This is a genomic window from Agrobacterium sp. 16-2014-1-2a (assembly GCF_053522705.1).
Window position 1 is genome coordinate 1 of the sequence record NZ_JBNWBX010000010.1, and the last position, 57,671, is coordinate 57,671.

Annotated in this window: 54 protein-coding genes and 3 pseudogenes (1 of these 57 running past the window's edge); 39 read left to right on the forward strand and 18 right to left on the reverse strand. The window is 56.8% G+C overall.

Annotated elements, in window-relative coordinates:
- Together ACQZ45_RS22930 and ACQZ45_RS22935 are read left to right on the forward strand one after the other, a co-directional pair.
- Nucleotides 1–229, forward strand: a 229-nt coding sequence (locus ACQZ45_RS22930; RefSeq protein ID WP_139104330.1) for a DUF736 domain-containing protein, incomplete at its 5' end; no start/stop codon positions are given.
- 318 nt (nt 230–547) lie between these two features.
- Nucleotides 548–718 carry a hypothetical protein gene (locus ACQZ45_RS22935; RefSeq protein WP_162936979.1) on the forward strand — a complete coding sequence of 57 codons (171 nt, stop codon included), beginning with the start codon at nt 548–550 and terminating at the stop codon, nt 716–718.
- 41 nt (nt 719–759) lie between these two features.
- On the opposite strand, the gene ACQZ45_RS22940 is transcribed toward ACQZ45_RS22935, so the two are convergent.
- On the reverse strand, nt 760–1,038 hold the full coding sequence (locus ACQZ45_RS22940) for an HU family DNA-binding protein (protein ID WP_010891541.1): 279 nt from the start codon (nt 1,036–1,038) through the stop codon (nt 760–762).
- Nucleotides 1,039–1,176: 138 nt separating this feature from the next.
- Nucleotides 1,177–1,434: a WGR domain-containing protein gene (locus ACQZ45_RS22945; protein ID WP_010974892.1), complete on the reverse strand. Its 258-nt coding sequence runs from the start codon at nt 1,432–1,434 to the stop codon at nt 1,177–1,179.
- 431 nt (nt 1,435–1,865) lie between these two features.
- Between ACQZ45_RS22945 and ACQZ45_RS22950 the strand changes: the two genes are divergently transcribed.
- A complete protein-coding gene (locus ACQZ45_RS22950) occupies nt 1,866–2,192 on the forward strand; it encodes a hypothetical protein (RefSeq protein ID WP_045025118.1) in 327 nt (108 codons plus the stop codon).
- 377 nt (nt 2,193–2,569) lie between these two features.
- On the opposite strand, the gene ACQZ45_RS22955 is transcribed toward ACQZ45_RS22950, so the two are convergent.
- From ACQZ45_RS22955 to traC, 4 genes are read right to left on the reverse strand one after another with little or no spacing between them, the layout of a single operon-like run.
- A complete protein-coding gene (locus ACQZ45_RS22955) occupies nt 2,570–2,971 on the reverse strand; it encodes a hypothetical protein (RefSeq protein WP_045023315.1) in 402 nt (133 codons plus the stop codon).
- Nucleotides 2,972–2,991: 20 nt separating this feature from the next.
- The gene (traG, locus tag ACQZ45_RS22960; protein ID WP_045231723.1) at nt 2,992–4,941 is read right to left on the reverse strand and encodes a Ti-type conjugative transfer system protein TraG; all 1,950 of its coding nucleotides are present in this window, start codon (nt 4,939–4,941) and stop codon (nt 2,992–2,994) included.
- Nucleotides 4,928–5,143 carry a type IV conjugative transfer system coupling protein TraD gene (traD, locus tag ACQZ45_RS22965; protein WP_045231722.1) on the reverse strand — a complete coding sequence of 72 codons (216 nt, stop codon included), beginning with the start codon at nt 5,141–5,143 and terminating at the stop codon, nt 4,928–4,930. Before traD ends, traG begins: the two co-directional genes overlap by 14 nt.
- Before the next feature lie 4 nt (nt 5,144–5,147).
- On the reverse strand, nt 5,148–5,444 hold the full coding sequence (gene traC / locus ACQZ45_RS22970) for a conjugal transfer protein TraC (protein ID WP_045023309.1): 297 nt from the start codon (nt 5,442–5,444) through the stop codon (nt 5,148–5,150).
- 256 nt (nt 5,445–5,700) lie between these two features.
- Between traC and traA the strand changes: the two genes are divergently transcribed.
- From traA to ACQZ45_RS22995, 5 genes are all read left to right on the forward strand, one after another.
- Nucleotides 5,701–9,285, forward strand: a complete 3,585-nt coding sequence (gene traA, locus ACQZ45_RS22975) for a Ti-type conjugative transfer relaxase TraA (protein ID WP_045231721.1) — start codon at nt 5,701–5,703, stop codon at nt 9,283–9,285.
- Nucleotides 9,282–9,812: a conjugative transfer signal peptidase TraF gene (gene traF, locus ACQZ45_RS22980; RefSeq protein WP_045023305.1), complete on the forward strand. Its 531-nt coding sequence runs from the start codon at nt 9,282–9,284 to the stop codon at nt 9,810–9,812. The genes traA and traF overlap by 4 nt, the downstream gene beginning before the upstream one ends.
- Nucleotides 9,802–10,998 (forward strand): conjugal transfer protein TraB, encoded by a 1,197-nt coding sequence (locus tag ACQZ45_RS22985; protein ID WP_045231720.1) that lies wholly within the window; start codon nt 9,802–9,804, stop codon nt 10,996–10,998. Before traF ends, ACQZ45_RS22985 begins: the two co-directional genes overlap by 11 nt.
- Nucleotides 10,999–11,011: 13 nt before the next feature.
- Nucleotides 11,012–11,641 (forward strand): TraH family protein, encoded by a 630-nt coding sequence (locus tag ACQZ45_RS22990; RefSeq protein WP_045023302.1) that lies wholly within the window; start codon nt 11,012–11,014, stop codon nt 11,639–11,641.
- Nucleotides 11,642–12,166: 525 nt separating this feature from the next.
- Complete coding sequence (locus ACQZ45_RS22995; RefSeq protein WP_010891530.1) at nt 12,167–12,475, forward strand: transcriptional repressor TraM; 309 nt, start codon at nt 12,167–12,169, stop codon at nt 12,473–12,475.
- 162 nt (nt 12,476–12,637) lie between these two features.
- Here the strand turns inward: ACQZ45_RS22995 and ACQZ45_RS23000 are convergent, their stop codons facing one another.
- From ACQZ45_RS23000 to ACQZ45_RS23025, 6 genes are all read right to left on the reverse strand, one after another.
- Nucleotides 12,638–14,377 carry a methyl-accepting chemotaxis protein gene (locus ACQZ45_RS23000; RefSeq protein WP_045231719.1) on the reverse strand — a complete coding sequence of 580 codons (1,740 nt, stop codon included), beginning with the start codon at nt 14,375–14,377 and terminating at the stop codon, nt 12,638–12,640.
- Between the two features lie 155 nt (nt 14,378–14,532).
- The gene (locus ACQZ45_RS23005; RefSeq protein WP_233278959.1) at nt 14,533–14,808 is read right to left on the reverse strand and encodes a hypothetical protein; all 276 of its coding nucleotides are present in this window, start codon (nt 14,806–14,808) and stop codon (nt 14,533–14,535) included.
- Between the two features lie 29 nt (nt 14,809–14,837).
- Complete coding sequence (gene traR / locus ACQZ45_RS23010) at nt 14,838–15,542, reverse strand: autoinducer-binding transcriptional regulator TraR (RefSeq protein WP_045023300.1); 705 nt, start codon at nt 15,540–15,542, stop codon at nt 14,838–14,840.
- A gap of 217 nt (nt 15,543–15,759) precedes the next feature.
- Nucleotides 15,760–17,268 (reverse strand): sucrose phosphorylase, encoded by a 1,509-nt coding sequence (gtfA, locus tag ACQZ45_RS23015; protein WP_236736194.1) that lies wholly within the window; start codon nt 17,266–17,268, stop codon nt 15,760–15,762.
- On the reverse strand, nt 17,269–18,921 hold the full coding sequence (locus tag ACQZ45_RS23020) for a Na/Pi cotransporter family protein (RefSeq protein WP_045231718.1): 1,653 nt from the start codon (nt 18,919–18,921) through the stop codon (nt 17,269–17,271). It abuts the gene before it with no gap.
- Nucleotides 18,922–18,960: 39 nt separating this feature from the next.
- Nucleotides 18,961–19,107 carry a hypothetical protein gene (locus tag ACQZ45_RS23025; RefSeq protein ID WP_162936978.1) on the reverse strand — a complete coding sequence of 49 codons (147 nt, stop codon included), beginning with the start codon at nt 19,105–19,107 and terminating at the stop codon, nt 18,961–18,963.
- Nucleotides 19,108–19,462: 355 nt separating this feature from the next.
- Here ACQZ45_RS23025 and ACQZ45_RS23030 point away from each other — a divergent pair, with 355 nt between their 5' ends.
- The 17 genes and pseudogenes from ACQZ45_RS23030 (at nt 19,463) to ACQZ45_RS23110 (ending at nt 36,738) form a co-directional block, all read left to right on the forward strand.
- On the forward strand, nt 19,463–20,239 hold the full coding sequence (locus ACQZ45_RS23030; protein ID WP_010974787.1) for a DeoR/GlpR family DNA-binding transcription regulator: 777 nt from the start codon (nt 19,463–19,465) through the stop codon (nt 20,237–20,239).
- Nucleotides 20,240–20,296: 57 nt separating this feature from the next.
- The gene (locus ACQZ45_RS23035) at nt 20,297–21,862 is read left to right on the forward strand and encodes an ABC transporter substrate-binding protein (protein WP_045231717.1); all 1,566 of its coding nucleotides are present in this window, start codon (nt 20,297–20,299) and stop codon (nt 21,860–21,862) included.
- Nucleotides 21,863–21,922: 60 nt separating this feature from the next.
- Nucleotides 21,923–22,861: an ABC transporter ATP-binding protein gene (locus ACQZ45_RS23040; RefSeq protein ID WP_045023296.1), complete on the forward strand. Its 939-nt coding sequence runs from the start codon at nt 21,923–21,925 to the stop codon at nt 22,859–22,861.
- Nucleotides 22,858–23,877: an oligopeptide/dipeptide ABC transporter ATP-binding protein gene (locus ACQZ45_RS23045; RefSeq protein WP_010974903.1), complete on the forward strand. Its 1,020-nt coding sequence runs from the start codon at nt 22,858–22,860 to the stop codon at nt 23,875–23,877. Before ACQZ45_RS23040 ends, ACQZ45_RS23045 begins: the two co-directional genes overlap by 4 nt.
- Nucleotides 23,874–24,800, forward strand: coding sequence for an ABC transporter permease (locus ACQZ45_RS23050; protein ID WP_045231716.1), 927 nt, complete (start codon nt 23,874–23,876; stop codon nt 24,798–24,800). The genes ACQZ45_RS23045 and ACQZ45_RS23050 overlap by 4 nt, the downstream gene beginning before the upstream one ends.
- A complete protein-coding gene (locus tag ACQZ45_RS23055; protein WP_010891520.1) occupies nt 24,793–25,653 on the forward strand; it encodes an ABC transporter permease in 861 nt (286 codons plus the stop codon). The genes ACQZ45_RS23050 and ACQZ45_RS23055 overlap by 8 nt, the downstream gene beginning before the upstream one ends.
- A 15-nt stretch (nt 25,654–25,668) precedes the next feature.
- The gene (locus ACQZ45_RS23060) at nt 25,669–26,469 is read left to right on the forward strand and encodes a glycerophosphodiester phosphodiesterase family protein (protein ID WP_045023290.1); all 801 of its coding nucleotides are present in this window, start codon (nt 25,669–25,671) and stop codon (nt 26,467–26,469) included.
- Entirely contained in the window at nt 26,462–27,280 is an 819-nt protein-coding gene (locus ACQZ45_RS23065; protein WP_010974906.1) for an inositol monophosphatase family protein, read from the forward strand. Before ACQZ45_RS23060 ends, ACQZ45_RS23065 begins: the two co-directional genes overlap by 8 nt.
- 101 nt (nt 27,281–27,381) lie before the next feature.
- The gene (locus tag ACQZ45_RS23070; RefSeq protein ID WP_233278960.1) at nt 27,382–27,738 is read left to right on the forward strand and encodes an NUDIX hydrolase; all 357 of its coding nucleotides are present in this window, start codon (nt 27,382–27,384) and stop codon (nt 27,736–27,738) included.
- Between the two features lie 20 nt (nt 27,739–27,758).
- A complete protein-coding gene (locus ACQZ45_RS23075; protein ID WP_045023288.1) occupies nt 27,759–28,742 on the forward strand; it encodes an aldose 1-epimerase family protein in 984 nt (327 codons plus the stop codon).
- A 34-nt stretch (nt 28,743–28,776) separates the two neighbouring features.
- The gene (locus ACQZ45_RS23080; RefSeq protein WP_198927928.1) at nt 28,777–28,872 is read left to right on the forward strand and encodes an AAA family ATPase; all 96 of its coding nucleotides are present in this window, start codon (nt 28,777–28,779) and stop codon (nt 28,870–28,872) included.
- A 639-nt stretch (nt 28,873–29,511) separates the two neighbouring features.
- Nucleotides 29,512–29,856 carry a hypothetical protein gene (locus ACQZ45_RS23085; protein WP_045231714.1) on the forward strand — a complete coding sequence of 115 codons (345 nt, stop codon included), beginning with the start codon at nt 29,512–29,514 and terminating at the stop codon, nt 29,854–29,856.
- Between the two features lie 2 nt (nt 29,857–29,858).
- Complete coding sequence (locus tag ACQZ45_RS23090; protein WP_010974908.1) at nt 29,859–31,118, forward strand: cytochrome P450; 1,260 nt, start codon at nt 29,859–29,861, stop codon at nt 31,116–31,118.
- 76 nt (nt 31,119–31,194) lie between these two features.
- The gene (locus ACQZ45_RS23095) at nt 31,195–32,370 is read left to right on the forward strand and encodes a cytochrome P450 (RefSeq protein WP_010974909.1); all 1,176 of its coding nucleotides are present in this window, start codon (nt 31,195–31,197) and stop codon (nt 32,368–32,370) included.
- Between the two features lie 275 nt (nt 32,371–32,645).
- A pseudogene (locus tag ACQZ45_RS23100) lies at nt 32,646–33,754 on the forward strand (IS110 family RNA-guided transposase).
- A 710-nt stretch (nt 33,755–34,464) separates the two neighbouring features.
- The gene (locus ACQZ45_RS23105) at nt 34,465–35,403 is read left to right on the forward strand and encodes a hypothetical protein (RefSeq protein ID WP_010891511.1); all 939 of its coding nucleotides are present in this window, start codon (nt 34,465–34,467) and stop codon (nt 35,401–35,403) included.
- A gap of 900 nt (nt 35,404–36,303) precedes the next feature.
- Nucleotides 36,304–36,738 carry a VirK family protein gene (locus ACQZ45_RS23110; protein WP_010891509.1) on the forward strand — a complete coding sequence of 145 codons (435 nt, stop codon included), beginning with the start codon at nt 36,304–36,306 and terminating at the stop codon, nt 36,736–36,738.
- Between the two features lie 97 nt (nt 36,739–36,835).
- Here the strand turns inward: ACQZ45_RS23110 and ACQZ45_RS23115 are convergent.
- Nucleotides 36,836–37,587 (reverse strand): annotated as a pseudogene (locus ACQZ45_RS23115) (type II toxin-antitoxin system HipA family toxin); the annotation flags it as partial.
- A 454-nt stretch (nt 37,588–38,041) separates the two neighbouring features.
- On the opposite strand from ACQZ45_RS23115, the pseudogene ACQZ45_RS23120 reads away from it, so the two are divergent.
- Nucleotides 38,042–38,218, forward strand: a pseudogene (locus tag ACQZ45_RS23120) (transposase); the annotation flags it as partial.
- A 1,165-nt stretch (nt 38,219–39,383) separates the two neighbouring features.
- Here the strand turns inward: ACQZ45_RS23120 and ACQZ45_RS23125 are convergent.
- The 3 genes from ACQZ45_RS23125 to tzs all read right to left on the reverse strand — a co-directional run bounded on the left by ACQZ45_RS23125 (nt 39,384) and on the right by tzs (nt 41,970).
- A complete protein-coding gene (locus ACQZ45_RS23125; RefSeq protein WP_045023280.1) occupies nt 39,384–40,094 on the reverse strand; it encodes a hypothetical protein in 711 nt (236 codons plus the stop codon).
- A 462-nt stretch (nt 40,095–40,556) separates the two neighbouring features.
- Nucleotides 40,557–40,799, reverse strand: a complete 243-nt coding sequence (locus ACQZ45_RS23130) for a hypothetical protein (RefSeq protein WP_045023278.1) — start codon at nt 40,797–40,799, stop codon at nt 40,557–40,559.
- Between the two features lie 439 nt (nt 40,800–41,238).
- Entirely contained in the window at nt 41,239–41,970 is a 732-nt protein-coding gene (gene tzs / locus ACQZ45_RS23135; RefSeq protein ID WP_010974913.1) for a (dimethylallyl)adenosine tRNA methylthiotransferase, read from the reverse strand.
- A gap of 835 nt (nt 41,971–42,805) precedes the next feature.
- On the opposite strand from tzs, the gene virA reads away from it, so the two are divergent.
- From virA to virG, 13 genes are all read left to right on the forward strand, one after another.
- Nucleotides 42,806–45,307: a two-component system sensor kinase VirA gene (gene virA, locus ACQZ45_RS23140; RefSeq protein WP_045231713.1), complete on the forward strand. Its 2,502-nt coding sequence runs from the start codon at nt 42,806–42,808 to the stop codon at nt 45,305–45,307.
- Between the two features lie 544 nt (nt 45,308–45,851).
- Nucleotides 45,852–46,589, forward strand: a complete 738-nt coding sequence (locus tag ACQZ45_RS23145) for a type IV secretion system lytic transglycosylase VirB1 (protein ID WP_045231712.1) — start codon at nt 45,852–45,854, stop codon at nt 46,587–46,589.
- Nucleotides 46,589–46,954 carry a pilin major subunit VirB2 gene (virB2, locus tag ACQZ45_RS23150; RefSeq protein WP_010891502.1) on the forward strand — a complete coding sequence of 122 codons (366 nt, stop codon included), beginning with the start codon at nt 46,589–46,591 and terminating at the stop codon, nt 46,952–46,954. Before ACQZ45_RS23145 ends, virB2 begins: the two co-directional genes overlap by 1 nt.
- The gene (locus ACQZ45_RS23155) at nt 46,954–47,280 is read left to right on the forward strand and encodes a type IV secretion system protein VirB3 (RefSeq protein WP_010891501.1); all 327 of its coding nucleotides are present in this window, start codon (nt 46,954–46,956) and stop codon (nt 47,278–47,280) included. Before virB2 ends, ACQZ45_RS23155 begins: the two co-directional genes overlap by 1 nt.
- Nucleotides 47,280–49,649, forward strand: coding sequence for a type IV secretion/conjugal transfer ATPase VirB4 (virB4, locus tag ACQZ45_RS23160; protein WP_045231711.1), 2,370 nt, complete (start codon nt 47,280–47,282; stop codon nt 49,647–49,649). Before ACQZ45_RS23155 ends, virB4 begins: the two co-directional genes overlap by 1 nt.
- A 16-nt stretch (nt 49,650–49,665) precedes the next feature.
- The gene (gene virB5 / locus ACQZ45_RS23165; RefSeq protein ID WP_010891499.1) at nt 49,666–50,328 is read left to right on the forward strand and encodes a pilin minor subunit VirB5; all 663 of its coding nucleotides are present in this window, start codon (nt 49,666–49,668) and stop codon (nt 50,326–50,328) included.
- A 100-nt stretch (nt 50,329–50,428) separates the two neighbouring features.
- Nucleotides 50,429–51,316: a type IV secretion system protein gene (locus tag ACQZ45_RS23170; protein WP_010891498.1), complete on the forward strand. Its 888-nt coding sequence runs from the start codon at nt 50,429–50,431 to the stop codon at nt 51,314–51,316.
- Nucleotides 51,317–51,350: 34 nt separating this feature from the next.
- Nucleotides 51,351–51,518, forward strand: coding sequence for a type IV secretion system lipoprotein VirB7 (locus tag ACQZ45_RS23175; RefSeq protein WP_010891497.1), 168 nt, complete (start codon nt 51,351–51,353; stop codon nt 51,516–51,518).
- Nucleotides 51,505–52,218, forward strand: a complete 714-nt coding sequence (locus ACQZ45_RS23180; protein WP_010891496.1) for a type IV secretion system protein VirB8 — start codon at nt 51,505–51,507, stop codon at nt 52,216–52,218. Before ACQZ45_RS23175 ends, ACQZ45_RS23180 begins: the two co-directional genes overlap by 14 nt.
- Entirely contained in the window at nt 52,215–53,096 is an 882-nt protein-coding gene (virB9, locus tag ACQZ45_RS23185; RefSeq protein ID WP_010891495.1) for a P-type conjugative transfer protein VirB9, read from the forward strand. Before ACQZ45_RS23180 ends, virB9 begins: the two co-directional genes overlap by 4 nt.
- The gene (gene virB10 / locus ACQZ45_RS23190) at nt 53,093–54,226 is read left to right on the forward strand and encodes a type IV secretion system protein VirB10 (protein ID WP_045231710.1); all 1,134 of its coding nucleotides are present in this window, start codon (nt 53,093–53,095) and stop codon (nt 54,224–54,226) included. Before virB9 ends, virB10 begins: the two co-directional genes overlap by 4 nt.
- Nucleotides 54,227–54,266: 40 nt before the next feature.
- Complete coding sequence (virB11, locus tag ACQZ45_RS23195; RefSeq protein WP_010891493.1) at nt 54,267–55,301, forward strand: P-type DNA transfer ATPase VirB11; 1,035 nt, start codon at nt 54,267–54,269, stop codon at nt 55,299–55,301.
- Between the two features lie 218 nt (nt 55,302–55,519).
- Nucleotides 55,520–56,281 carry a two-component system response regulator VirG gene (virG, locus tag ACQZ45_RS23200; protein ID WP_010891492.1) on the forward strand — a complete coding sequence of 254 codons (762 nt, stop codon included), beginning with the start codon at nt 55,520–55,522 and terminating at the stop codon, nt 56,279–56,281.
- Between the two features lie 141 nt (nt 56,282–56,422).
- On the opposite strand, the gene ACQZ45_RS23205 is transcribed toward virG, so the two are convergent.
- Both ACQZ45_RS23205 and ACQZ45_RS23210 read right to left on the reverse strand, forming a co-directional pair.
- The gene (locus ACQZ45_RS23205) at nt 56,423–57,031 is read right to left on the reverse strand and encodes a conjugal transfer protein VirC2 (protein WP_045023999.1); all 609 of its coding nucleotides are present in this window, start codon (nt 57,029–57,031) and stop codon (nt 56,423–56,425) included.
- Between the two features lie 2 nt (nt 57,032–57,033).
- Nucleotides 57,034–57,671, reverse strand: partial view of a conjugal transfer ATPase VirC1 gene (locus ACQZ45_RS23210; RefSeq protein WP_010891490.1) — the 3' portion only. Its footprint extends 58 nt past the window's final position; the window shows 638 of its 696 coding nt (coding positions 59–696); its start codon lies beyond the right edge, outside the window; its stop codon occupies nt 57,034–57,036.

The window sequence follows — 57,671 nt, forward strand, 5'->3', positions numbered from 1 at the left end:
GAACCCCATCGAGCGCGTCTCGCGCGACGCTCCGGACTTCCGCATCACCGCCGGCAACGGCGTCGAGGTCGGCGCGGGTTGGAACAAGGTCTCCAACGATGGCGAGCCCTTCATCTCCGTCAAGCTCGACGACCCCAGCTTCAATGCCCCGATCACAGCAGCCCTTTGGCCGGGCGAGAAGGAAGGCGAATACGCCCTCATCTGGAACCGCCCGAAGCGGGAGGCCTGATCACCGCAACGAGCTCCGCCGAAAGGCGGGGCTCTTTTCGTGTCGCGAGGGAGAGCCGGGCGCAGGCATCGAGCCTGCTTCCGGCTTTTCCGGTGCCATACGAGGAGTTGTGGGCTGCTCAGTTCGTCCAAGGGTGCCATGGCGAAACGAAGGCGTCCAGCACGAGCGGCGCCTCCAATTTGCTCCTTCCGCCTATGGCGGCTCCCGCAAATCGGTTCCTCCCCTCGCCGCCTCCGGCGGTCGCGTCCCGCGATGCTGGACCCCTCCGCTCCGCCATGACGCGCGGCGTCGTCTTTCACAAACGTCAAGGAGACGACGATGACGATTTCTCTCGAAATTCAGCGCGAAGAGCTTCGGGCCGAATTCAGGAATGCCTGCGATCCGGCCGAGCGCCGCCGGATTGCGGCGGAGCTGGAGATGGTACAGGCGGAGCTTGCAACGATCGAGGCCGAACAGGACGGACGCATCAGCGCGGAGCCTCCTTTCTAGGAGGCTTCCATCATGCTGCCGTTTCCGGCGGCGTGGTCGCTTCAGCCGTTCAGTGCGTCCTTGACCGCTTTGCCGGGCGTAAAGGTCAGCTTCTTCGATGCCGCGATCTTGATCGTAGCACCCGTCGCCGGATTGCGTCCCTCGCGCTCCGGAGTGTCCTTCAGCTTGAACTTTCCAAATGATGGGATCGACGTTTCTGCGCCAGCAAGCGCCGCGTCGGTGATCTGCTTGAAGACGCTCTCGACGATCGTCTTGGCCTGCGCCTTGGTCAGGCTCTGTTCGGCTGCGATCTTGTCGGCGATTTCGTTGGTCGTGGTCATATTGGACATTCCTCATGTTGTTTCGGTCCCTCAGCTTTGGCAATGAAGATGTGGCGAAGAAAGGGGCAGAAAGGCAGGAATCCCCGGAAGGAGCGCGTAAGCCACAGGAAATGCAGCAATGCGGTCGATTGAAACCGGCTATTCGGTGTTGCCCGCGTCCCGATAGCCACGTCGTCTCTTCGTTCGTTCGAGACAGGAGAGTGCTGTGTTCGCATCATCCGGATGATCGAAGGTCTGCATCATCGTCTGGCCGCCCGATCCGATCCGGCCCCAGTTGCGGATGACCGAAGCCCCGCCGAACAGTGTCGGCTGGATCGCCAGAATGTAGAAGCGTCGCATGTTCTGCGCCGTCTCGATGCGGTGAAGATGAACCGGGCATGTCTCCTTGTCTTCCATGCCCTCATTGTCGCTATCTCGGCAAGCAGCGTCCAACGAGTTATCTGAATCGATCCGGTGTCACCGATTCATCGCCGTGATGATTTCAGACAGGGAACTGGGCGAGGCGGCTTCAACGCATGGCTCTATGCGCAAGCGCACCGAACCCGCAAGCGGTTTCGGCCATCCGGTTGCGATCCTCTCGCGGCCGGTTCTACCGGCAGACGGACGCGCCCTGCAGGCGCGGGTCTCTCTTCTCTCTGACTTTGTATTTTGCACCCGCCACTCCGGCGTCAAGGACGTCGTAGCACCTCCAATTTGCAGCCGCCGTCCGCGACGGCTCTTGCAAATCGGCTCCTCCACTCGCCGCCTCCGGCGGTCGCAATGCGATCCCTGACCCCTCGCGTCTACGGCGCAGCCTCCTTGCGTCAGAAAGACGAAAGGAGATTGTCATGACAGAGCAGAAAATCAAATACATCGATGGTGGCAGCCCGGAATACTGGCGTCAGCGGGAAGAGGGTTTTCGGTTGATTCGAGAAGCCGAGCGTGCACATGACCGCGTCACGCGCGCGCCAATGTACATCTCAGGCGCCTATGACGATGACGGCGACGTCATCCCTGTCGAAAACCTCGGTCCATGGGATGCGATGGACGCGGCGATCAGTGCTATCGAGGCGAACGAAACGGCCGTCGATATTCTGGTTGCCCAGCGACGAACCGAGATTGGCGACTGGCGCATCGACACGGTGATCCGTGAACTCAACGTTAGCCCCGATTAATGTCGAGGACGAAAGGTGGTGGTGCCACCTTTCGTCCGTATCCCTGTCTGCGAGCCTCGTCAGCCGGATCGACCGGCCGGCATGGCTAACGAAAGGGGGGCTGCGCCGCCCCTCTCGCCGCTCACCCCATGAGGGAAGGGCAAGCCCCTCCCTCAAACACCCTCCCATGGGGAAAGGGGACGGTTCCCTCCACCCTTTCCCCAAACCCCTATCCCTCTCCCGGGTGCGGCCTGCGGCCGGCTTAAAGCTCCGGGAGATCGGCGTCGCTCATTGGTGATTTTATGCACCGGTGATAGCCTCTCCCCCTGAATTCAGCAGCTTGTCGCAGTGTGCCGGATACAGGTCCCGTACGGCATCCGGGGACGCGCTTTCGGACGTCATGCGATGGACGGCTTCGCATCGCTGGCAGCGGCCCCCTCCTTCTCTTCCTCCCGCTTTCGTTTTCCGGTTGTGGACCGAATCCGGTTCAGCACCGGTGGCAGAAACGGAACATCTTCCCAGGCGACATCGCCTTCGAAGAGCATCTCTCTGTTTCTGTTGCGCCAGGCCACCTCTTCTCTCGTCACAAATGGCGGCGCGATCTCCGTGAACGCCGCCAGTGGCCCAAGCACCAGAGCGCAGAAAAGGCCAACCGTCTTCACGATCGTATCGCCGATCGCTGGCAGAATGGCCATGCTGACGATCGCCCCGGCGCCGAGAAACGGAATGGCGATGATGAACGCCACCCAGGTCATCAACGGCCCCATCAACGAGTACCAGTCTTTTCTCCAATGCATCATGCGCGCTTCCTTTCGTTCTGTCAGGGTGTGGAAGGTTCCGGCCCCTTGGCCGGCGCATCGCCTTGATGGAACCTGTTCTTGCCGACGATCCTCGTCATCTCGTCGCGGCGGAACCAGATGGCGCGGCCGCATCTGAGCGGCGCGTTGCCAGCCGTGAACACGATCTGCTCGTCGGTCCGCATGCGCATCACCTCATGCGGCAGGATCAGCCGCCGGTTCGAAAGCTGCTTCGACCGCGAGCGCGACGATCCCTTCATTCCGGTCGACCGGTTCGTCTGGTCGACCTCGATCGTCGTGTCGCCGCATCGCTTCGAGATGTAGTCGGCCGTGTCGGGATCGTTGATCGCCGCGAACGAGATCCATGACGCCGACTCGAACCATTTGCTCGTGGCGTCCCGACCGCCATAGGCCTCGCGCATCTGCCCGAGGCTCTGGAAGATCAGCGTCAGCGTGATGCCGTATTTGCGACCGGCATCGCGCGCTGTCTCGAGGATGCGCAGATAGCCGAGACGGGCCACCTCGTCGAGCAGGAACAGCGTCCTGCCCTCGACCTCGCCGTTGCGATTATAGATCGCGTTCAGGAACGCGCCGATCACGACGCGGGCAAGGCCCGGATGTGCCTCCAGCACTTTCAGGTCGAGTGCGATGAAGATGTCCGTCTCGCCCTTGGCGAGATCGTCCGTCGAGAAGCTGTCGCCGGACACCAGGGCGGCATAGTTCGGATAGGAGAGCCAGTGCGTTTCCTTGACGGCGTTGGCATAGACGCCGGAGAACGTCTCCGGCGTCATGTTGACGAACACCGCGACGTTCTCCCGGACGAATTCGGATTCGGACTGCTCGTAAATCCGCGTCAGCCGCTCGCGCAGTTTCGGTTCAGGCTCCGAGAGATTGGCGCGCACCCGGCGCAGCGTCTGGTCCTGTTCGTCCGTATGCCCTGACAGGCACACGTCTGCGATCAACGCGGTCAACAGCTGCATGGCGGAAGCCCGGAAGAAGTCGTCGCGGGCGGACGCAGTCCGCGCGTTGTCGGTCATGATCCAGGTCGCGACCGACACGATATCCTCCTCCTTCGTTCCGCCAAACCGCCCGATCCAGTCGAGCGCGTTGAAGCCGATGGCGGGCGTGGCGGGATCGAGCACGATCACTTTTCGGCCGGCCTTGCGCCGGTGTTCCGAGACCATCGGCGCCACCTCGCTCGACGGGTCCAGAACCACAAGCCCGCCACCCCATTTGAGCGCCGTCGGGATCGTCAACGATGTCGTCTTGAAACCGCCGGAGCCGGCAAAGACGATGCCGTGCGACGAGCCGAACGAGCCGTCGAAGCAGAGCAGCGGGGACTTGCCGCCCGCGCCCCATGTCTCGCGCTGATCGGCGCGGAACGACATGCCCGCCACACTGTCGCGATCGACGCGATAGCGTTCTCCGATGACGATGCCGCCCGCATCGGGAAACAGTCTTCCCGCTTCGACCACGCCCATCCAGTCCGCCTCGCCATGCACGGCCCGCTTGCCGCGGACACGGCGCGGCGCCGGACTGGCAAATGCAGCCTTGCCCTTGATGACGACGCGAAGTGCGAAGACGCCGGCGAGGAATGGGCCGGCCGCACCGAGCGCTGTCGCCGGGTCCGTGTAGGCGAGGACGGACTGGTCCGTGGGGACGCTTCCGGCGATGCCGGAAAGACGAGCCGCCTCGCGGATCATCGCGATGATAATCGCCGCGACGTTTCCGCTGACGACGCTCCATCCAGCCGTCTTTATGTTGGCGGCACCGTTGGCCGCGAACAGGAACATCGTACCTATCGCAGCCGCTGCGATGTAGGGCAGGGCGATGCCGAACCGCCCGAGCATCAGCTTCGCCTGCGCCGTCCTTCCGAACGCCGCCAGCCAGTGCTCGATCCCCGGCATCAGGATCACCGCGGCGATCATCGTCGTGGCGGGGACGACGGCGAGGAGAATTCTATTCGCCGTCACGACCAAAGGCCTCCGCCCCTATCGTGGTGAGGCGCGATCGCTCGGCATCGTCGCCCTTGATGCGGCGACCTGCATCGATCAGCATGCCGAGCAGCAGTGCCCGTTTCTCGTAGCGCAGCCCGGCCTTGACGATCAGGCCACCCAGCTCGATCTTCTCGCGGGTGTCCTTCTTTCGGGCGTCGGTCGATGAGGTCCGGTGCATCCGCTCAAGCCTCGCCACGGCTGCCCGCATCCGAGCCAGATGCGAGCGTCGCGCCCGGCTCGCCGGCGGTCCGGCCGTCATCGGCATTTTTCCTTCCGGATGTCCCTGCCTTACCTCCGCGAAAGCGCCCGGCGATGTCCTCGAACGCTGCCTGGAGTTCGGCCTCCTCGATCTCGATCTCGCCAAGACCGGCCTTCAGCGCGACGCGGCCGATGCGCTCGGCCTCCCGCGTCTCCGCCTGTCTGAGCTGGTCCTGAAGGCGGGCGATTTCTTCACGTATCTTCGATGACGGTTTCTTCATTCCGGTCGGATCTCCCTGGAAGTCTCGCGGTGATGTTCTCGCCGCCAGACTTCCTCAAAAGCACGTCCGAAGGAACGTGCAGATTTGCACGTCGGCAAAGCCGACACTTTGGAAGATGATCCCGCCGTTCCGAAGGAGCGGATCCAAGGGCGCAATTATACGTCGCTGGCGCGACGCGTTGCTCAATGACCCTGGCGGGGCCGCTATTCGCGACGAGCAGCTTGTTTCGACCGATTGACCGGGAGTATTCGCCGCCGTGGCCATCGCCCACTTCTCAGCCAGCATCGTCAGCCGCGGCGACGGCCGCAGCGCGGTGCTGTCGGCGGCCTACCGGCACTGTGCGAAGATGCACTACGAGCGTGAGGCGCGCACCATCGACTACACCCGCAAGGTTGGGCTCCTTCACGAAGAGTTCCTTTTGCCGGACCATGCGCCGAAATGGGTCCGGATGCTGATCGCCGACCGCTCTGTCGCCGGCGCTTCGGAGGCCTTCTGGAACAGGGTCGAGGCTTTCGAGAAGCGGATCGACGCCCAGCTCGCCAAGGACCTGACGGTGGCGCTGCCGCTGGAGCTCACAGCCGAGCAGAATATCGCGCTCGTCCGTGACTTCGTGGAAAAGCACATTCTCTCCAGAGGGATGGTTGCCGACTGGGTTTATCACGACAATCCCGGCAATCCGCACATCCACCTGATGACGACACTGCGGCCGCTGACCGAATACGGTTTTGGCGCGAAGAAGGTCGCGGTGATCGGCGAGGAGGGCGAACCTCTGCGGACGAAAGCCGGGAAGATCGTCTATGAGCTATGGGCCGGCGGAACGGACGACTTCAACGCGTTTCGCGACGCCTGGTTCGAACGGATGAACCATCACCTGGCGCTCAACGGCATCAATTTGCGCGTCGACGGGCGATCCTACGAGAAGCAGGGTATCGATCTGGTGCCGACCATTCATCTCGGCGTCGGCGCCAAGGCGATCGAGCGTAAGGCCGAAGGGGAGGGACGCAAAGCCGAGCTCGAACGCCTTGAGCTCAACGAGGAGCGGCGCGAGGAAAATGCCCGCCGCATCCGGGAGAATCCCGAACTCGTGCTGGATCTCATCACCCGCGAGAAGAGCGTCTTCGACGAGCGCGATGTCGCCAAAATCCTGCATCGCTATATCGACGATGCGGGCCTGTTCCGCAACATGATGGCGCGCATCATGCAGAGTGGGCAAGTGCTGCGGCTGGAGCGCGAGCGGATCTCGTTGGCAACCGGCAAGCGCGAGCCGTCGAAGTTCACGACGCACGAGCTGATCCGCCTCGAAGCGACGATGGCCCGGAGCGCGATGTGGCTTGACCGACGCTCCTCGCATGGTATCGGCAAGGCCGTTCTCGACGCGACCTTCGCGCGCCACGACCGGCTGTCGCAGGAACAGCGGACAGCGCTTGCGCATATCGCCGGCGCCAATCGCATAGCCGCCGTCGTTGGCCGTGCCGGAGCGGGCAAGACCACAATGATGAAAGCGGCCCGCGAGACATGGGAAGCCGCCGGATATCGCGTCGTGGGCGCAGCGCTTGCTGGCAAGGCGGCGGAGGGTCTGGAGAAAGAGGCCGGCATCATCGCGCGCACGCTGTCGTCGTGGGAACTACGCTGGCAGCAGGAGCGTGACCGCCTCGACGACAGGACCGTCATGGTGCTGGATGAGGCGGGCATGGTGTCGTCGCGGCAGATGGCGATGCTTGTCCAGGCAGCGACCGAGGCCGGGGCCAAGCTGGTGCTGGTCGGTGATCCCGATCAGCTCCAGCCGATCGAAGCGGGCGCCGCATTCCGCGCGATCACCGACCGCATCGGCTATGCCGAACTTGGCACGATCTATCGTCAGCGCGAGGCGTGGATGCGTCGCGCCTCGGTCGATCTTGCCCACCGTCAAGTCGGGTCGGCGCTCGCAGCCTATGACCGCGCGAACCTGATCCATTCGCACTGGTCGAAGGACGAGGCCATAGCCTCGCTGATCGAAGACTGGAACCGCGACTACGATCCGGCGAGGTCTTCTCTCATTCTCGCCCATCGACGACTCGACGTGCGCGCACTCAACGAACTCGCCCGCGAAAGGCTGGTCGGGCGCGGTCTCGTCGGCGAGGGCTTCGCCTTCCGGACAGAAGAGGGCGAGCGTCGCTTCGACGCCGGCGACCGGATCGTCTTCCTGAAGAACGAGGGATCGCTCGGCGTCAAGAACGGCATGCTGGCGAAGGTGGTCGAAGCCGCACCCGGCAGGTTTGTCGCCGAGATTGGCGAAGGGGAGGATCGCCGCCAGGTGACGGTCGATCAGCATCTCTACGCCAATGTCGATCATGGCTATGCGACCACCATCCACAAATCGCAGGGCGCGACGGTCGACGTCGTCAGGGTGCTCGCCTCCGGCACGATGGACCGCCATCTGACCTATGTCGCGCTCACCCGTCATCGTGATGCAGCCCGGCTCTATGTCGGCATGAACGAGTTCACCAACCGCGGCGGCGTTCTCGTCGATCACGGAGAGGCTCCCTACGAGAACAAGCCCGAGAACCACGACAGCTATTTCGTCACGCTCGAAACCGGCGAGGGGAAGCAGAACACCATCTGGGGCGTCGACCTGAAGCGCGCGATGGCAGAGGCGGCGCCTCAGATCGGCGACCGCATCGGCCTCGACCACAAGGGTTCCGAAATGGTCCGTCTTCCCGACGGCAAGAAGGTCAAGCGCCATACCTGGAAGGTCGTCGACATCCGCGAGCTGGCGCTGTCGCGGATGACGGAACGCATGTCGCGCGACGCAGCGAAGGAAACGACGCTCGACTACGAGAACGCCAGCTTCTATCGCGCGGCACTCCGCTTCGCCGACACGCATGGCCTGCGCCTCATGAACGTCGCCCGGACCATGATGCGCGACCGGCTCGACTGGACGGTCCGGCAGAAACAGCGGCTTGCCCGTCTCGGAAGCCGGCTGCTCGCCATCGGCGGCAAGCTCGGTCTCGTTTCCAGCACTCAGCAGCAACAATCGCTTTCCAGCAACATGAAGGAGGTCAGGCCGATGGTTGCCGGCATCACCATTCATCCGAAATCCCTCGACCAGGCGGTCGAGGACAAGCTCGCCGCCGATCCCGGTCTGAAGAAGCAATGGGAGGAAGTCTCCTCCCGTTTTCATCTGATCTACGCCCAGCCCGAAGCCGCCTTCCGCGCGGTCGATGTCGACGCGGCGTTGAAGGATCCGGCGACTGCGAAATCCACGCTCGCGAAGATCGCGAACGAGCCGGAGAGTTTTGGAGCGCTCAAAGGCAAGACCGGCCTGTTCGCCAGCCGCGTGGAGAAGGAGGACCGCGATATTGCACACGTCAATGCGCCGGCGCTTTCGCGTGACCTCGAACGTTATCTTCAGATGCGAACGAACGCCATGCAGCGCCTTGAAACGGAGGAGAGGGCAATCCGGCATCGCGTCTCGATCGACATTCCGGCACTGTCGCCGTCCGCCCGCACGGTGCTCGAACGGGTGCGCGATGCGATCGACCGCAACGACCTTCCCGCAGCACTCGGATATGCGGTCAGCGACAAGGAGGCCAAGCTCGAAATCGACGGATTCAACAAGGCTGTATCGGAACGCTTCGGTGAACGCAGCCTGCTGCCGAACGCCGCGCGCGAACCGTCCGGGCGGCTGTTCGAGCAGCTCGCCAAGGGGCTCCAGCCCCAAGAGAAGGAGCACCTGGCCGAGGCATGGCCGGTGATGCGCACCGCCCAGCAACTCGCTGCCCACGAGCGCACCGCCGCGACCTTGAGGCAGGTCGAGGACCTGCGGCTATCGCAGCGCCAGACACCGGTGATCAAGCAATGACGCCGCGCCGGGCGATCATCCTGATCCGTGCCTCTGTGACCGTCATTCTCTGCGAATCGGTCGTCGCCGCGGTCGGCGGCTATCGCCTGAACCTAACACCAAGCGAGCCGCTCGGGCTCTGGCGCATCGAGGCATTGAACCGCTCCCCTGAGGTCGGGGATCTGGTGTTCATCTGCCCGCCGTCGAACGCGCCGTTCATCGAGGCGCTAGAGCGCGGATATCTCCACCGCGGGCTTTGCAGGGGCGGTTTTGCGCCGCTGATCAAGACCATTGTCGCTCTTCCCGGCGACCGGGTCGAGATCGCCGGCGAGGTCATCATCGACGGCCGCCCGGTACCCGCATCCGCTGTGCGGGCGACGGATGGTGCCGGCAGGGCGATCCATCCCTATCCCGGCGGCGTCGTGCCACCCGGCCATCTCTTTCTTCACTCATCCTTTGCGAGCTCCTATGATTCACGATATTTTGGGCCGATCCCGGCATCCGGCCTTCTCGGTCAGGCGCGGCCGGTGTTCACGTTTGACCCGTGACCGCTGGCGTGTGGCGCTCCTGATCCTGCTTTCGATCGCCGTCGGAGCGGTCGGCTGGAGCGGCGAGGCCCTCCTTCTTCCGACAGCCATGCTCTTTCCGTTGCTATGGGCGCAATCTCCATCACGACTGGTTGCGGGCGCGGTGTCTGCCGGGTACTTCCTCACCGCCTCGCGCGGCCTGCCGCAGGGTGTGGCGAACTTCTACGCCGCCGATTTCTGGCCCGGCCTCCTGCTATGGCTGGCGGCCTCGGCCGGCTTTGTCGCCGTGCATGCGGCGTTCTGGCCCGCGCGCTTGCAAAAGAGGCTCCCGGGAAGGGGCGCTCTGGGTTGGGGAAAGCCGGTGCGCTACCTTGCGGCCGCGGTGCTGATGGGGCTGCCGCCCTTCGGCATCACCGGGTGGGCGCATCCACTGACCGCAGCGGGCATTCTGTTTCCCGGCTTTGGATGGTGGGGGCTGGGTGCGACCACAGCCGGCCTCGCGATGATGACATCGCGATACTGGCCGGCTGCTGCCATTGCCCTGGGAGGCTTCTGGTTCTGGTCCGCCGCTACGTGGACGCAACCTGTCCTACCGGATGGATGGAAAGGCGTCGACCTCGAACAGGGTCAAACGCTTGGACGTGATGGTTCGCTTGACCATCACCGTGACCTGATCGCAACGGTGCGCGCGGCGGCAGGAGCGGAAACCCGTGTCATCGTTCTTCCCGAAAGCGCCCTCGGCTTATGGACCCCGACTGTCGCACGGCTTTGGCAGGCGGGCTTGCGAGGGGCGGACGTCACCGTGATCGCCGGCGCGGCCGTCATCGATCCGGGCGGCTACGACAACGTCATGGTGACGGTCTCGGAGGGTGAAGCACGGATCCTCTATCGCGAGCGCATGCCGATCCCGGTATCGATGTGGCAGCCATGGTTGCAATGGACCGGGCAGGGCGGTGGCGCTCAAGCGCATTTCTTCGCCAACCCGGCCGTGGATCTCGCTGGCACGAGGATCGCGCCGCTGATCTGCTACGAGCAGCTCATCGTCTGGCCCATACTGCACTCGATGCTGTTTTCCCCCGCCGCCATCGTCGCCACGGGCAACGGATGGTGGACCGAGGGAACGTCGATCGTCGCCATCCAACAAGCAGGCGTGATCGCCTGGGCGAAACTCTTCGGGCGACCCGTCGTCACGGCTTTCAACACATAAGGAGACTTTCGCGATGGTCGATTCCGCCCTCATCAAGGAATGCAGCGATCCCGGCCTGAAGCCCGCGATCGTCGAAGAGTTCATCGAACGGGCAGGGGCGCCGGACCCGCTCGCGGTCACTGTCCGCTCCGGCAACCGCATCGTTCTGGTGCCGAAGCCGACAACGCCGGACGAAGCGCTCGCATTGATACGCCAGAACCTCGGCCGCAATATCGTTCGCGTCGGCTTGACGCAGTATCCCGCCGGCCTCGGTATCGTCGAGGCGGGCCAGTTGAAGCCGGACCTGATCGAGCCTTGCGAAAACATCAAGATGGGCACGGCCCTGTTCGCCAAAGTCTATCGTATCGTCACCAAATGGTACGGTAACCCTCCCGAAAGCGAGGTCCTTCCGCAGGTTTTTGAAGACGCGATCATCGCATGGCAAACGGGGTATTTCGAGGGGACAGCGGTGTTCCGGGCAGCCGATCCGGGCGACGTGAAGCTGCCAGAGCCGGATCCAGGGGTGGAAGCGGAAACGTCCGAAGCCGGTAGTGACAAGATGAAGGGCGGCAACGTCGATACTGCACTCGAGGCGGAACCAGCTGACCCGAACAAGGCCGGTATTCGGATCGACCTTTCCGGCATCGGCGCGCGCGGGAAGTGAGGAACAGGTTCCTCGCGTCTGCGTGGATGAACGCGGGCCAGGAGGGAAAAATCGCTCGGTCCGTGGGCCAAGCGAATCGCACTTAATGAGACCATGGCGGAAAACAACTAAGTGTCGTCACGCTTCAACAATGCATTCTATCCCTGGTCGCAAGTCGCGTTGATTTCTTCTTCGAAAGCATAGGCCTTGAGGTATTTTGTGCCTTGCATCGAGATGGGCATGTGAAGATTTGCACCGTCGTTCTGTCGATCGGCGCTGGCATCTCTTTGGAATGGCTCTTATAAGGGGCATGACGCAGTACGCGCTGTGTTGCGGCTTAGAATCCGCAGATGAACGGTTGGCGCTGACCGAAACGGTGCCAGGAACCCTCTGACCTTGTGGCCGGGGGCCTGTGACTCATGTCCAGGCGCCTCGGTGCTAAAGGTCTCAGGGCCGATTCATCTCGGATTCTAACCCCCGGCTAGGGTTCAAAGGGTTCAACGTCGGCGGGGGCGCACCGCAGACAAAACCAGGGTTAGGTCAGGAATGGAATCGGAAGATGCAACATTGACGAAAAAAGTTGAGCTCCGGCCACTGGTCGGCTTAACTCGTGGACTACACCCGGCTGACCTCGAGAAACTGACCATAGACGCAATCCGTGCACATCGGCGACTTGTCGAAAAGGCCGACGAACTTTTCCAGGCCCTGCCGGAAAGCTATAAGTCGGGAAAGGAAGTCGGAGGCCCACAGCATCTGTGTTACATCGAGGCCAGTATCGAGATGCACGCGCAGATGAGCGCTGTCAGCACGCTAATCAGCATTCTTGGCTATATCCCGAACGCCTCCGTGAACTGAACCGGCTTCCGTTTGTCTCATGGCGAATTTTTATAGCGGGCTATGATGTCATATCGGTCCTGAACTATTGCGGCAGCTCAGACCCGCTATCTTCATCGGAGGCAAGGCGGCGTGACACGAGCTCCTCCGTTCGGTCTCTTTGATACCGACCGCGGTGGAACCCTACGCAGCGAAGACCTGGGCAGCGCGGCTCGACGGTTTGGCGACTGGCGCGACGGATGGCCGATGAACCTGGCCAGCAAACGCTTGCGTTCGGCCGGTGTCATCGAACCTGAAATGCTCCAGCAGCTCGAATAGCGCGGCGGCCTCGCGAGCAAGGCTGTGGCTGGCCGCCGTCTGCTCCTCGACCATCGCGGCGTTTTGTTGCGTTCCCTGATCGACGCTGTTCACGGCCTTGTTGATCTCACCGAGAGCGTTCGACTGCTCGCGTGCCGCTTCGACAATCGCGACGACATTCGTGTTGATGTCGTGGACCTGGGTCGCGATTTCCTGCAGCGCGGAACCGGCTTTCGTGACAAGCGATACCCCGCTCTGGACCTGGCTACCCGACGCGGTGATCAGCGTCTTGATTTCCTTGGCGGCCTTGGCCGATCGCTGCGCGAGCTCGCGGACTTCCTGCGCGACGACCGCGAATCCCTTGCCCGCTTCGCCGGCACGGGCCGCTTCGACACCGGCATTCAGCGCCAGGAGGTTGGTCTGGAACGCGATCTCATCGATGACACCGATGATGTTGGAGATCTCGCGAGAGGACGTTTCGATCTGATCCATGGCGCCGATCGCGTCGCGCACCACCTGCCCGGAATGCTCTGCATGTTCGCGGGTGCGTGCAACGAGTTGGCCAGCCTCCTCCGCCCGACGACTGGAATCCTTGACCGTTGTGGTGATTTCCTCGAGCGCAGCGGCGGTCTCCTCGACCGAGGCGGCTTGTTGCTCGGTGCGTTTTGCCAGCTCGTCGGCGGCGGTCCGAATCTCGCTGGATCCCGCGGAGATCGCCCTGGCGTTGTCGGCGACAGTCGCCATCGCGCGCTTCAGCTTGTCGGAGGCGGCGTTGAAATCGGTGCGCAAACGTTCGAGCGAGGGGATGAACGGTTTTTCGATTTGCTGCGCCAGGTCACCGTCCGCCAGACTGTTCAGGCAGCCCGCGAGCTGTTCGACGTTTTCGACCCGGGCCGTCACGTCGGTCGCGAATTTCACGACTTTGAAGACTCTGCCGTTCATATCGAAAATCGGATTGTATGAGGCCTGGATAAAGACCTTGCGACCACCCTTGCCGAGCCGCATGAACTCGTCCGCCATCAAATCCCCGCCTGCAAGCATCTTCCAGAAATTCCGATAGTCGGGCGACGCGGTATAGGATGGTTCGCAGAACATCGAATGGTGTTTGCCCTGGATCTCGCTCAGAGAATATCCGAGGGCGGACAGGAAATTCTCGTTGGCGGTCAGGACGTCGCCGGTCGGCGTGAACTCGATAATCGCCTGCGCCCGCGACAAAGCCTCGATCTTGCCGGCATCTTCTGCAACTTTCAGCTTCTGGGCGGTGATGTCGGTGGCGATCTTGACAACCTTGACCGGCTTGCCACGGCGCATGACAGGGTTATAGGACGCCTCGATCCAGACTTCCTTGCCGCCCTTGCCGATGCGCTTATATTGCTGCTGGTCGAAGTTGCCGGCGGCGAGTTTCGCCCAGAACGCCTTATAGTCTGCCGATTTCACAAATGCCGGTTCAACGAACATGCTGTGATGTTTGCCGATAATTTCTGATAGCTCATAGCCAAGCGCCCGGCAGAAATTGTCGTTGGCAGTGAGTATCCTGCCGGACAGATCGAATTCGATCATGGCCTGAGACTTAGAGAGGGCAGCAAGTACCGCGCATGCATTGGCACCACGATTGAGAATATTCACTAGGCGACCTCCCAAGGATACTTACCGGACCGAAGGTCGCGGCAGAGCGCGAATAGTTGCATACGATGTTTAATCTTCATTTAAACATGGAACTGGCATCCATCAATTATGCCCGCTTAAAGCGCTCGAAGAGAAGGAGGAGATTGTATCAACAATCATGTGCCGCTCGATAAGGGCTTCCATGTTGCGATTGAGCAAAGACAGCAGCAGGTCTTTTGTGACGGCCCGGGTCTCGCTTTTTCGAGATAGAGCGGACGCCACGTGAGGTCGAGATCCTGGCTTAGGTCTTCGTGCAACTTGACTATCTCCTGCCGGGCCGCTTCCAGGCTATCGAAAAACTGAACGGTGGTGTGCCCGTGCAGCCAGTGCGCCTGGTCATCGGCAGTCGCCTGAGAATAGGTGTAGAACGTATAGGAAGTTACTGACATCATTCCTCTCCCCTGGTTTGTCTGTCACGTTTTCAGATCAGCTTTCTTCTGATTGCGAGGGCGGTGAGATGGGCCTTACTGCGAACGTCGAAGCGCTTCATGGCCTCGCGGAGCTTGACACGGACGCTGTTGTACTTGACGCCCTCCACGTCTGCGACTTCCTCCATCGTCATGCCGACGGCGATCCATCTGAGATAGGTCGCCTCTTTCGGATCGAGCCAGGCGGCATCTTCCACTGTCGGAGTGGTCTGAAGGAAAGAGATGCGGGCGTGGAGCTGCCCGACGGCGCCCGCGGCTGCGACCGCGTCGATCTCACGGTCGAGGTCGATCGCCGGCCTTTCCGACGCCAGCGTGAACATCGACATCGATCCGTTGGCGGTCTTGATCGGAATGGTGATGCCGGAGCGGATGCCGAAATCGGCCGCATGCGCGTAGAAGGCACGCTCTTCCTTCGATAGCCGCGATCGTTCCTGTTCGCCGGACCAGGCAAAGACGTGCTTCCTGGATTTCGCGCGCTTGACGACCGGATCGAGCTTGTCGAAGTTGTTCTCGAAGTAAGCCGATCGCCAGTCACGATGATAATTGGTGACCGCGATGGTGTGTTTGTGCTGGATATGGAGATAGGCATAGCCGGTGAAGCCGAAATGTTCGGCAAGGTCGGCAAGGCCATCCTTCAGGATGCACTCGTCGCCCTGAATTGCGGCAAGATCGGTCAACTTGTCCAGCCAGTGCTGCATTCCATACCCCCATATGCTGGTGTGCGATGCCTACTCTAACGTTTGCTCCCAGCAGCCGACCGCCGGGCTGAATCTGCTTTCATCCTCTTTTACCCAGACAACTCAGGCTGAGCCGAAGCATTTTTCCACGAGGCATACATGCTCCAACGCTTCACGAATATCCGTACTATCCCCCTGTACATGCTATCGAGCCGGGGAAGCGGCACTTGCGTGCAGTTCACTCGACGATCTGCATCTCGCTCTGACCAGATGCGGCAATGCTCGCCTTGCGGTCGGCAAATGAGATCTTCAATTCAGCAAAAGCATCGCCGTGTTGCCATGAAAGCACCAACGCTCCGGCATCAGCAATGGTGGCCTTGAGCGCTCCACCGAAGGCGGGATGGGTGTTCCTGAAACGGATCAGATTTGAAAGGCGATGGAAGAGCGGCGTCTCAAGGGCCGTACCGATTTCGTCGTTGCCGTAATAGTGCCGGTTAATGTCACGCCCCACGCCCGTTTTGGCGAGCAGGTCCATATCGTTTACACCGCCCAATAAACCGACATAATAGACTTGCGGAATTCCTGGAGCAAAAAACTGAATTGCCCGAGCGATGAGATAATCATTATCGTTGCGACCAAGCGCGTCATAGTAGGTGCAGTTTACCTGATAAAGGTCCAGATTCGATGCAGCGGCCCCCGTCGCCTGGCGGCTCTGGCCATCCGATCGCCTATGGATCTCTTCCACAAGATTGTCGATCGCCTGGGGTTCGAGGAGGCCCGCCCGGCCGTCGCTATGGGCACCGACATCTATAACGCCGATCCCGTCATGGGTGTCGAGAACGGTGATCGCGTTACGGGGGCTTATTGCCAGCCACTTTGCCAGCGGCGTGGCGTCTCCCGTAAACAATGCATGCAAGATGAGCGGTGGTAGTGCGAAATCATAGACCCGGTCGACCTTCTTCGCGATCTCGATTTGGTCACGATGATAACTATGAATCTCAACCAGAACCTCCATGCCGCGGTTGCGGGCCTTTCCAGCCACTTCTTCGAGGAATGCGTAGGTATCGTCGATCATGAAGCAACTGCTGCCCGCTTTCTTGATCGCGTATCCCGCGGCGTCGAGGCGGATCGCCGTCACATTCGCCTCCGAAAAGCGATCGAGGATCGTTTCGAGATAGGTTGTGCCTTTGGCGCTGTGGACATCGATGTCGATCTGCTCCGGTGTGAAGGTTGTCCAGAGCATCCGCTGAGTACCATCAGCCAGGGTCACCTTCGAAAACGGTAAACCGGGGCGCGGTCGATAGATCCTCAGAAGGTCTTCTTCGGTGGCGCCATCGGGAAATACCTTATCGAACGTCATGAACATGTCGGCAAATTCGGACGCCGAACCCTTGGCAATGAAGTCCGTGAATGCGCCGGATTGCGATGAGACATGGTTGACGATAAGATCGGCCATGATTTCCACGGATCCCGACAAAGCCCGCACATCCTCCCAGTCGCCGAGGCGCGGATCGACGATCGTGTGATCTGTTGGATCGAATCCGGCATCAGCGCCATCGATCGGATTGAAGAAAGGCAAGACATGGACGCCGCCGAACAGGCCAGCGAACTTGCCATCGACCAGTTCCTTCAATTGCCTGAAACCACCTCTGGTCAGGCGGTCAACATAGGTGATAAACTGCACTTTGTTTTGCATTTCAATTTCCAGTATGTGTCGTCTTACGAGGACGAGTTGATTTTCTTTCACTCAGTCTGCAGAGCCGCCCGCGATGAGACGGCTCTCGCCCAGTAATCCTTGCTCGTCCATGATCGGGTGAGCAACCGAGACGATATGCGCGTTGATCCGCTTGAGATCACGCAAGATGTCGAGGTGAAGCGAGCTGGTTTGAAGGCTGTCGGTGCGCCCGTCGCGCAGACGTTCCAGGTGGCGCTCGGAAGACTGTTTTTCCATGTGCCGGACTTCGACTTTCCGCTCCATGAGCTGACGCGCGAGATTGATGTCCCGGGTGATAAGGATTGTTTGTGCGATCCGGAGATTATCGACGGTGAGCTGGAAGAGTTGTGTTAGTTCGGAGAAGCCGTCATCAGAGAATTTCAAACCGTGGGCGATCTTCTTCGTGACCTCGGGCAGCAGACCTTTCTCGACAATATCCCCGATATGTTCGAGGTTGATGGCGTAGTCGATGATGACGATCGAGCGGCGGCCTTCGTCTTCCGACAGTCCAGTACGGCCGAGTTTCGATAAGTAGACCTTGACCTCCTGCTGTAACCGGTCGACCTGGCGCTCAAGCTGCGCAATATCCTTCAATCTCGCGGCATTGTTCTGCTGGAACGCGTCCGACACTCTCAAGAGCATTCTTTCGATCAGGTCTCCAACGCCAAGCACTTCGCGTGCAGCACTCGTCAGTGCTACGACTGGTGTTGATAGCTCATCCGGATCGAGGAATTTCGGTGTGTTGTCAGCCTGTTCGGACGCGGGGATGAGGACCCCCATCCACCGTGCAAGAAGGCGGGAAAACGGCATGGCCAGGAGAGCCAGGCCGATATTTAACGCGAGATGCGCGTCCACGGGAAGTTTGGACGCTGGGACCGGCAACATCGAAAGCCAGCTGGCCAAAATATCGGCCACTGGCAGGATCAGCAGGCAGCCGATTGCCCGGACAATCAGATTGCCTAGTGTGACCCGCCTGGCCGCCGCCGATGCTGATAACGACGCGATCACCGGAGGTATTGCGCCACCGAAATTGGCTCCAAGAACCAGCGCTACGACAAGCCCGCCAGAGAGGATTCCGGTGGAGGTCAACGACAAAATCAGAACGACCGCAGCCAAGCTTGAAGATGAAGCGAATGCGATGGCCGCGGAAAAGATCATCGCGACCGGCCAGGCGTTTTCAAGCAGGCCGATAAACGCTGCGAGCGCCGGCGAATGGCGAAGCGGCTCGGTCGCGTTGCTGAGTAGGTGTAGTGACAGCAGCATCAGCGCGATACCGAGCAACGCTGTTCCGGCGCCCTGCCTGGAGGTCGAACCGCCTCGATAGAGAATGATGCCGATGAAGAGTAGGGCAGGGGACACCCATTCGATGCCCGTTGCGACGATCCAGGCGGTGACCGCCGTTCCGACATTGGCGCCGAGGAGGACGACCTGCGCCATGCGAGGCTTGATAAGCTCTCGTTCCACAAACGAGGAGACCATCAGCGCCGTCGCTGTAGAACTCTGAAGCGCGACTGTGGCGACGAACCCTGATAGAAACGACCGGGCGCTGCTTTTCGTGCCGGAGGCGAGGCCCGTTCGCAATCTGGCCCCAAGCGCACGGGAGGCTCCGTCCTTCACCTGGGCCAGGCCGAACAGCAGCAACGCGACGGCGCCGCAGAGATTTATGAGAACGATTATCGATTCCAAGTCGCGCCTCTCGCTAATTCTGTTGGAAGTAAGCCTTGATCAGCGAAGCGGCTGCTCGCAACAGAGATCGGCCAGACGGGTGCCGTCTTGATTTGTCTCGAGAGGGAAGCGGTTCTCGTCGCAGACCTTGTCCAGCTTGCGGTTGATGAGGGTGCCGGTGGGCGAGCAGGGAGGAGAGCTGCCCACCGGCATCTTGCCCGCGCCGTATCGCAGGCAAGATGAATTCCAACTGGTTTCGTATTGTTGTCGTGCGGAGTAGCGCTGATCCGCGCCGGTTTTGTTGACGGCAGTTCGACATCGAATGAGTCATCACTCCTCCTAGAAGCTTACGATCTTGGTGCGGTGCGAAAGTGAGCGATTTCGATCACACTAACAAAGGCTTCCGCTTAGCTACCCGAAGCTTCTTGATCCCCAACAATGCGTAATCACTTGTAATGTATCGTTGCGATGCAACAAAACTGTCACCAAACTTTCATTTGACGAAGAACGATTACGCTCATAGTGTGAGCGATATAGACCATTTCTTGTTGGAAGGGAAGCGTTGGTGTTCAACTCGACTCAGGACCGCCAGGCGAAAATCGTTGAGCTTTTGCGCGATGAGCAGTTTTTGGCTATCGGCAGATTGACGGAGCACTTCCAGATTTCGGTGGCCACTGCGAGGCGCGACTTGAGCGAACTCCACGAGGCCGGACTCTTGCGTCGAACTCACGGCGGTGCGGTCAGCGTCACGCAGGTTACACAGGACAAGCCGAACGCTGCCCGCGCCGTCTGGAATCGGGCGGAGAAGGCGGCCATAGCCGGAGTCGTTGCCGGTATGATCGTCGAGGGTGACACGGTTCTTCTGGACGCCGGTACAACTGCGCTGGAAGTTGCCAAGAAGCTCGCTGACCGCAGAAACCTCACCTTCATCTCGAATGGTCTCGACATTGTCGAGGAATTGACGAGAGGGGAGGGCAAAAGCATCTATTCGGTCGGGGGCGAGTATACCGAAACGAACCGCTCCTTCCGCGGCCCTTTGGCGGAGCAGTTTATCCGCCAATTCAATGTCGACAAACTCATTCTCAACGCGGCGTCGATCGATGTTGATCGCGGATTGATCTGTACGTCGTCGCCCGTGAACGCGAGTGTCGCTCGCGCCATGATCGAAGTTTCGAGCCGCGTGATCGTCGTCGCGGATCATTCGAAATTCACAAAATCGAGCCTCTCGGTGACGGCCAGGATCGAGGATGTCGGCGTGATCGTCACCGACTCTGGAACCCGAACCATCATTGAGACAATACCGGAAAAGCTGCGGAAGAAGTTCGTTGTTGCGAACTAGGTTCGACGGCCGCGGGCGAATTAAACCCTCATTCAACAGAGCTGGGAGGAAAACCACATGCTTAAGACCAATCGCAGGAATTTTATGATGGGCACCGCGGCGATAGCGGTCGCTTCAACTGCCGGTGCGAAGTTCACCTTCGCGCAAGAACGCCGGGCGCTTCGCCTGGGTGTGAACGGATTGCCGAACTCGCTGGAGCCGGTCAATGCAATCAGCAATGTCGGCCCGCGTATCGTCAACCAGATATTCGACACGCTGATAGCGCGCGATTTTTTCGCGAAGGGAGCTCCCGGCAATGCCATCGACCTCGTTCCGGCACTTGCCGAGAGCTGGGAGCGCATCGATGAGAAATCGGTTCGCTTCAAGCTGCGGCAGAAGGTCATGTTCCACGATGGTGTTGAACTGACCGCGGACGATGTCGCATACACCTTTTCTTCCGAACGCCTTTGGGGTCCCGAAGCGATCAAGAAAATCCCGCTTGGGAAATCCTATTCGCTCGATTTCGATGAGCCCGTGGTCGAGGACAAATACATAGTCACACTTCGCACAAAGACCCCGAGCTATCTCATCGAGACCTTCGTCGCATCCTGGATGAGCCGCATTGTTCCCAAAGAATACTACAAGAAACTGGGAGCAGTAGATTTCGGTAACAAGCCCGTTGGAACAGGCCCGTACAAGTTCGTGGACTTTGTTGCCGGTGACCGTGTGGTGCTGGAAGCCAACGACGCCTACTGGGGTCCAAAGCCGACTGCATCGAAGATCACCTACCAGATCGTCGCAGAGCCAGCCACACGCGTCGCGGGTCTGATCAGCGGTGAATACGATATCATCACTACCCTGACGCCGGACGACATTCAGCTGATAAATAGCTATCCGGACCTCGAAACGCGCGGGACGCTCATCGAAAACTTCCACATGTTCACCTTCAATATGAACCAAGAAGTTTTCAAGGATAAGAAGCTTCGGCGCGCTCTTGCTCTGGCTGTCAACCGGCCAATCATGGTTGAAGCGCTCTGGAAGAAACAAGCATCTATCCCGGCCGGCTTCAATTTCCCGAACTATGGGGAAACCTTCGATCCAAAGCGTAAGGCCATGGAATATAATGTCGAGGAGGCCAAGCGTCTCGTCAAGGAGAGCGGCTACGATGGAACGCCGATCACCTATCACACGATGGGCAACTATTATGCCAACGCCATGCCTGCGTTGATGATGATGATCGAAATGTGGAAGCAGATCGGTGTGAACGTGGTCATGAAAACCTACGCACCGGGTAGCTTCCCCCCGGACAACCAGACCTGGATCAGAAACTGGTCCAACGGCCAATGGATGACCGATGCCTACGCCACGATCGTCCCCGAATTCGGGCCGAATGGTCAGGTTCAAAAGCGTTGGGGTTGGAAGGCGCCGGCCGAGTTCAACGAATTATGTCAGAAGGTCACGGTTCTGCCGAATGGCAAGGAGCGCTTCGACGCCTACAATCGCATGCGGGATATTTTCGAAGAGGAGGCGCCAGCCGTCATTCTCTATCAGCCGTATGACGTTTATGCCGCGCGCAAGGATGTCCACTGGAAGCCCGTGAGCTTCGAGATGATGGAATTCCGCAACAATCTCAGCTTCGGCTGAACTCGTTAATCGAGAAGGCGGCGCGCGCGAGGTGTGCGCGTCGCCCTGGAGGAGCCTAAGTTGTCAAATCTACTAACAGTTCGCGACCTGGTCGTTCAGGTGCCGGCGCGCGATATCACAATCATCAACGGTGTCAGTTTTTCACTGGATGCAGGGCAGACGCTTGGACTCGTCGGGGAGTCGGGCTGCGGAAAGAGCATGACATGTTACGCAATAGCCAAGGCATTGCCGCGAGGGATTTCGCAGACGGGCGGAACTATTGAGCTGAACAGTGGACCAAAGGCTGATGGCAAGCCGGCTATTGCCATGATCTATCAGGACCCGACCAGCAGCCTCAATCCGGTTCATTCGATCGGTTATTATCTCGAGAGCAGCCTTTATCGCCATCAGGGTCTGGAGGGCAACGATGCACGGCTCGAGGCCATGCGTCTTCTCGAACGTGTCGGTATCGACCGCGCCAAAAGTCGGCTGCGATCCTATCCTCATGAGTTCTCGGGCGGTATGAACCAGCGCGTCATGATTGCCCACGCGCTCGCTGCGAAGCCCAAGCTGATGATCGCCGACGAGCCCACGACAGCGCTCGATGTCACGACGCAGGCGCAGATCCTTCATCTTCTGGAGGAACTCAGATCTGAAACAGGCATGGCGCTTTTGATCGTGTCGCACGATCTCGGCGTGATCGCCCGCCTCGCGGATCGTGCGGCGGTCATGTATTGCGGAAAGATCGTCGAAACGGCGCCGGTTGCGGAATTGTTGGAGCGTGCAGCGCATCCTTACGCTCGCGCCCTGATCGGCTGCATGCCAACGATCGATGCGGACGACCTGGAGCCGCCAGTACCAATCCCGGGTTCTGTTCCTCTTCTCGATAACCTGCCTGCCGGATGTTATTATCACCCACGCTGTCCCCGCGCGAGCGAACAATGTTCCGTGAGCTTTCCCGGGCCTGTCAACGTCGGCGCGTTCCATGACGCGGCGTGTTACCATCCGGTGAGCCCATGAGTGCGCCTCTTCTTCAGGCCCGCGGGGTCACCAAGGTCTTTCGCCTGAAATCCGGGCTTTTCGTAAAGCCATCGGTACATGTGGCGGTTAATTCAATTGATCTCGAACTTGCGCCGCGTGAGCGGGTAGGTGTGGTCGGTGAATCTGGGAGCGGGAAATCGACACTCGGTAGACTTCTGCTCGGCTTGACCTCCACCACCGAGGGAGAGGTCTTGTTCGAAGGACTCGCGCACACAGATCGTAGCGCGCGAGACTGGTCGACGTTCCGAAAGGAGACCTCCCTGGTCCAGCAAAACCCGCTGTCCGCCCTTAATCCACAAATGACGATCGGCGAGCAAATCGCTGAAGCCGTCTGGGTTCACCGGGTTGCCAACCGCGCGGGCGCGCGTGATCGGGCGGCAACCATGCTGGACCGGGTCGGCCTCTCGAGCGCGATGATGAACCGCTATCCACATCAGATGTCGGGAGGGCAGCGACAAAGAGTTGTTATTGCCCGAGCTTTGATCCTCGACCCCAAATTGGTCGTATTCGATGAGGCGGTATCTGCGCTCGACGTCTCTGTGCAAGCCCAGGTCGTTGCGTTGCTTCGGCAGCTCTGGCAGGAGCTTGATCTGGCGTATGTGTTCATCACCCACGACCTGCGCATCGTTCGCCATCTCGTTGATCGTATTGTCGTGATGTATCTTGGCCGCGTCGTCGAAACCGGCGATATCAAATCTGTGTATGCGTGGCCACGCCATCCCTATACCCGCGCATTGCTTGCCTCCGTCCCCACTATGGACCCGACGGTCCGCAATATTGAACCACCGATCAAGGGGGAACTCGACGCTGGCAAGGTAATGACTGGCTGTGCCTTCCGGTCACGCTGTCCTTTTGCAATCGAAAGATGTGCGAAAGAAACGCCGCTGCTTCGGCCTGCGGGCGGGCAACTGGCAGCGTGTCATAGAGCGGAAGAGTTTCCGAGATCTATAGTCGCGCAGACTGATCCGGCGCAGATGATGGAGGTGGCGCGATGATTAGTTTCATCCTTGCACGCCTCGTTCGAGCGATCATTGTCATGATGCTGACCGTGACGTTTGTCTTCATCATTCTCAGGTTGGGTGGAGATCCAGCTCGGGCCATGTTGGGCGAGAACGCGACGCCAGAGGCGCTGGCAGCATTCCGAACAGCATGGGGCCTGGACAGATCCATTCCTGAACAGTTCCTGATCTATCTCGCCAGCGCGCTCAGAGGCGACTTCGGGGTATCGGCAGCCGACGGTCGTGAGGTATTCACCGTCATCGCCGAACGTATACCCAAGACATTGACGCTGACGATTTCAGCGTTCGTGCTAAGCGTACTCGTCGGTATCCCCGCGGGAATCATTGCAGCAGTCCGCCGCGACAGTGCCGCCGACAAATCCGTCATGGCAGGCGCTGTTCTCGGCTATAGCGTACCAAATTTCTTGCTCGGACTGACGCTCATCTTCGTGTTTGCCGTCTGGTTTCGTGTGCTGCCGAGCTCGGGAAGTTCCACCTGGCAGCATGCGATCCTGCCCGTTGCGACATTCGGTCTTGTCAATGCGGCTGCGATTGCGCGCTTCGCACGTTCCGCGCTGATCGAAGTTCTGGAACAGCCCTATATCGCAGCGGCTCGCGCCGATGGTATTCCCAAGTGGGAAGTGGTTATCCGCCACGCGCTCCCGAACGCGGCGATCCCGATGGTGACCATGCTGGGTTTCGTTGCAGCTGGCTTGCTGGGGGGGTCGGCTATCGTAGAGACCGTATTCGCCTGGCCCGGGCTTGGTAGCGGTTTTGTTCGAGCAATCACGCTCAGCGATCTCAATGTCGTTCAGGCAATGATCCTTCTCTTCACGGCGTTCATGGTCACGATCAACTTGATCGTCGATGTTCTCTATGCGGTGCTGAACCCGAAAATCAGGCTTCAAAAAAATGGCTAATACGACACTCTCATTACCAAAGCGGCAATTCCTGAAATCTGCCCGCCGCATTCCGATCAGTATCTGGCTATGCCTGATCTGGATTGCGGTTGTCGTCTTCGTGGGCATCACGGCGCAATGGTTGGCACCGTTCGACTATCTGCAGCAGTCACCTCTGGCGCGATTTGCGCCGCCGGGTGCGCCGGGACATTTGCTGGGAACTGATTATCTCGGTCGTGACGTGCTCAGCAACATTCTGGTCGCTACCCAGACGTCTTTGATGATCGCTCTTGTCGGTTCTCTCATCTGCGCGTTCATCGGTACGACCCTCGGATTTCTTGCGGCACATTTCGGTGGCTGGGTCGACAATCTCATTATGGGCTTCGCAGACGCGAAGGCTTCCGTGCCCTTTATAATCTTCGCGCTTGGTGTCCTGGCGTTTCTCGGGTCAAGCCCGCTGATACTTCTTATGCTCGTTGGTGTCGCATCATTCGAGCGTTATGCGCGGCTGACGCGTGGCCTCGTCTTGAGTGCGAACCAGGAGGGATATGCGGAGGCGGCGCGCATCGTCGGCGTGCCATCGCTTCGGATCTATGTGCGCCACGTCCTTCCAAACATTGCTGGACCGCTCATCGTTCAAATCACCCTGAATTTCCCGGATATCATCCTGCTCGAAAGCGGATTGAGCTTCCTTGGGCTTGGGATCCAACCGCCGGAAACGAGCCTTGGGCTGATGGTCGCAGACGGCAGAAACTATATCGCGATTGCCTGGTGGCTCATCGCGTTGCCCGGCGTTGTTATTGTTCTCACCACCCTGTCCATCAGCCTGCTCGGCGACTACTTGCGCGATCGCTTCGACGCGCGCCTGCGATAAACGAAAGGAATGAAAATGAACCCTCTCAGAATGACACCGGAGACGATCCGCCTGGGCGGCCATCGCGGCCACAGCGCCGGCGCCCCCGAAAACACGCTCGCGGCGTTTCGGAAGGCGTTTGAATTCGGCGGACGTAACGTCACATGCGAAACCGATCTCGGAATTACCCGCGATGGAGAACTTGTGCTGATTCACGACAAGACCGTCGACCGCACAACAGACGGTCACGGCATCGTTCACGACATGACCTATTCGGAGTTGTCGAAACTCGACGCAGGGAGTTGGTTCAGTTCGGAGTTTGTCGGAGAGCGTGTGCCGCTACTTAAGGACGCGCTTCAGCTCGCCCGTGAGCTTGGCATTATCTATCAGCTTGAACTGAAGATCTACGACGCGAACGACGTCTTCTTCCCAAAGTTGAGGACGCTCATCGATGAATTGGGCTGTGCGGATCTCCTCCAGTTCTCTTCCTTCGACTACGTTCAGCTGAAGGCCGTCAAGGAAGCAATTCCCGAGGTACCGACCGTTGGCCTGATGCATTCGCGCCTCATCGATCCAGCCGCCCTTGCCCGTCAGGCCAATCTCGATGCCATGAACATCGAGATCTACCATTTCGCCAGCGGTGAAGCCCGCCAACTCCACAACGAGGGATTTGCCGCTTTTTGCTACCTACCGACGGGGTACCATGAAAAACTCGCGCAGTACGGCGTGGACGTGGAAACGCAGGTCGTTCAGTGGGTTCGTGAAGGTCAGTTGGATCAGTTGCTCGGAGACGACGTCGCACAGGTCGCCAGGCTCAAGGACCGTGCAAATGGCTGATCGGGACACATCGACATCTCACGCAGGAGAAACAGCTTCGATTGTGGAAGAGATCGCGCGCAAGGCAGGCGACCTTGCCCTCGCTCATTTCCGCTCCCTATCGAGCCTGTCGGTCGAGACCAAGGGACATCTCGATCTTGTGACGAAGGCGGACAAGGAGGTCGAAACATTTCTTATCGCGCAGTTGCGGGAGGCGTTTCCCGCAGACGGCATATTTGGAGAAGAAGGGGGCGAAATCAAAGGGCGTTCAGGTCGTATCTGGGTGATCGATCCGATTGATGGGACATTCAATTTCGTCCGCGGCGGTCAGAACTGGGCAATTTCCATCGGTCTCTATGAAAACAAGCGTCCTACATTCGGGGTTATCTTCGCTCCAGTCCGAAACCTGATGTTTGTTGGAGGGAAAACGGTGGAGACGAAGCTCAACGGCATGGCGGTCAAGCCACTTCCGCCGCTCGATATGTCGCGTGCATCGACCGGGTTCAGCTACCATCCTTCGGCTTCGACAGCGGACAGGCTCGAAGTCATCCGTTATATCTCGGATGATCTCAATATCAGCTTCCGTTTCTGCGGCGCTGCGACACTCTCGATGGTCGAGGTGGCCATGGGCGAGACAGATGGCTACGTTTCATTGGGAGACTCGACGTGGGACGTTATGGCAGCGTTGCCTATTTTGAGCAATCTGGGTGTTGCGGATACGATCGACTGGGACAGGACCGACTTGTCGGCCAAACTCCGGTTTGCTTGTGGCAGCCACGACTTCCTGGAGAAGGTGAAGCCGTTGCTCGATAAAGTGGCGCTGGCCGCATAATGCGGCGCGCCTCTGACAATAACGGTCACAGATCGCCACTGGTCGACGCGGACCAATGCGGCGCGATTTGCGTACGCTCGACAAGCCTTGTTAACAGCGAGATGGAAGCGCTTCTGATCACCAGCCGCGAAACTGGCCGCTGGGTAATCCCCAAGGGCTGGTCGGAGGGCAGGAAAAAGCTTCATCGAGTCGCACGGGAGGAAGCTTGGGAAGAAGCCGGCGTGCGGGGAAGAGTCTGCAAAAACCCGTATGGTCACTACCGCTATGACAAGAAGGTATCACATGACGAATTCATCCCTTGTCTGGTTCAGGTTCACCTGCTGACCGTATCGACCCTGAAGGATGATTTCCCCGAGAAAGGACAACGCCAGATCAGGTGGTTTTCTCCGGAGGAAGCTTCTGGATTGGTTATCGAGCCGGAGCTCAAACAACTGCTTTTAAAGCTGCGACAGCAGTGACCCACACAATTGAGGACGACATGGACATCGAACTTCTCAAGAAAACACCCGACCTAAGAGCCATAGCAGATATCCGGCTGGCGACCCTCGAGGACGGTCCGGCGCGTGGCCAACGGCTGTTGATCGCTCGAAATGCAACAGGAATTGCGTTCGAAGTGGCGTTGGATCGCGGCTTCGATATTTCCAGCCTTTCGTTTAGGGGGACCAATATTGGTTGGAACTCGCCGATTCAGATGCGTTTTCCAATGGTTGATCCAGGCTCCGAAGGCGGCTGGGCTTTCATGCGCAACTTCGATGGCTTCCTTGTGACATGCGGGCTCGACCACATCAGCCGTCCTCTGGAAGTTGATATGGCCCACTATAATCATCCGCACCTGAAGACGAAAAGCATGCCTCAGCATGGCAGAATCTCGACCGAAAAAGCAAGATTGGTCGGATATGACGTCGACCCAGAATCCGGTGAGATCTTCTGTGAGGGGATCGTCAGGCAGGCAAGTGTCTTCGGCGAAAACCTGGAGCTGAGACGGAGGATCACTTTACCAGTCTTTGGTCAGGTGCTGCGGATTGACGACACAGTGACAAACCGGGGGTTTCGCCCGTCTGGACATGCAATAATCTATCACCTGAACTACGGCTATCCGTTTCTGGATCAGAACCTCGAGATCACGGGTCTTCCTGAGCTCCTTGCGGCAAAATTGGTCGTGGATCCACCTCGGCCAAGTGACGATTACGGCGAATACGTCGACTCGGTCGATAGCCTAGAGATTCCGGAAGCGGATCCGATCGTTGTCAGCAACCGTGAACTCGACATATCCGTCGGCCTGACGTTCACTCGCGACCAACTGAACAAGCTTGCTATCTGGAGAGCTTATCAGTCTGGAGTGTTTGCGCTCGGCGTCGAACCCCGCACCGACCTGGCACAGGACAGACCTTTGCTTCTGCCTGGCGAAAGCTGCAAGAACTCGTTGCAAGTTGAACTGACCGATTGCTGTTGTTCCAACTAAAGGAGCTGGTAGGGCCTCAAACGGGGGACAGGAAATGAAACGCGTCTTGATCGTCGGTTGCCCAGGTGCTGGAAAATCCACGCTTGCGAAGCAACTCGCCAAGATCACCGATCTTCCTCTCGTACAGTAGCTCGACGCGCCGAGCACGCCGAGGAACAGTTCCGCCTCGCGGATCTCACCGGTCTTGCGATCGACAATCGGCACCTTCTTGCCGGAATAATCAACGAAGACTTTGTCGCCGGCGATGTGTTCCTGGCGCATCGTCGGTGACAGGCGCTTCTCAAAGCCGCGGAACAGCTGGCAAAAACGGCTATATCCATACCCATCCGGATGGGCGCTGCGGTATTCCTCCCAAAGAATCAGCAGCGTCACGCCTGGCTTCTTCAGCTCGATTGAAAGCGGTCCCCAGTCGGGCTCTTGGCGCAGTCGCTGGCCCCGCTTGACGCCGGGGTGAACGAAGAGCTTGGCCTCGAGAACATCGTCTGTCAGGCCGCTGGCGAGGGCCCAACTCAGCCCTGCCATCGCAGCCCGCTTCAAGTTGTCCTGCACGGTGCTGCGAGCAATGCCAAGCATTACAGCGATCTCGCGGCTACTCGTTCCGCTACCCGCAAGCCGCAGCATTTGTCGTATGTGTCGCATGGTCAGCTTTCTTTTTGCAGGCATTAAATTCCCCTCGTGGATATCGAGGGGACACATGCCAATGTTGCTGACCCAGGGGAACTTGAGTGCCGGAAACTGACCGGTTATTGATAGGAATGGTGGCCGGTCAATGATTGGAATGGCGGCCGGGTTCAGAGTGGAATTCGCACATCTAACTTTTGTGCTTAAAATGGACAATGCCTTTGCGGCAAACTTAGGCGCAATCCCTACAGCTTTCCACCAATTCCGCGACGGACAAAGTTGGTCGACGGTAGCCTGCGGCCTGTGCGACGAGCGCCTCAAGCACCAAAGCCGGAAATATAATTTCGACCATATTACAGATGAAACGAGATTCAAATTTGTCGACATATCTTTTGTTGCTACGTTAAACCGAAGGCTTATTATTGAAGCTAAGGCTTTGAATTCCCATACGGTTTACGTCGATTCTGGTATCGACTTCGATGAAAGTATGTAAAAATGATCACGAGCAGCATTTCTGGGACCGACCAGCAGTTTCAAAACGCCACGCAGCCAAAAGAGCTCGATCCTGATGCTGTTCCTGTAAGCAGGCTTGATTCTGAAGGCCATGAAATTTTTGCTGAATGGCGACCTAAGCGCCCGTTCCTTCGGAGGGAGGACGGCGTCTTTTTGGTTCTCCGCGCGGATGATATCTTTCTGCTGGGCACCGATCCTCGTACGAGGCAAATAGAAACAGAACTCATGTTAAATCGAGGCGTAACCCGCGGCGCCGTTTTCGACTTAATCCGCTACAGCATGCTCTTTTCAAACGGCGAGGTCCATGTGAAACGGCGCTCAGCCTTTGCGAAGACCTTTGCATTCCGGATGATCGACGCGCTACGCCCGGAGATCACGAAGTTAACGGAGCATTTGTGGGACGATGTACCGAGAGTTGACGATTTTGACTTTGCTGAAATGTACGCGTCGAAATTGCCTGCGCTAACGATTGCCAGTGTACTTGGTTTGCCATTTGGGGATGCACCTTTCTTCACACGACTTGTTTACAACGTTTCGCGCTGCTTAAGTCCTTCGTGGGGAGAAGACGATTTTCCGGAGATTGAGGCTTCTGCCGTCGAGCTCCAGGATTATGTCCGGGCAGTGGTAGCGGATCGCAGCCGACGTATAAGCGATGACTTCCTCTCTTGCTACTTGAAAGCGGTGCGGGAAGAAGGAACGCTTTCACCCATCGAGGAGATCATGCAATTGGTGTTTCTCATACTCGCCGGAAGCGATGCAACTCGTAACGCGATGGTGATGCTGCCGACTCTTTTGCTGCAAAATCCTGTTGTCTGGTCCTCTCTATGCCACGATCAATCCGGCGTCGCGGCCGCAGTGGAGGAAGGGCTTCGCTTCGAGCCATCAGTTGGGTCTTTCCCGCGGTTGGCGCTCGAAGATATTGATCTGGATGGGTACGTATTGCCAAAGGGAAGTTTCCTAGCCCTAAGCATCATGTCCGGCCTGCGGGACGAGAGACACTACGAGCATCCTCAGCTTTTTGACATAAAACGCAAACAAATGCGCAGGCACCTCGGATTTGGCGCGGGTGTGCATCGGTGCCTCGGCGAAGCTCTGGCGCGGATTGAATTGCAAGAAGGACTTAGAACACTTCTGCGCCGCGCGCCGAGCCTTAGGGTGACAGGCGACTGGCCACGGATGATAGGTCACGGGGGTGCACGGCGCGCCACGGGGATGACAGTCAATCTGGGCGTCGATCGGTGAGGTCACCGTTCCGTTCGGTTGACGGAGATGACGTTGAGTATCACAGCCAGGATTAAATGAACCGGGAGAACTCCCAATGCAATTGGCACCAGTGGATCGCGTAACCACAATCGACGACCTTACACTTGATCCCTATCCGATTTATCGCCGAATGCGCGCGCAGACCCCGGTGGTGCGGGTCGCCTCAGTGATGCGAACGTTTCTGACCAAGGCCTCCGATACGAAGATGGTGAAGGATCAGCCCAGGCGCTTCAGTTCGGATGACCCCAACACGCCAATGAAGCCGGCCTTCCAGGCCCATACTCTAATGCGCAAGGACGGCGCGGAACACGCCCGCGAAAGAATGGCCATGGCTAAGGCCTTTGCTCCCAAAACGACCGCGGAGCATTGGGCGGCGATCTATCGGGACATTGTAAACGAGTATCTTGATCGCCTATCCCGCGGCAGCACAGTAGATCTGTTCGCGGAGATCTGCGGCCCGGTGGCTGCCCGTATCCTGGCTCATATCCTTGGAATTAGCGAAGCATCCGACGCAGAAATGATACGTTGGTCGCAGCGGCTAATTGAAGGGGCGGGCAACTTCGGATGGCGGCCTGAGCCTTTCGAGCGGGCAAACGAAGCCAATGCGGAGATGAACCGGCTCTTCGACAACTTGGTCGAAAAGCACCGGGCGGAACCGAACCCCTCGGCTTTCGCGATCATGGTGACCGCGTCTGATCCCATACCCATGAGCCAGATTTACGCCAACATCAAAATCGCCGTCGGCGGAGGCATCAACGAGCCTCGCGACGCTCTTGGCACGATCATCTATGGATTGCTGACCAATCCGGAGCAGTTCGAGGAGGTTAAGAGGCAGCAGTGCTGGGGGCAAGTCTTCGAGGAGGGCGTGCGCTGGGTTGCTCCGATCCAGGCGAGTTCGCGCCTCGTCCTGGAGGACACGGAAATTCGCGGTTTTCTTGTCCCGAAGGGCGATACCGTGATGACCATCCAAGCCTCTGCCAATCGTGATGAAGATGTCTTTGACGACGGAGAGCGCTTCAATGTCTTCCGCCAGAATAATGCGCACCAGTCCTTCGGCTCGGGGCCGCATCACTGTGCCGGTGCGCAAATCTCGCGTCAAACCGTCGGGGCGATCATGTTGCCTACGCTGTTTGAACGTTTTCCGAACATGACGCTGACTAACCCGGACGCGGTGCAATGGCGCGGCTTCGGCTTCCGCGGACCGATTAGTCTACCGGTTACGCTTATATAATCGTAACCACTGTCGCTTGGCATTAAGCCGTAGAAAGGGATCAGAACAAGATTAGTGCGAAATCGTACGTTTGGCCGGGAAAGTGATGATCGAGATGGATATCCGTTCCCAAAACTGAGTCTTAAATAGCATTTCACCCTAAAACTTCTTATTCAGCACAGGCCGCAAACTACGGGAAATATGCACGAATTCGGTTAGACCAGATGAGCGATTTTTGGCGGTAAAGCCGCTAGGTTTTCCTTGCTGAGCCAATATTGGTTTCGAAGGGAAAAGCCATGGAGAAAATAGTTTATGTAGGCCTCGACGTTCATGCTGACACGATAGCTGTCGCCATTGCTGACGACGGTCGGAATCGAGAGATCCGATTTCACGGTGTGATTGAAAATACTGCAGATAGTGTTCTAGGTCTCACCAAGCGGCTTGTTGCCGCAAACACCCAACCCATCTTCTGCTATGAAGCAGGCCCATGCGGATACGGTCTGCATCGCTTGCTCACGAAGCTTGGATTTGATTGTGCTGTCGTCTCTCCGGCCATGATCCCTCGTCGTGCAGGCGACCGGATCAAAACCGATCGACGCGATGCGGAAATGCTGGCGCGGCTGTGGCGAGCAGGCGAATTGACCCCGGTCTGGACACCGGATGAAGAACAGGAAGCTATGCGGGATCTGATCCGAACCCGCAAACAGTCCCTGGATGCGCTGAAGATTGCAAAACAGCAGCTCCAGAGCTTTCTGCTGCGGCATGGCCTTCGCTACAATCGACCTACTTACTGGACCAAAATCCATTGGCGCTGGGTCAATGAGCTGCGCAAATTCCGCTTTCCACATCAGCAACTGGCTTTTGAGGAACTGAAGCGAACCATCCGCCAGATCGAAGAGCGCATCGCCACGTTGGATCAGGCCATTAAAGATGCTGTAAAGGATTGGCGTTTTGATGCACTGGTCGATGCCCTGCGATCATTGCGCGGCGTCAACACGATCATCGCTGCGACACTGGCCGCAGAGATCGGCGACATCAACCGCTTCGACAATCCACGCCAGCTCATGGCCTGGTTGGGGCTGGTGCCAAGTGAGCATTCCAGCGGCAGGACAGTCAGACGGGGGCGCATTACAAAGACAGGTAATGCCCTGGCCCGAACCATGATGGTTGAAGCTAGTTGTCGTATCGACACCCACCTCGAGAAAGACATCCTTTTTTGAAGCGCAGTCAGCATCAGCCTCAAGAGATTAAAGATATTGGCTGGAAAGCGCAGACGCGATTGTGCAAGCGGTACCGGGACCTTTCAAAAACCGGGAAACCACAACCTCGTGTTCTGACCGCTATTGCGCGCGAACTTGCTGGCTTTATCTGGGATATTGCCCGGCACGTGCCGATCCCAGCATAGCCCGAGACGTACCGCACCTTTCTGCCTGTGCAGCATGCTGGAGATGACGGCCAAAGAACAGGGAACCCTCGACTTACGTTGGGATAGATATCCGTCCTTAGAGAGAGGCAAGCCCGCATCGAATATGGTCAGGCGGTGAAAATCCGCGGATGAGAGTATGATAACCATCGGTTCGGATCGCCATCTCCAGCACCGTGCACAGGCTGCATCAATTGACTGACCTCGCGAAAACGGGGTAGTTTAAATGCGCCCGGAAAACCTAAATCGCTTATGAGAGCGTACGATTTCGCACTAATCTTGTTCTGCCCCCAGGAATGCGACCGTTTCGACGTGGTTCGGTATCTTATTCGAGAATCGAAATGTAAAGATTCTCTTTATAATCAGTCAGCCTGCAGCATGTGCGTTAGGAGAAAAATCATGCTATAGTCTGATTAATATTACTCTATAAGATCGACCATAAGCTATTTTCTTATATCATTCCGCCTGTGGCAATCGGAATCGCTTGGCGCTTAAACGTGAGGGTGACCATCTACGGCGCTAAGACACTACTCCAGCTTTGGTTTCGGAAAATGACTACTTCAACATCGTGCATTTTCACCAGGTCAATTGAATCACAGGTTGTTAATTGCAAAAGTAATACAATAAAAATTGAGGCTCTCTCTTTATCACAGTAGGTTCCGACCGATTGAGAGAAAGAAGGAGCATGCACGATGGAGCCCAGCCAACGAAGCTTAAGTGATGAATCCGAAGCGTCCCGTACGGAAGTCCATTCTACATCGACAAATAGGGATATGCCTCCCGAGCTTTTGGCTAAGGTGGCAACTTATATTCCTACCCAGGACCCGGTAGAAACGGCACGAAATCTTGGAAGCCTGGAACGTACAGGGCGTGCAGGTCGTGAAGCCGTTACAAGTGATCCCGTCGGAAAATATCACGCGCGAATGAAACGAATTGGCGCCTCCGCCAAAACCGTGTTCGATACGGTCATTCCCGGAAATCAATTACCTGAGTGGGAGACGAACCGACCCTCTCCGACGGCCAGAACGCGAGCCGTTGGCCCAATTCTTAAGTTCCAGTCTGAAGCGGGAAAATCGAGATTTGTCACCAATATACTCAATTTGCCTGAATCTGCTCAGTGCGACGCAATTCTTAGTGTCATAAAACACTTGAATGATCTTGGTGAAGCAAACAAGACGCGACTTATCGAACGCTCTATCGAAATTTTGCGGCTAGAACCCCCTTTGACCTGGAATATGGGCCAGAAATGCCCTGCGGTCGACGTGCTGGTCCAAGGCGAAAAGTACCTAAATGCGGATCAACTGGCTCGCATACAACAAGAGAGGAGCAGCCGTCCGCGACTGTCTCCCCTGTTTGGCCGAGCCATAGCCGATTTCGAGGTTCAAAAAACCATGGACGCAAATCCTAGACGATATAGGGACGCGGCGGGGCCTGAGGTCAGAGCTGTAGACACAGTAATTGAGACAATTGAGAGATATAGTGCGTCGTTAGCAAGAGGCGGTCCAAATGCAGTGGGACTCCTAACGACGAACGAAAGCTTTGAGAAAAATATCAATGAGGTCTACAACCGTACGCGAGCCGAGCTAGACGCTTCTTCACGTGACAGAAGTCGCTCTGGACTATCGCGATAATTTCCTGGATCCACCGCGCTGTTGTAAGTTGACACATCGCATCGTCTTGCCGCTGACGGGACTTTTGGGGACGTCTTTAGTTGAACCGCCCCATGACGCGAATGCTGTTTGATCCCGTATCACTTCCCTCACAAATTCTGAAGGGACATCAGGTCTCGAATGTACGGCCCCATTTGTTTCAAATGAAGCTTTCGCCGGCGTTTCTGAAATCCTTCTGAAAACGTCCGACCCTACGTTCGTCTGTAGGGGCCGTGTCAACCGGACGTGATAGGGATGGTAGACGCAGCGGTTTTTCCGGTTTCACGCTGCGGCCTAAAACGCCTAGGTTAGAAAGCATTACCTATCCGGCCCCACCCCTCTGGTTGCGATCTGGTGCAACACGGTGATGCAACGTCGACTGCACTGAACTAAAAAATGCAAAGGGATATCAATTGAGCCGATCTTCCCTGAGTGCAGCCTTTGGAAAAGAGGACGGTTTCGGAGCCTTGTCCATGCGCGGAAATAAACAGGCGAATACGGGGCCTGAAAATTCTCAAAGTGGCGATAGTGCAACGGCGCGGCCCGCCTCCGGGGTTGCGTTTTGCTGTCCGTGAACTGCAATGTCTCGAAGCACCGGAGCGCGTGCGAATGAGCGCGTGGATCACCTCATGGCGCTCGGAGCTTCAGGGGAATCCGCCGCCCTCAACACTTCATACCAAACAGAAACATGGAGATGCCGAAAACGCCATCCTAGTGGAATCATCGTCCGCGCTGAGAGATTGCTTCTCATCAAGCAGACGGGGCGACTGCAAGGCAGGGCTTGCTAGGCGACTGACTCCTCATCTCAAAGCTCAACGTAACAGCAATTCCATAGTATCGGAATGGCTTACCTTCTTTTAGTCAATCTAAATAGGATCACCTATGAAACTTATGCTACCGACCCTGTTTGGGATACTTTTGGCTACGGCTGCAAACGCTGCCAATGATAGTCATGTACTAGCAACCTTTCCCGAGATTGCGCTTGCACTGACTACCGGCAAGCCAGTGGACGTTATGGTCGATTTAAGTTTGTGTACTCCGGGGACCGACGATACACCGCCGACGAAGACGCGCGGAGGCATTCGCATAGATGGGTATAGAATCACTTCTGACGGCACCCTCGCTTTTGCGGATCAGCACTTTACGATTGATCGTGACGGTAAGCCTATTCTTCAGTTTCTTCGCTACCAAATCCGGTTGGACGGTGACGCCGAACTGACTATGGTCGTATTCAACATGCCAAGCTACGAGAGAAAAGGTACCAGCTTGGCCTACAAGTGCGCGATCAGTCACGGGTTGAGTTTCTTCGCTCCATAGTGATCTCTGACTCCTGTGTGACGCCAATCAGAGTTGGCTTAATCTGCCCGGCGAGGCAATTTGCAGGTGGTGGTTCGAGTTATGAAAAAGGTACTCGTCATAGCGCAAGCGCTCGTTTTAAAATAAAGGCGCTGGCCATGCGATTGATCTTGGCTGAGCGGGCGCCGATCGCCTTGGCGGTATCGCGCCAGGTTGCGGTCATGGTCGCGACCTCTTTGATTATCGCGCGGGCCTGCGGCAGCGTGAGAGCGCGAAAAACTCCGACGCGGCTTCCAGCAGATCGAGCGAGCAGGTGCCCTCGTCGAGATGGATGTTCGCCGTCAGCTCCCGAGCCTTCAGATCGGTCGGAACGGGTTTGAGGTCGTATGCCGGCGAGAGCGACCAGTCCGCCTTTCCCAGTCACAGGAAACCGTGATTGCGCAGGTGATCGTCGACATTGGAAATCAGCACATGGAAGACGACACGCCGATAGAGGACATGGGCGTCCGTCTTACCTTGGGCGCCGTGTTTAGCAAGGGCATCGACGATCTCCGGAGAGCTGCCGCGCTCGCCGCCCATCGTCGCCATCGTCGACAGGAACGGGGTGCGGATCGCCCCTTCGCGATCGAAGCGTCGCGACAACATGACGGCCTTGCCGGCGAGGTCGATCAACTCGTGCCGAGGAGTGGCGATACCTGCCTGGCCGGCCAGCCGCAGCGCGATCTCTTCCCAGCTCTCCATGCTGTAGTCGTTGGTCTCCTTCGGGAATTTCGCGATTGAGAGTCGACCATGTTGGTCGATGACCGAGGCCTTCGGGCAGGCATCGCCAAGGGAGGAGCCTGGGGCAAAGATGAGCTGCAGGCCTTCATCTTAGCGGCATAATTGCGGGTGATAGCAATGAAAGCTCAATTCATGAGGTTTCTTTCCGCATCCTTCAACGAATCCCTGCCTCGACGAGGGTGCAATCTCAAATGTATCGTGAAAGCGGTTCGGCCGACCAGGCCCAAGTGGTAGAGCCGGAGCCATATTGGAGGCTGATCTACGAAGGGAGAAAAGCAGCAGACTGGCATCCCACAAGGCTCTCTCGGCGTTGGATGCAATGCCGAACGAAAAACTCATTTTCCGCCTGAATTGCTCGCCGAATTCGCGACGCACTTGCCATTCGGCAATCCATTGGAAACGGCAGATAATCTCACGAATTTTTCAGCTCGCAAGTCGCCAAGTGCGGGTGCGGTTTAGGGTAAGCGCGCAATACCCCGCACCTTTTTCCGTTGAATGAGCTGAGGCATTTGGTGTCCACCTAAAATGAGGTGGACGCCAAATCATGGAAGATGATCAGAAACTGCGTGTGAGGCTTATAGGCCGGAACGGGCGACGTCGTTTTGATCCGGTATCGAAGGAGCGGCTTGTCGCAGCCTGCCTTGAGCCGGGGGCATCGGTATCGAGACTTGCGCTCGAACATGGGGTCAATGCCAACCTCCTTTGGAAATGGATAGGCAAGTGAGTACTGACCGGCCCAATGCGCTTCGGACCGAGGAAGCTAAGCGCTTGAGCACCGAACGTCCGGTTTAAATGCGCAAAAAATGTCGCCAAGGTTGTACTCATGATCCGGACGCCAAGGTTTCTTGGATAGCAGGTCGCATATTTCGCATGAATCTTGCGATCAGAGCGGATGTTCATCGGACTTCTTTTGGGGTATTGGCATTTTGCCCTGGTCGTTGACACTATCGCCACCCCGTGTCAGCGATACGCCCTGTCACCAACTTAACCTTTGGTGACAGGGCTAATATTCAATAGATCCCCCGACCCTCAATTAGTTTGGCTAAATAGAGCACAAGCTGCGCTTGGCGGCTGGCCATCAGTTCTTTTGAACGTTTTCGAACGGCGCCTGCTCAAAATTGCGAGCTTCGATCAGCGCTTCAATAATCGCAATAGTCAGGCGCATGGTACAATAATCGGTGCTCCATCGATGACCTTCGGATGTCGAGCGCAGCAAATCCAGTCCCTGGCCGACACAATCTCCTCGGCCCGATTAATCGCCCATTCCATAAAGGTTTTTGAACCTGATCGTTTTTCCCGATAACCACAACTATCCGTGTTGCCTCCGCATTTCTAGGACGGGAAGAAAAACAAGCAGTTAAGGCGCAGCGCGTCGTCCGCTGCATGCCGGGTAACGCTATTGCTCTAAGATCACGCAGCACCAGTTCCACACCTTGCTGCTTTCAGCGAAGGCACCGGTCCGCGACGCACAACCGACCTCATCTAGCTTTAGATCAAACAATATCAGATGCACCAACCTGCCATTGTAAAAATAGGGTTCCTCTTCGTTGCTAATTGCGTTCGCGTTTCTTGTAAGGAGATGGAGCCGCTGGCCGATAGCGGCGCGAACAGTTTCTGCAATCCGACTGGGGACCTATTGACGTATCGTGGGAACATGAGTGCCAGCCGTCCAAGACAGCCCGTTCATGAATGATGCGAGGGGCGAGCGCGGCAGAATGGCCAGCCCCGCTCAAAGATGTTTTCAGCCAGCTGTTCAACACGGTTACGACGAACCGATCCTGTGCAGCACGCCTTTATAGCGAGCTCCTGAGCTTGAAAAGCGATCTGGATGACTCGTATCGATCCGTTCTCTTTCGAGCAGTGAATCCGGTAGCCGTCGCAAAACACTACTGAGCAAGCGAGCGTGGAACCGGAAAGTCTAATACTTTGCTTGTGTAACTTTCTACCAAGGTACTAAACGGCGTGCCGTCAGGAAGTTTCAGCACAGCACGATGTTCGAGCAGGAATGGCGGCAGGGTAGGAGATCCCCTTCCAGACGCAATCAAGCCGTCCATGTCCCAGCCTTCTGATAGAGGAGACCAGAGTAACTTGGCAGATAGATTGGTGCGTGTGAAATTGAGAGCCAGAACGGCTCTGCCAAACGCGATATCGCTGGTATTCAATGCCTGATTCATCTCGGCCGTTAATCTTGCCGGCACATACCAATTGTCGGCCTCGGACAAGACGCGGTCGCCGCAGACTAGGCGAACGCGGCGATAAGCGATCGGCTCGTCGGGTCCGACGGTCAGTAGTTCACGGATATGATCATCGGCCGGCTTGGCTTGCCCGCGCACACGCTGAGCTAGGATCTTGGAACCTTCCGGTGCGAGCTTGTGCCCGGCGCACCAGCGGTCAAGGGTCAACGTAGCACTGGCGTTACTCAGGAGATTGGCATTCAAGGTCTGGAGAACCGCAAGCGCTTCCACTTGAGATGCCGGCGTGTTCAACCACTGAGACCCTATAGACGGTTCTTGCGCAATTGCGATCTGGGTGCCCAGCACGATGGAGGCCGCTGCAAGTGCGGCGATTCGAAAGCATTTCGAAGGGCATAATGACACGGAGAATGAAATCCTTTGTGGAGCAAATTTGATGGGCGAACCCTGCGGTCAAATTGCGTTGATTTTGGGAGGCGAGCGCGCGTTGTCAGCATATATGATACCGGCAGCAAGATCTGGCCTGCGCCTTGGGCGCACCGTATACCGGTCAGGTTCCCGATTGACTTTCTTACCATCTTTTGATGTTCCTGCCGCGCAGGTTCGCACCTGTTGAAGCCTAGGTGCCCGAGCCGTTCTTTGCTTGCGTCACATCGATGTTGTCCATGATATCCTCCGTCCACTCGCCGACCTATAGTTGGAATTTGCAGGTGTTGACGAGTGAGATACCACGTTGGTTTTCGTCCAGCGTGGCGACAATTTTCATCATGGCACTTGGAAATCCAATGGACTTGGGTTTCAAACCAGGAGCGCGGCGGCTGGTTGGATTTCTCCCAAATCTATCGAATCGTTATTCTCACTTGCGAGTCAGCGCTCTTGGTCTTCCCCCTCGCGCGTTGCAAGATGCTCGTATAGCTGGATCGGATAAAATAGTTCGCAACCGAACGCAAAATCCAAGAGCAGTTGCTCGAAAAAGGACCTCTTCGTCGAAGTCGGGCGCTGCTGCCGGTCGGGCGATAGTTGTAGATCAGGCAGGGATACGCCGTCGATAGTTGCCAATCGCAGATGCGAGTAGCCCAGGCGCTTATCTGATTTCTTTTGGTGCCCCATGTCATCGTACTCCTTATGTAAGCTTACCGACGATATGTGCAGTCCATCAGCAGTATAATGATTACAGGAGACCAAAGATTGGTTTCAAATGTAACCGAATAAGCCTGCTGTACGTAATGGCAATCGGTCGATATCAGTCGGCACAGCCACTCGTCTTGCTGAGATGCAATGTCGACGTGTAACCAAAATGACTTTGATGGAAGTCGACTTTGAAGCCTGACCGACGCCGGCTAATCGAAATCTGCAACTGCTGGAACTCGGAAGCGGCCAAATCCCTCGAGGACCGAGCGCCGGCCGAGGTGCTTCGAAAGAAATCACTTATTCAAATAAGATGTGCGAATAGCTTTGGCGCGCCGCATGTCGCGCTTGGAGGTGACGCCGACCGATGCTGCGCCGCCGATGGCCATCCAACGCGCAGGTCAAATGATGAAGCGGCGAATCACCGAATTCGCGTCAGCGTGACCGGGCAAACAGGCTGTCCTGCGCCATCTTCTGGCCACTGAGGAAAATCGCGCTCCTGCGAGAGCGCATGTTCAAGATATTCATTAGCTATGGCCTCTATGAGCTCTACGTGCCGCCCTGCATCAATATTTGGCAACTGGCTGATTGCGAGATCGTGTTTGCGCGCAAAACGAATTGCGCAGCGATATCCGTCGATATCTTCCAAAATCGGTCGAGCGGCAGGGTAGTTCCAGAGTTCCGCCAACTCCTCCAACAACGAGGGGCGATCTTCCCGGATGGCAAACATTTCCGCAACGCGTTGCTTGGCTCGGGTGAGAAAGGCGTCCGAATCCCCAAGACGTAGCCGCTTGACATGCCATTGAAAACCCGATCTCCAAAACGGACTTTTAGCCATGCAATTGAGAAGCGAAATCGACCCGCCCTCGAGAATAAGACCCTCTTCGGACTTCCGCCAATCCACTTCGAATATGAGTCGACGATGGGCACTCTCAGCGTCAAGGATGCCCTCGGTGAGGGGGCGGGAATCCAAATATATTCTCCGCGTTGATTGCAATTCCGATTCCAAAGGTCTTCCGCTACCTGTCGCGATTTGAGGACAGCATTGCACACGATCAAGGGCAACCACCGGCCACCCGGTTTCTTGTGCGATTTGGATCGCCATGTCCGTTTTGCCGCTGCAAGTCGGTCCGTAGATGAGATGGAGTAACATGTGCGCCTCATATAAATTTAATGGGATATCCCATCTGTTCCAAACCAGATTTTTCAATTCGGATTATGATGTTTTACTGCATGATTTTTACCAGCTTTACGCAATCTGCTGAACTAATATCGCGCTACATTTGTAATCGTACATTTTTGACGTTGCCGGCTCATTCGGCCATGAGAGTTTCCATCCCGTTGTCCTCCTGAACAATTGAGGAGTTTGGCCCCGACACCTGCTTATGGTGAATGCAGCGGACCCCGTTAACGCAACGTCGAAAAGCGGATAGGCGATTTGAGTAGGGAAGCCACATCGGCCGCGCGGTATGCTCCGTCAGCACCTGACAGTTCGTGTTGCAGCTTTGCTTGGTCACTGAAACGAAAAATGCCGCTGAAGAATATTTAACGGATATGCACACGAAAAAGCCGGTTGGGTCTCATATGCGCTGACGTCCTGGCTTCGTTTCGAAGCCGACAGCCTCTAAGGTGGTACGAACACAGACCTAATATCCGCTAGTGTCCGCGGCAGCCGCCACGGCAGTTCTCGCTGCGCATAGCATAGCAACTTGCCCTGTCGACGCATGATCAGCCATATTGTTAATGTCGACGATTTCATTTTTCTCGGTGCAAACGGCGACATCCCGACCATATCGATCCTACCAGCCACCGCGCGGAGTCAAAGAACACCTCGGCAACCGGAAACATCCATTGGAATGCCGAGGCTGTGTTTCATTTGAAACACACTGAGTCGACGTTTGTTGCTTCAAACCCATTTACAAACCCTACTGTGCGGCCTAAGGGCCACCGGGGTGGGACTGAGCGCTGGTACGAGGACGTAAGTGCGGATGAATGGAAGGTATTCACCGTCTCGGCAAGATTTCAAGACAGGCGCCAAGCCTTGGTCTATCCTGGCCTTGGTAGTTGCTGCAATGATTTTTGCCTTGATGGCGATTACGTCTTGGCAGGACAATGAAACCAATCGGGCGATCCTGACCCAATTGCGAGCTATTAACATCGACAGTGCTTCGCTGCAGCGGGATGTACTCCGCGCGGAAGCGGGTGTGGTGGCGAACTACCGGCCCATTATCTCCAGGTTGGGAGCTTTGCGGAAGAACCTGGAAAATTTGAAGCGACTATTTAAACAATCTCATCTTGTGATCGGCAATGATTTCTCTCAACTGCTCGACAAGCTAAAGGTGTCCGTGGATACGACCGACGCGGCCGTTGCAGCCTTCGGAGCGCAAAACGTGCTCCTGCAAGATTCGCTTGCCAGCTTCACTCGCGCGCTTAGTATTCTTCCCAAAATGTCGTCGACGGATCAGACGGTCGAAAATTCGAACGAATTGGGCAGCCTGATGCTGCAGTTTGTGCGTCAGCCAAGCCCAACACTCTCGTTGGAGATCAGTCACGAACTCGACATGCTCCAAAAAGCTAGCGGTGGGGCTGAAGTTCCTATCCGTATACTTGCACGCGAGGGTCGCGTCATCTTGTCGCTTTTGCCCCGTGTGAACGATGCCGTAAACATGATTCAGACCTCCGACACCGCTGAAATTGCCGAAAGATTGGAGCGCAAGTGTTTGGAGGCCTATAGCTTGCAAAGCGTGAGGGAGCAGCGGGCACGGATCTTCTTGGGTTCCGTTTCGGTGGGCCTTTGCATCTACATCATCTCACTGGTCTATAGGCTGCGTCGGAAAACGGCTTGGTTAACGCGGCGTTTGGATTACGAAGAGGTAATCAAAGAGATTGGGGTTTGTTTCGAGGGGCGAGGGGCCACAGCGTCGTCCCTCAATTCGTCCGCGCAAGCTGCGCTTGGAATTATTCAACGCTTCTTTAATGCGGAATCGTGTGCACTAGCATTGGTGGACCATGGTGACAGGTGGGCTGTCGAAAGTTTCGCTGCGAAGCTGCCTGAGCCCGTCTGGGAGGACCTCGCGCTACGCGAGATGGTTTCTCTTGCCAGAGCGGATGAGCGTGCGTCAGTATTCCGCATCATGTCGACGCGAAAGGTCAGCTGCCTTCCTCCGGAGACTCCGGGCGTTTCTATGCTGCTGGCACACAAATCTACGGATCAACTGATAGCGATTTGTTCCCTCGGTTACCAGGGCTATCGTCTGAAATCTTGTCCAGGCGAAGTTCAGCTTCTTGAACTCGCCACCGCCTGCCTCTGCCACTATATCGATGTTCGGCGTAAGCAGACCGAATGCGATATTCTGGAGAGGCGATTAGAGCATGCGGAACGTCTTCAGGCAGTTGGTACACTTGCTGGTGGAATAGCGCATGAGTTCAACAACATTTTGGGAGCAATCCTCGGGTACGCTGAAATGGCGCAAAACATGCTGCGTCGGTCATCTGTCACCCGAAGACACATTGACCAAATTATTTCGTCGGGTGACAGAGCCAGGCTCATTATCGATCAGATCTTGACTCTAAGTCGAAAACTAGAACGCGTGACAAAGCCGTTCAGTGTCTCCGAACTCGTAATGGAAATTGCTCCCTTATTGCGTGTTGCATTGCAGCGCAACATCGAGCTGAAGTTCAAGTTTGACGACAAGAAGAGCGTAGTCGAAGGAAGCCCGCTAGAGGTTCAGCAGATGCTGATGAATCTTTGCAAGAACGCTTCCCAGGCGTTTACCGCCGATGGTCAAATCGACATCATCGTTAGCCGAATTTTTGTATCTCGACAGAAAGTACTGGCGCATGGTGTTATGCCAGCTGGCGACTATGTTCTTCTTTCTGTCAGCGACGACGGTGAAGGCATTGCCGAAACTGTGCTCCCCCACATTTTTGAGCCTTTCTTTACAACACGCTCTTGCAGCGGCGGCACGGGTCTAGGTCTTGCTGCCGTGCACGGTCATGTCAGCGCGCTTGCAGGATATATTGACGTTACTTCAGCCGTAGGGCGAGGGACGCGCTTCGACATTTATCTACCTCCTTCCTCGAAGAAGCCCGTCAGCCCGGACGCGTTTTTTGGGCCCTGTAAAACACCGCGAGGCAACGGAGAAATTGTGGCATTGATTGAGCCAGATCCTGTCTTGCGGGAGGTGTACGAAGACAAGATCGCCGCTCTGGGCTATGAGCCGGTGGGCTTTAAGACATGTGCAGACCTTTGCAATTGGATATCAAAAGGCAAGCAAGCCGATCTGGTTCTAGTTGACCAATCGTCTCTTCCCGAGAATCAGAGTGCTACTGCTTTGCACGCAGCCTTCAAGACGGCGTCCATCATCATTGGAGGAAGTGATCTTAAAATGTCACTTTCCAGCGATGACATGACGTCCGCGCTTTTTCTGCCCAAACCTATATCCTCCAGGACGATGGCCTACGCGATTCGTACCAAGATCAAAGCCTAGAGTTGAGGATGTTTTTCAGGAGACTCGACCAGGGTAATCAGCACGTCTGTTCGGCGCGCCTATAGCTATGGTTTCTCGCAATCGCTTTGGGCAGTCGGTTGTGGCGGTGCGTCTTCTGAGACCCGAAGGTTGGCGATTATCTGCTGGAGGTCTTCGATACCGTCTTCGAAGAACAAGACATATGTTCGCTGAGCTCGGACATAGGATAGTCGGCATAGGCGGATACCCTCGCCACGCAAATGGCGCGATCGACACCCTGATCGGAGCCTGCGAAGTGCCACAGTTTATTGAAACCATCCCCCGTTCATTCCGCCCTGGAATTTCACTTCGACGGCATTCTAGATCCTCGCCGTTGTCTTAGAGAGCCATCTTTCGTCGCCGCACCCTTAAGTGCATGGAAAGCCGTTTTCGCTTCAAATGAAATCGAAAAGAAGAAAACAAAAATCCTAGAGTAACCGACCCTCCCGATAATCGTGAACATCAGATGACAGCATTTCTTCCGACCGAAGTGGCTGTGTTGGTTATGAGCTTGGGGAGATGGGGAATGTTGAAGGCAACAGGGCCGCTGTCGATTATCTTACTGGCCTCCACGTGCCCGTCGAGCGGTGCTGCCCCACTTTCATTTGCTGAGTTCAATAATTTTGCACGCGAATGCGCTCCATCCGTTGCTCCATCTACGCTTGCAGCGATCGCTCAGGTCGAAAGTCGCTTTGATCCGCTTGCTGTGCATGACAATACCACCGGCGAAACGCTTCACTGGCAGAACCAGGCTCAAGCAACGCAAGTCGTGATGGACCGTCTCGAAGCACGGCATTCGCTGGATGTTGGGCTCATGCAGATCAATTCCCGGAATTTTTCCGTGCTCGGTCTGACACCTGACGGAGCCCTTCAACCTTGCACGTCATTATCTGTCGCCGCAAACTTGCTTGGGAGCCGCTACGCTGGCGGCAACACGGCTGACGACGAGCAATTGTCGCTTCGTCGGGCAATCTCCGCCTATAACACCGGTGATTTTACGCACGGCTTCGCGAACGGCTACGTGCGAAAAGTTGAAACGGCCGCTCAACAGCTCGTCCCCCCGTTAACCGCGCGTCCAAAAGATGATCGTGAGAAGCCGGGATCCGAGGAAACATGGGATGTTTGGGGGGCATATAAGCGTCGTTCCCCGGAGGGCGGATCTGGCGGATCATCCGGTCCGCCTCCGCCGCCAGACGAGGACAACCGCAAATCCGAAGACGACGATCAACTCTTGTTCGACTTAAATCAAGGAGGTCCGCAATAATGCGATGCTTTGAAAGATACCGTGTACATCTGAATCGCCTCTCGCTCTCGAACGCGGTGATGCGCATGGTATCCGGCTATGCGCCGAGCGTGGTCGGTGCAATGGGGTGGAGCATTTTCTCCTCTGGGCCGGCCGCGGCCCAATCTGCAGGTGGCGGCACTGACCCAGCCACAATGGTTAACAACATATGCACGTTTATCCTTGGTCCGTTCGGCCAGTCACTCGCTGTTCTTGGCATCGTGGCCATCGGAATCTCCTGGATGTTCGGTCGCGCTTCACTCGGTCTCGTTGCCGGCGTCGTCGGCGGCATTGTCATCATGTTTGGAGCCAGCTTCCTGGGCAAAACGCTGACTGGAGGTGGCTAATGAATGATCGTCTGGAAGAAGCAACCCTTTACTTGGCGGCGACACGGCCCGCATTGTTTCTTGGCGTGCCGCTGACGTTGGCGGGGCTACTCGTGATGTTTGCCGGCTTTGTCATCGTCATCGTTCAGAACCCGCTGTACGAAGTCGTTCTCGTGCCCTTGTGGTTCGGAGCGCGGCTTGTGGTGGAACGAGACTATAACGCGGCCAGCGTCGTTCTTCTTTTTTTGCAGACGGCGGGAAGGAGCGTTGATGGTCTGATTTGGGGCGGCGCAAGCGTTAGCCCAAATCCAATCAAGGTTCCCGCGCGAGGGAGAGGAATGGCGTAATGCTCGGAGCAAGTGGCACAACCGAAAGGTCTGGCGAGGTCTATCTACCCTACGTCGGGCACCTCAGCGACCAGATTGTCCTTCTAGAAGATGGATCGATCATGACGATGGCGCACGTAAGTGGCATGGCCTTCGAACTCGAAGATGCCGAAATGCGCAATGCACGTTGCCGTGCATTTAATACGCTCTTGCGCAATATCGCTGATGATCATGTGTCAATATATGCTCACCTCGTACGTCATGACGATGTGCCGCCGTCACCCGCGCGACATTTCCGCAGCGCTTTTTCCGCCAGTCTGAGCGAAGCTTTTGAGGAGCGCGTTCTCTCCGGCAAACTCCTTCGCAATGACCACTTCCTTACGCTGATCGTGTCTCCCCGGGCCGCGCTTGGCAAAGTGAGGAGAAGGTTCACCAAACGCTACAGACAAAAAGAAAACGATCTCACAGCTCAAACCAGGAACCTGGAAGATCTCTGGCATCTTGTCGCTGGCGCTCTCGAAGCGTACGGCCTGCGTCGTCTTGGTATTCGTGAGAAGCAAGATGTGCTTTTTACGGAGGTTGGAGAAGCTCTGCGGCTGATAATGACTGGTCGATTCACGCCGGTTCCCGTCGTTAGCGGTTCGCTCGGCGCCTCGATCTATACCGACCGAGTTATTTGCGGCAAGCGGGGACTCGAGATCCGAACACCAAAAGATAGTTATGTGGGATCTATTTACTCGTTTCGCGAATACCCCGCAACGACGCGACCGGGTATGCTCAACGTGCTACTGTCTCTCGATTTTCCGCTTGTTCTGACGCAGAGCTTCTCGTTTCTGACTCGCTCGCAAGCCCACTCGAAGCTCAGCCTCAAGTCCAGCCAAATGTTGAGTTCTGGCGACAAAGCCGTCACCCAAATCAGCAGATTATCCGAGGCGGAGGACGCACTAGCGAGCAACGAATTCGTTATGGGGGCGCATCATTTGAGTCTTTGCATATATGCAAATGATCTCAATAGTCTTGCAGATAGAGGTGCCCGCGCCCGGACGCGATTGGCGGATGCGGGAGCTGTTGTTGTCCAAGAGGGCATCGGCATGGAGGCGGCTTATTGGTCGCAGCTGCCAGGCAACTATAAGTGGCGCACGCGTCCGGGAGCGATCACATCGCGCAACTTCGCTGGTTTAGTCTCATTCGAGAATTTTCCCGAGGGATCCGGCTCAGGTCACTGGGGCAACGCGATTGCGCGCTTTCGTACCAATGGTGGAACCCCTTTCGACTACATCCCGCACGAGCACGATGTCGGCATGACGGCGATATTCGGTCCCATCGGGAGGGGTAAAACGACGCTCATGACCTTTATCCTCGCGATGCTCGAGCAGAGCATGGTCGACCGCGCGGGTGCGGTTGTCCTCTTCGACAAGGACCGCGGCAGTGAGCTGCTGGTTCGCGCCACCGGGGGAACATATTTGGCGCTCCGTAGAGGAGCGCCGAGCGGATTGGCGCCATTGCGTGGCCTGGAAAATACAGCGGCTTCACATGATTTTCTGCGCGAATGGATCGTGGCGCTCATTGAGAGCGATGGCCGTGGAGGAATATCCCCCGAGGAAAATCGCCGTCTGGTGCGGGGTATCCATCGGCAGCTCTCGTTTGATCCCCACATGCGCTCAATCGCGGGGTTACGCGAATTTTTGTTGCATGGACCCGCCGAAGGGGCGGGAGCGAGACTCCAACGCTGGTGCCGTGGCAATGCACTAGGCTGGGCGTTCGACGGCGAGCTCGACGAAGTAAAGTTGGATCCTTCGATTACTGGTTTCGACATGACGCATCTTCTCGAATATGAGGAAGTATGCGCTGCCGCCGCAGCATATCTTCTGCACCGCATTGGAGCCATGGTTGACGGCCGTCGGTTTGTGATGAGTTGCGATGAGTTTCGCGCCTATTTGCTAAATCCTAAATTTGCGGCGGTCGTCGACAAGTTCCTGCTTACTGTCCGCAAAAACAATGGGATGCTGATACTGGCAACGCAGCAACCTGAGCATGTCCTGGAATCGCAGCTAGGCGCCAGTCTCGTCGCGCAATGTATGACGAAGATTTTCTATCCTTCACCCACGGCAGATCGATCGGCTTACATCGATGGACTGAAATGTACTGAAAAGGAATTTCAGGCGATCCGTGAAGACATGGCAGTAGGTAGCCGGAAGTTTCTGCTTAAACGAGAAAGCGGAAGCGTCGTCTGCGAATTCGATCTGCGGGAAATGCGCGAATATGTCGCCGTACTTTCGGGGCGCGCCAACACGGTGCGCTTCGCGGATCAGCTTCGCAAAGTACAGGGGGACAACCCATCAGCCTGGCTCAGCGAATTTATGGCTCGTTACCACGAGGCAAAAGATTGATCAAAGGTGGGGAACTATGAAGATCATGCAACTTGTTGCTGCGGCCATGGCCGTCAGCCTTCTTTCGGTCGGGCCCGCGCGGGCGCAGTTCGTTGTCAGCGATCCGGCGACGGAAGCTGAGACGCTGGCGACGGCGCTCGAGACTGCGGCAAATCTCGAACAGACCATAACGATGGTGGCGATGTTAACCTCGGCTTATGGCGTCACCGGCCTACTAACTTCGCTCAACCAAAAAAATCAGTATCCCTCGACCAGGGACTTGGACACGGAAATGTTTTCGCCGCGAATGCCAATGTCGACCACGGCACGTGCGATCACCACCGATACAGATCGCGCCGTAGTTGGTGGCGACGCTGAAGCGGATCTGTTGCGATCGCAGATCACCGGTTCCGCAAATAGCGCGGGCATTGCGGCTGACAACCTGGAGACGATGGACAAACGCTTAACAGCGAATGCCGAGACCTCGACACAGCTTTCTCGCTCTCGCAATATCATGCAGGCAACCGTTACCAACGGTTTGCTTCTCAAGCAGATCCATGACGCAATGATTCAAAATGTACAGGCGACCAGCTTGTTAACGATGACCACCGCGCAGGCTGGCCTTCATGAGGCGGAAGAGGCGGCCGCTCAACGTAAGGAGCATCAAAAGACTGCGGTCATCTTTGGGGCCGTCCCCTGAGACTGGGCGACTTATTCGTGCCGCCCATCTGCACATTTCAGGATGCGAGTTCATTGTATCCGACATTCTGCGACAAGCCAGTCAAGGTCAGGTCCAAACGATGAATTTCACGATCCCGGCGCCGTTTACGGCCATTCATACGATCTTCGATCTAGCCTTTACGACAAGCCTGGACACAATGCTTGGGACGATCCAAGAGGCGGTGAGCGCGCCATTGGTCGCCTGCGTCACTCTTTGGATTATCGTTCAGGGTATTCTGGTCATGCGTGGCGAAATCGACACGCGCGGCGGTATCACTCGGGTGATCACGGTCACCGTCGTTGTTGCCCTTGTCGTCGGGCAGGCCAACTACCACGACTATGTGGTTTCAGTCTTTGAAGAGACGATTCCAAACTTTATTCAGCAGTTTAGTGGCAGCGGCCTGCCTCTGCAGACCATTCCCGCTCAGCTCGATACAATGTTCGCCCTAACCCAGGCTGCATTTCAGAGAATTGCATCTGAAATCGGCCCGATGAATGACCAGGACATCCTTGCTTTCCAGGGGGCTCAGTGGGTCTTTTATGGCACGCTCTGGTCTGCCTTCGGAATCTACGACGCCGTCGGAATTCTCACGAAAGTGCTTCTGGCGATCGGCCCTTTGATCCTCACGGGATATATCTTTGATCGCACGCGCGACATCGCGGCAAAGTGGATCGGGCAACTTATCACCTATGGTCTCCTACTTCTCCTGCTAAACCTCGTGGCGACAATAGTCATCCTAACCGAAGCGACTGCACTCACGCTTATGCTTGGTGTAATCACCCTTGCCGGTACGACCGCGGCCAAGATCATTGGTCTTTACGAACTCGACATGTTCTTTCTGACTGGTGACGCACTCATTGTCGCTTTGCCGGCAATCGCCGGCAACATCGGAGGCAGTTATTGGAGCGGCGCGACCCAATCTGCCAACAGCTTGTACCGTCGCTTCGCTCAGGTCGAGCGTCGTTAGGTCCCGCAAAAAATTCACGTCGGTGGAGAACTCTATGAAATATTGCCTGCTGTGCCTGGCTCTCGCTTTAGGCGGCTGCCAGACAAACGATAAATTGGCGAGCTGCAAAGGCCCAATATTCCCGCTGAATGTGGGGCGATGGCAGCCTACGCCGTCAGATCTTCAGCTCAGCAACGTAGGTGGTCGCCATGAAGGGGTCTGAATACGCCTTGCTAGTAGCGCGGGAAACCCTGGCTGAGCACTACAAGGAAGTGGAAGCTTTCCAAACTGCGCGTGCGAAATCAGCGCGGCGCCTCTCCAAGGTCATTGCAGCTGTCGCAACCATCGCGGTTTTGGGGAATGTTGCGCAAGCCTTCACAATTGCCACCATGGTGCCGCTGATCAGGCTTGTGCCGGTATATCTATGGATACGGCCGGATGGCACCGTTGACAGCGAGGTGTCCGTCTCCCGATTGCCTGCAACTCAAGAGGAGGCCGTCGTTAACGCCTCACTGTGGGAGTATGTTCGGCTGCGCGAGAGCTATGATGCCGATACCGCCCAGTACGCCTATGACCTGGTCTCGAACTTCAGCGCCCCAATGGTGCGCCAAAATTATCAGCAATTCTTCAATTATCCCAATCCAACTTCGCCTCAAGTCATCCTCGGCAAACACGGCAGGCTAGAGGTCGAACACATCGCTTCGAATGATGTTACTCCGGGTGTGCAGCAAATTCGCTATAAGCGAACCCTCATCGTTGACGGCAAAATGCCGATGGCGAGCACTTGGACTGCTACGGTTCGTTATGAAAAGGTGACCAGCTTGCCCGGCAGATTGAGACTGACCAACCCGGGAGGCTTGGTTGTCACCTCCTACCAGACATCGGAAGATACCGTTTCGAACGCAGGCCACAGCGAACCATGACGAAAAAAGCATTTCTCACTCTGGCATGTTTACTTTTTGCGGCGATTGGCGCGAGGGCTGAAGACACGCCAACGGCGGGCAGACTTGATCCGCGCATGCGTTATCTCGCTTACAATCCCGATCAAGTGGTGCGCCTTTCAACGGCGGTTGGAGCCACTTTGGTTGTTACTTTCGGGGCTAACGAAACGGTGACAGCTGTTGCCGTTTCCAATAGCAAAGATCTCGCGGCCCTTCCACGCGGAAATTATCTTTTCTTCAAGGCTAGCAAGGTTCTCCCACCCCAGCCAGTGGTCGTGCTAACTGCGAGTGACGCCGGTATGCGACGCTACGTTTTCAGCATCTCTTCCAAGACGCTGCCGCACCTCGATAAAGAGCAGGCCGATCTCTACTATAGCGTACAATTCGCTTACCCTGCCGATGACGCAGCGGCTCGCCAGAAGGCGGCACAAGAGAAGGCTGTTGCAGACCGTATACGTGCGGAAGCGCAATATCAACAGAGAGCAGAGGGTTTATTGGAGCAGCCTGCCACGACCGTTGGTGCCGAGGACAAGAATTGGCACTATGTCGCTCAGGGCGATCGTTCGCTGTTGCCGCTCGAAGTCTTCGATGATGGATTTACGACGGTATTTCACTTCCCAGGTAATGTACGCATACCCTCCATCTACACGATAAATCCGGATGGAAAGGAAGCTGTCGCTAACTATTCAGTCAAAGGGAGCTATGTCGAGATTTCTTCGGTTTCCCGTGGTTGGCGTCTGAGGGATGGCCACACGGTATTATGCATTTGGAATACCGCCTACGATCCCGTCGGCCGCAGGCCGGAGACGGGCACTGTGAGGCCCGATGTGAAGCGCGTCCTAAAGGAGGTGAGAGGGTGAACGACGACAATCAGCAATCGGCGCATGATGTCGATGCGTCGGGGTCCCTGGTCTCCGACACACATCACCGGCGCCTTTCGGGGGCTCAAAAGTTGATCGTAGGAGGTGTAGTTCTCGCGCTATCACTTAGCCTCATTTGGCTTGGCGGGCGTGAAAAGAAGGAAAACGGGGACGCACCCCCGTCAACCATGATCGCCACGAACACCAAGCCATTTCATCCGGCTCCGATTGACGTTACACTTGATCCTCCGGCTGCCCAGGAAGCTGTTCAGCCGACTGCTCCTCCGCCAGCACGAAGTGAGCCGGAACGGCATGAGCCGCGGCCGGAAGAAACACCGATTTTTGCGTACACCAGTGGTGATCAAGGGACCAGCAAGCGCGTTCAACAAGGCGAAACGGACCGAAGACGCGAAGGCAATGGGGAAGACAGTCCTTTGCCGAAGGTCGAAGTGTCCGCCGAGAATGATCTCTCGATACGCATGAAGCCCACCGAGCTGCAGCCCACCAGGGCTACGCTCTTGCCTCATCCCGACTTCATGGTGACGGAGGGGACGATTATTCCATGTATCTTGCAAACGGCAATCGACACCAGTCTGGCAGGCTATGTAAAATGCGTGTTACCCTGGGATGTTCGTGGAACAACGAACAACGTTGTGCTTCTTGATCGCGGCACCACCGTTGTTGGCGAGATCCAGCGCGGTTTGCAACAGGGAGATACGCGTGTTTTTGTGCTCTGGGATCGGGCGGAGACACCCGACCATGCCATGATTTCGCTTGCGTCACCAAGCGCTGACGAACTCGGTCGCTCGGGATTGCCGGGCACCGTCGACAATCACTTCTGGCAGCGCTTTAGCGGGGCCATGCTCTTGAGTGTCGTCCAAGGTGCCTTCCAGGCAGCGAGCACCTACGCTGGCAGCTCGGGTGGAGGGACGAGCTTCAACAGCGTCCAGAATAACGGTGAACAAACGGCAGACACAGCCCTCAAGGCCACGATCAACATACCGCCAACCCTGAAGAAGAATCAGGGCGACACGGTCTCCATTTTTGTCGCACGGGATCTCGATTTCTCAGGCATATACCAGCTTCGTATGGCTGGTCGCGCGGCGCGGGGGCGGGATCGCCGTCCATAACGAATTCAACTTATCACTTACAGATGGAGATACGATACAAATGGAGGTGGATCCGCAATTACGAATCCTTCTCAAGCCAATTTTGGAATGGCTCGATGACCCGCGGACCGAAGAAGTTGCGATAAATCGACCTGGGGAGGCATTTGTGCGCCAGGCCGGCGCCTTCCTCAAGTTCCCTTTGCCTGTCTCCTATGACGATCTCGAAGATATCGCTATTTTAGCAGGCGCGCTGAGAAAACAGGACGTTGGACCACGCAACCCACTTTGCGCAACTGAACTTCCAGACGGCGAGCGGCTGCAAATCTGTTTGCCGCCGACGGTACCGTCGGGCACCGTCAGCTTGACGATTCGACGGCCAAGTTCCCGTGTTTCTAGTCTCAAAGAAGTCTCGTCCCGTTACGATGCTCCGAGGTGGAATCAGTGGAAGGGACGAAAAAAACGGCATGATCAGCATGATGAAGCTATCCTTCGGTACTATGACAACGGGGATCTGGAGGCGTTTCTGCACGCATGTGTCGTTGGTCGGTTGACGATGCTGCTTTGCGGACCCACCGGGAGTGGCAAGACAACGATGAGCAAGACCTTGATCAACGCTATCCCGCCGCAGGAAAGGCTGATTACCATCGAAGATACGCTCGAACTCGTCATTCCACACGAGAACCACGTAAGGCTGCTTTATTCTAAGAATGGGGCTGGGCTGGGCGCAGTGACCGCTGAGCACCTGCTACAGGCTAGCCTGCGCATGCGACCGGACCGAATACTGCTCGGCGAGATACGCGACGATGCCGCGTGGGCTTATCTGAGTGAAGTCGTCTCAGGGCATCCGGGATCGATTTCCACAATACATGGTGCCAATCCCGTCCAAGGTTTCAAAAAGCTATTTTCGCTCGTGAAAAGCAGCGCTCAGGGGGCTAGCTTGGAAGATCGCACCCTGATTGACATGCTCGCAACCGCAGTTGATGTCATCGTACCCTTCCGTGCCCACGGTGACATTTACGAGGTGGGCGAAATCTGGCTCGCTGCCGATGCGCGTCGGCGCGGTGAGACAATAGGCGATCTTCTTAACCAGCAGTAGTTGTGATCCATGTTTCTAAATGCCGCATGGCGCGTTGTAGAATTACGTTTGTAGCAATGCTCAGCAATCTTTGTCATAAAACGGAGACATCTAGTTTGCATTTCTGTCGTGCGCGGTTTGGTCGAAATCTTGCCGAAATGCCCGTGTAGTGAGAGAAAATTGACGAGTGGAGTCTAACGAATACAACCTTTACGTGTATAAATTCTGTTGAGCTGCAAATGGCTGGCCAGGATCCTAGATTGAGAGGTGAACCGTTGAAACACGTTCTTGTCATCGATGACGATGTCGCTATGCGGCATCTTATAGTCGAGTATCTTACGATCCATGCCTTTAAGGTGACTGCGGTAGCCGACAGCAAGCAGTTCAATCGTGTACTCTGCTCCGAGACGGTCGATGTCGTGGTCGTCGATCTTAATTTGGGTCGCGAAGATGGGCTTGAAATTGTTCGTAGTCTGGCCACGAAGTCCGATGTTCCAATCATAATTATTAGCGGCGCTCGCCTCGAAGAGGCGGACAAAGTTATTGCGCTCGAGTTGGGAGCAACCGATTTTATTGCCAAGCCTTTTGGGACGCGGGAATTTCTGGCGCGCATCCGTGTTGCGTTACGCGTGCGGCCCAGTGTCGCGCGAACCAAAGATCGACGCTCATTTAGTTTCGCTGACTGGACACTTAATCTCAGGCGACGCCGCTTGATTTCGGAAGAGGGCAGTGAGGTGAAACTCACGGCAGGTGAGTTTAATCTCCTGGTTGCTTTCCTGGAGAAGCCGCGCGACGTCCTATCCCGGGAGCAGCTTCTGATCGCCAGTCGGGTACGCGAGGAGGAGGTGTATGACAGAAGTATTGATGTCCTCATTTTGCGGCTGCGCCGGAAGCTTGAGGGGGATCCGACGACCCCTCAGTTGATCAAGACTGCAAGAGGTGCTGGCTATTTCTTTGACGCTGACGTGGATGTTTCGTACGGGGGTGTGATGGCGGCCTGAGGTAGAGGTGCATTTCGCCTTTAGCAATCTGTTCCCAACGTGAGCAGATTGCTATGCGGCTTGGCAAAGCTGCCTTTCCTCGGTACTATCCGAAAAACTCAGCACTGCGGAGTGATTGGATGGGTCCTATCTTTTGAGAGATCAGCTGTTCGTTGCCTTCTCCCGAGCAAAGAAACATGCAAGCGCTGCGGTAGCCAGCTTGTGGCCAAAAGCCCGGGCGGTCTCCAATCCCAATGGATCAAAGTGATTGCGAGCGACTTCTATTAGCGAGACCGGGAACATGCGGGAGGTCTGAACGATGATTGATTTTTCGAAAGCTGTGTGAGGGATCGGATAACTCTTCGGAGCCGCACGAAACGATCCATCCGCCAGCATGTTTTCAAAATCGCCAAGCGCACGGCGCAAGATCATTTGTAGCGACTTGGAAGGACTGTATTGCAGGATCAGGTTGTCATATATCTTCGATACTTCAGGCGCGGGCGGGCGCGCTGAAAGGAAGACCTGGATCTTTCCTGGCGCTGTCGTCGAACTCAAAGCATCCACGGTCAGCATCGATTGCTGATCAGAGCTGTGACAACGCTTGGCGGTGGCTGGGGCAGGTCGTCGATCTTCCTCGTCGAGATTTTCAGGCGGCTGCGGCAGGGTCGAGTTTTGGGTGGCAACAGGCAAAGAAGGATGGACGATTTCGGGTCGAGCGGCGGCAAGCCGCCTGGCCTCCCCGACAGACAAAGCGGGTTTGCGAATTCCCATCTTCACCCCTCCAAGGCTTCGCTAACCAATTTGGAGATAGTGACGAGTTCCTCCATGGCGATTCTGAGATTCCGTTCGAGGAGGCGCATTGTCGGATCGGTTCTCATATTCAGCAATGTGAGATGCAACATGCCACGTTCCTTCATCGCGGCAAATGCGTCTCTCTCGTGCATGGGAGACTGTACAACTGGAAGGCTTGCGAGCATGTCCGACATCGCGCGCTGCGATGTGGTCAATCGACCAACCGGCACGCGTTGGCGCAATACGGCTGTCGGAATTGCCAAGTTCTCGCTCAGCAGCAGTTCAATGACATAGCGGTAGGTCGACAATGCTTCATCGATATCGAGCGGAGTTAACATGGTCGGGATCAGAAGCAGGTTTGAGCTGGCAATGATCGTGTTGTTGAGTTCGCTCGAACCACCATGCGTATCGGCCAGCGCATAATCAAATCCCTGGAGTTCGGCGTCCTCATAGGCCGCCTCAAGGAGTGCCATTTCCTCGGCGGCGTAGACTTCGCAGAAGGAGCCCCAGGTATTGCTGCGAAGGGCGTTTTCTTTCCATCGCGTTAGTGGTCGGTTTTCATCAGCGTCGAAGAGAGCCAATCGTTTGCCGTCACTTGCAAAGGCGGCGCAAAGACCCA

Excerpts from the sequence above, each read along its gene's own strand:
- ACQZ45_RS22935 (WP_162936979.1), top strand. The coding sequence starts at position 548 with ATGACGATTTCTCTCGAAATTCAGCGCGAAGAGCTTCGGGCCGAATTC.
- ACQZ45_RS22940 (WP_010891541.1), bottom strand. The coding sequence starts at position 1,038 with ATGACCACGACCAACGAAATCGCCGACAAGATCGCAGCCGAACAGAGC.
- ACQZ45_RS22945 (WP_010974892.1), bottom strand. The coding sequence starts at position 1,434 with ATGGAAGACAAGGAGACATGCCCGGTTCATCTTCACCGCATCGAGACG.
- ACQZ45_RS22950 (WP_045025118.1), top strand. The coding sequence starts at position 1,866 with ATGACAGAGCAGAAAATCAAATACATCGATGGTGGCAGCCCGGAATAC.
- ACQZ45_RS22955 (WP_045023315.1), bottom strand. The coding sequence starts at position 2,971 with ATGATGCATTGGAGAAAAGACTGGTACTCGTTGATGGGGCCGTTGATG.
- traD (WP_045231722.1), bottom strand. The coding sequence starts at position 5,143 with ATGCACCGGACCTCATCGACCGACGCCCGAAAGAAGGACACCCGCGAG.
- traC (WP_045023309.1), bottom strand. The coding sequence starts at position 5,444 with ATGAAGAAACCGTCATCGAAGATACGTGAAGAAATCGCCCGCCTTCAG.
- traF (WP_045023305.1), top strand. The coding sequence starts at position 9,282 with ATGACGCCGCGCCGGGCGATCATCCTGATCCGTGCCTCTGTGACCGTC.
- ACQZ45_RS22990 (WP_045023302.1), top strand. The coding sequence starts at position 11,012 with ATGGTCGATTCCGCCCTCATCAAGGAATGCAGCGATCCCGGCCTGAAG.
- ACQZ45_RS22995 (WP_010891530.1), top strand. The coding sequence starts at position 12,167 with ATGGAATCGGAAGATGCAACATTGACGAAAAAAGTTGAGCTCCGGCCA.
- ACQZ45_RS23005 (WP_233278959.1), bottom strand. The coding sequence starts at position 14,808 with ATGATGTCAGTAACTTCCTATACGTTCTACACCTATTCTCAGGCGACT.
- traR (WP_045023300.1), bottom strand. The coding sequence starts at position 15,542 with ATGCAGCACTGGCTGGACAAGTTGACCGATCTTGCCGCAATTCAGGGC.
- ACQZ45_RS23035 (WP_045231717.1), top strand. The coding sequence starts at position 20,297 with ATGCTTAAGACCAATCGCAGGAATTTTATGATGGGCACCGCGGCGATA.
- ACQZ45_RS23045 (WP_010974903.1), top strand. The coding sequence starts at position 22,858 with ATGAGTGCGCCTCTTCTTCAGGCCCGCGGGGTCACCAAGGTCTTTCGC.
- ACQZ45_RS23050 (WP_045231716.1), top strand. The coding sequence starts at position 23,874 with ATGATTAGTTTCATCCTTGCACGCCTCGTTCGAGCGATCATTGTCATG.
- ACQZ45_RS23055 (WP_010891520.1), top strand. The coding sequence starts at position 24,793 with ATGGCTAATACGACACTCTCATTACCAAAGCGGCAATTCCTGAAATCT.
- ACQZ45_RS23060 (WP_045023290.1), top strand. The coding sequence starts at position 25,669 with ATGAACCCTCTCAGAATGACACCGGAGACGATCCGCCTGGGCGGCCAT.
- ACQZ45_RS23065 (WP_010974906.1), top strand. The coding sequence starts at position 26,462 with ATGGCTGATCGGGACACATCGACATCTCACGCAGGAGAAACAGCTTCG.
- ACQZ45_RS23070 (WP_233278960.1), top strand. The coding sequence starts at position 27,382 with ATGGAAGCGCTTCTGATCACCAGCCGCGAAACTGGCCGCTGGGTAATC.
- ACQZ45_RS23075 (WP_045023288.1), top strand. The coding sequence starts at position 27,759 with ATGGACATCGAACTTCTCAAGAAAACACCCGACCTAAGAGCCATAGCA.
- ACQZ45_RS23080 (WP_198927928.1), top strand. The coding sequence starts at position 28,777 with ATGAAACGCGTCTTGATCGTCGGTTGCCCAGGTGCTGGAAAATCCACG.
- ACQZ45_RS23085 (WP_045231714.1), top strand. The coding sequence starts at position 29,512 with ATGATTGGAATGGCGGCCGGGTTCAGAGTGGAATTCGCACATCTAACT.
- ACQZ45_RS23090 (WP_010974908.1), top strand. The coding sequence starts at position 29,859 with ATGATCACGAGCAGCATTTCTGGGACCGACCAGCAGTTTCAAAACGCC.
- ACQZ45_RS23095 (WP_010974909.1), top strand. The coding sequence starts at position 31,195 with ATGCAATTGGCACCAGTGGATCGCGTAACCACAATCGACGACCTTACA.
- ACQZ45_RS23105 (WP_010891511.1), top strand. The coding sequence starts at position 34,465 with ATGGAGCCCAGCCAACGAAGCTTAAGTGATGAATCCGAAGCGTCCCGT.
- ACQZ45_RS23110 (WP_010891509.1), top strand. The coding sequence starts at position 36,304 with ATGAAACTTATGCTACCGACCCTGTTTGGGATACTTTTGGCTACGGCT.
- ACQZ45_RS23130 (WP_045023278.1), bottom strand. The coding sequence starts at position 40,799 with ATGGGGCACCAAAAGAAATCAGATAAGCGCCTGGGCTACTCGCATCTG.
- tzs (WP_010974913.1), bottom strand. The coding sequence starts at position 41,970 with ATGTTACTCCATCTCATCTACGGACCGACTTGCAGCGGCAAAACGGAC.
- virA (WP_045231713.1), top strand. The coding sequence starts at position 42,806 with ATGAATGGAAGGTATTCACCGTCTCGGCAAGATTTCAAGACAGGCGCC.
- ACQZ45_RS23145 (WP_045231712.1), top strand. The coding sequence starts at position 45,852 with ATGTTGAAGGCAACAGGGCCGCTGTCGATTATCTTACTGGCCTCCACG.
- virB2 (WP_010891502.1), top strand. The coding sequence starts at position 46,589 with ATGCGATGCTTTGAAAGATACCGTGTACATCTGAATCGCCTCTCGCTC.
- ACQZ45_RS23155 (WP_010891501.1), top strand. The coding sequence starts at position 46,954 with ATGAATGATCGTCTGGAAGAAGCAACCCTTTACTTGGCGGCGACACGG.
- virB4 (WP_045231711.1), top strand. The coding sequence starts at position 47,280 with ATGCTCGGAGCAAGTGGCACAACCGAAAGGTCTGGCGAGGTCTATCTA.
- virB5 (WP_010891499.1), top strand. The coding sequence starts at position 49,666 with ATGAAGATCATGCAACTTGTTGCTGCGGCCATGGCCGTCAGCCTTCTT.
- ACQZ45_RS23170 (WP_010891498.1), top strand. The coding sequence starts at position 50,429 with ATGAATTTCACGATCCCGGCGCCGTTTACGGCCATTCATACGATCTTC.
- ACQZ45_RS23175 (WP_010891497.1), top strand. The coding sequence starts at position 51,351 with ATGAAATATTGCCTGCTGTGCCTGGCTCTCGCTTTAGGCGGCTGCCAG.
- ACQZ45_RS23180 (WP_010891496.1), top strand. The coding sequence starts at position 51,505 with ATGAAGGGGTCTGAATACGCCTTGCTAGTAGCGCGGGAAACCCTGGCT.
- virB9 (WP_010891495.1), top strand. The coding sequence starts at position 52,215 with ATGACGAAAAAAGCATTTCTCACTCTGGCATGTTTACTTTTTGCGGCG.
- virB11 (WP_010891493.1), top strand. The coding sequence starts at position 54,267 with ATGGAGGTGGATCCGCAATTACGAATCCTTCTCAAGCCAATTTTGGAA.
- virG (WP_010891492.1), top strand. The coding sequence starts at position 55,520 with ATGGCTGGCCAGGATCCTAGATTGAGAGGTGAACCGTTGAAACACGTT.
- ACQZ45_RS23205 (WP_045023999.1), bottom strand. The coding sequence starts at position 57,031 with ATGGGAATTCGCAAACCCGCTTTGTCTGTCGGGGAGGCCAGGCGGCTT.